General features: G+C 72.4%; 47 protein-coding genes and 2 pseudogenes (2 of these 49 cut by a window edge). 31 read left to right on the top strand and 18 right to left on the bottom strand.

Annotated elements, in window-relative coordinates; all coding sequences use genetic code 11:
* From ACIPRD_RS00455 to ACIPRD_RS00430, 6 genes are all read right to left on the bottom strand, one after another.
* Positions 1-1,014: the 5' portion of an LOG family protein gene (locus ACIPRD_RS00455; protein ID WP_401558751.1), read on the bottom strand. It extends 111 nt beyond the left edge of the window; only the first 1,014 of its 1,125 coding nucleotides appear in the window; the start codon lies at positions 1,012-1,014; its stop codon lies beyond the left edge, outside the window.
* A 58-nt stretch (positions 1,015-1,072) separates the two neighbouring features.
* Positions 1,073-1,480, bottom strand: a complete 408-nt coding sequence (locus ACIPRD_RS00450) for a VOC family protein (protein ID WP_356404262.1) — start codon at positions 1,478-1,480, stop codon at positions 1,073-1,075.
* A 143-nt stretch (positions 1,481-1,623) separates the two neighbouring features.
* Positions 1,624-3,090: a hypothetical protein gene (locus ACIPRD_RS00445; RefSeq protein ID WP_401558747.1), complete on the bottom strand. Its 1,467-nt coding sequence runs from the start codon at positions 3,088-3,090 to the stop codon at positions 1,624-1,626.
* Complete coding sequence (locus ACIPRD_RS00440) at positions 3,072-3,815, bottom strand: ATP-binding cassette domain-containing protein (protein WP_356404266.1); 744 nt, start codon at positions 3,813-3,815, stop codon at positions 3,072-3,074. The genes ACIPRD_RS00445 and ACIPRD_RS00440 overlap by 19 nt, the downstream gene beginning before the upstream one ends.
* Positions 3,816-4,068: 253 nt before the next feature.
* Positions 4,069-5,451: an aspartate aminotransferase family protein gene (locus tag ACIPRD_RS00435; RefSeq protein ID WP_356404268.1), complete on the bottom strand. Its 1,383-nt coding sequence runs from the start codon at positions 5,449-5,451 to the stop codon at positions 4,069-4,071.
* Positions 5,436-5,978 carry an Lrp/AsnC family transcriptional regulator gene (locus ACIPRD_RS00430; protein ID WP_356404370.1) on the bottom strand — a complete coding sequence of 181 codons (543 nt, stop codon included), beginning with the start codon at positions 5,976-5,978 and terminating at the stop codon, positions 5,436-5,438. Before ACIPRD_RS00430 ends, ACIPRD_RS00435 begins: the two co-directional genes overlap by 16 nt.
* 205 nt (positions 5,979-6,183) lie before the next feature.
* On the opposite strand from ACIPRD_RS00430, the gene ACIPRD_RS00425 reads away from it, so the two are divergent.
* The 9 genes from ACIPRD_RS00425 to ACIPRD_RS00385 all read left to right on the top strand — a co-directional run bounded on the left by ACIPRD_RS00425 (position 6,184) and on the right by ACIPRD_RS00385 (position 16,424).
* Positions 6,184-7,623: a gamma-aminobutyraldehyde dehydrogenase gene (locus ACIPRD_RS00425; protein ID WP_401558743.1), complete on the top strand. Its 1,440-nt coding sequence runs from the start codon at positions 6,184-6,186 to the stop codon at positions 7,621-7,623.
* Between the two features lie 326 nt (positions 7,624-7,949).
* Positions 7,950-9,113, top strand: a complete 1,164-nt coding sequence (locus ACIPRD_RS00420; RefSeq protein ID WP_401558740.1) for a spermidine/putrescine ABC transporter substrate-binding protein — start codon at positions 7,950-7,952, stop codon at positions 9,111-9,113.
* Positions 9,114-9,281: 168 nt separating this feature from the next.
* Positions 9,282-10,205: an L-threonate dehydrogenase gene (ltnD, locus tag ACIPRD_RS00415; protein ID WP_401558737.1), complete on the top strand. Its 924-nt coding sequence runs from the start codon at positions 9,282-9,284 to the stop codon at positions 10,203-10,205.
* Position 10,206: 1 nt separating this feature from the next.
* On the top strand, positions 10,207-11,565 hold the full coding sequence (gene otnK, locus ACIPRD_RS00410) for a 3-oxo-tetronate kinase (RefSeq protein WP_401558735.1): 1,359 nt from the start codon (positions 10,207-10,209) through the stop codon (positions 11,563-11,565).
* On the top strand, positions 11,562-12,233 hold the full coding sequence (locus ACIPRD_RS00405; protein WP_401558732.1) for an aldolase: 672 nt from the start codon (positions 11,562-11,564) through the stop codon (positions 12,231-12,233). Before otnK ends, ACIPRD_RS00405 begins: the two co-directional genes overlap by 4 nt.
* Positions 12,234-12,439: 206 nt before the next feature.
* Positions 12,440-13,744 carry an MFS transporter gene (locus ACIPRD_RS00400; RefSeq protein WP_401558729.1) on the top strand — a complete coding sequence of 435 codons (1,305 nt, stop codon included), beginning with the start codon at positions 12,440-12,442 and terminating at the stop codon, positions 13,742-13,744.
* Between the two features lie 70 nt (positions 13,745-13,814).
* The gene (gene otnI / locus ACIPRD_RS00395; RefSeq protein WP_401558726.1) at positions 13,815-14,618 is read left to right on the top strand and encodes a 2-oxo-tetronate isomerase; all 804 of its coding nucleotides are present in this window, start codon (positions 13,815-13,817) and stop codon (positions 14,616-14,618) included.
* Positions 14,615-15,661, top strand: coding sequence for a D-erythronate dehydrogenase (denD, locus tag ACIPRD_RS00390; RefSeq protein WP_401558723.1), 1,047 nt, complete (start codon positions 14,615-14,617; stop codon positions 15,659-15,661). The genes otnI and denD overlap by 4 nt, the downstream gene beginning before the upstream one ends.
* Positions 15,662-15,671: 10 nt before the next feature.
* Positions 15,672-16,424 (top strand): FadR/GntR family transcriptional regulator, encoded by a 753-nt coding sequence (locus tag ACIPRD_RS00385; RefSeq protein WP_401558720.1) that lies wholly within the window; start codon positions 15,672-15,674, stop codon positions 16,422-16,424.
* A 22-nt stretch (positions 16,425-16,446) separates the two neighbouring features.
* Here ACIPRD_RS00385 and ACIPRD_RS00380 read toward each other — a convergent pair whose 3' ends face one another.
* Both ACIPRD_RS00380 and ACIPRD_RS00375 read right to left on the bottom strand, forming a co-directional pair.
* A complete protein-coding gene (locus ACIPRD_RS00380; protein ID WP_356404288.1) occupies positions 16,447-16,950 on the bottom strand; it encodes a hypothetical protein in 504 nt (167 codons plus the stop codon).
* Between the two features lie 244 nt (positions 16,951-17,194).
* Entirely contained in the window at positions 17,195-18,454 is a 1,260-nt protein-coding gene (locus ACIPRD_RS00375) for an SLC13 family permease (RefSeq protein ID WP_401558718.1), read from the bottom strand.
* 143 nt (positions 18,455-18,597) lie between these two features.
* Between ACIPRD_RS00375 and ACIPRD_RS00370 the strand changes: the two genes are divergently transcribed.
* Positions 18,598-19,122, top strand: a complete 525-nt coding sequence (locus ACIPRD_RS00370; protein ID WP_401558715.1) for a hypothetical protein — start codon at positions 18,598-18,600, stop codon at positions 19,120-19,122.
* Between the two features lie 39 nt (positions 19,123-19,161).
* On the opposite strand, the gene ACIPRD_RS00365 is transcribed toward ACIPRD_RS00370, so the two are convergent.
* The 5 genes from ACIPRD_RS00365 to ACIPRD_RS00345 all read right to left on the bottom strand — a co-directional run bounded on the left by ACIPRD_RS00365 (position 19,162) and on the right by ACIPRD_RS00345 (position 23,101).
* Positions 19,162-19,710, bottom strand: coding sequence for a GAF domain-containing protein (locus ACIPRD_RS00365; RefSeq protein ID WP_356404294.1), 549 nt, complete (start codon positions 19,708-19,710; stop codon positions 19,162-19,164).
* Positions 19,711-19,779: 69 nt separating this feature from the next.
* Complete coding sequence (locus ACIPRD_RS00360) at positions 19,780-20,364, bottom strand: ATP/GTP-binding protein (RefSeq protein ID WP_356404296.1); 585 nt, start codon at positions 20,362-20,364, stop codon at positions 19,780-19,782.
* Positions 20,342-20,734, bottom strand: coding sequence for a DUF742 domain-containing protein (locus ACIPRD_RS00355; protein WP_356404298.1), 393 nt, complete (start codon positions 20,732-20,734; stop codon positions 20,342-20,344). Before ACIPRD_RS00355 ends, ACIPRD_RS00360 begins: the two co-directional genes overlap by 23 nt.
* A 3-nt stretch (positions 20,735-20,737) precedes the next feature.
* On the bottom strand, positions 20,738-21,133 hold the full coding sequence (locus ACIPRD_RS00350) for a roadblock/LC7 domain-containing protein (RefSeq protein WP_356404300.1): 396 nt from the start codon (positions 21,131-21,133) through the stop codon (positions 20,738-20,740).
* Positions 21,134-21,139: 6 nt separating this feature from the next.
* The gene (locus tag ACIPRD_RS00345; RefSeq protein WP_401558710.1) at positions 21,140-23,101 is read right to left on the bottom strand and encodes an ATP-binding protein; all 1,962 of its coding nucleotides are present in this window, start codon (positions 23,099-23,101) and stop codon (positions 21,140-21,142) included.
* Between the two features lie 282 nt (positions 23,102-23,383).
* Here ACIPRD_RS00345 and ACIPRD_RS00340 point away from each other — a divergent pair, with 282 nt between their 5' ends.
* A complete protein-coding gene (locus tag ACIPRD_RS00340) occupies positions 23,384-23,584 on the top strand; it encodes a hypothetical protein (protein WP_356404304.1) in 201 nt (66 codons plus the stop codon).
* 192 nt (positions 23,585-23,776) lie between these two features.
* Here ACIPRD_RS00340 and ACIPRD_RS00335 read toward each other — a convergent pair whose 3' ends face one another.
* Both ACIPRD_RS00335 and ACIPRD_RS00330 read right to left on the bottom strand, forming a co-directional pair.
* A complete protein-coding gene (locus tag ACIPRD_RS00335; RefSeq protein WP_401558707.1) occupies positions 23,777-24,484 on the bottom strand; it encodes a glycerophosphodiester phosphodiesterase in 708 nt (235 codons plus the stop codon).
* 203 nt (positions 24,485-24,687) lie between these two features.
* Positions 24,688-25,816: pseudogene (locus ACIPRD_RS00330) on the bottom strand (adenosine deaminase).
* 174 nt (positions 25,817-25,990) lie between these two features.
* Between ACIPRD_RS00330 and ACIPRD_RS00325 the strand changes: the two are divergent.
* Positions 25,991-26,752, top strand: coding sequence for a DUF4190 domain-containing protein (locus ACIPRD_RS00325; RefSeq protein WP_401558705.1), 762 nt, complete (start codon positions 25,991-25,993; stop codon positions 26,750-26,752).
* Between the two features lie 306 nt (positions 26,753-27,058).
* Here ACIPRD_RS00325 and ACIPRD_RS00320 read toward each other — a convergent pair whose 3' ends face one another.
* The gene (locus tag ACIPRD_RS00320; protein ID WP_401558703.1) at positions 27,059-27,640 is read right to left on the bottom strand and encodes an NADAR family protein; all 582 of its coding nucleotides are present in this window, start codon (positions 27,638-27,640) and stop codon (positions 27,059-27,061) included.
* 207 nt (positions 27,641-27,847) lie between these two features.
* Here ACIPRD_RS00320 and ACIPRD_RS00315 point away from each other — a divergent pair, with 207 nt between their 5' ends.
* The 8 genes from ACIPRD_RS00315 (at position 27,848) to ACIPRD_RS00280 (ending at position 37,820) form a co-directional block, all read left to right on the top strand.
* The gene (locus tag ACIPRD_RS00315; protein WP_401558700.1) at positions 27,848-29,386 is read left to right on the top strand and encodes a gamma-aminobutyraldehyde dehydrogenase; all 1,539 of its coding nucleotides are present in this window, start codon (positions 27,848-27,850) and stop codon (positions 29,384-29,386) included.
* A 197-nt stretch (positions 29,387-29,583) separates the two neighbouring features.
* Positions 29,584-30,831, top strand: a complete 1,248-nt coding sequence (locus ACIPRD_RS00310) for a spermidine/putrescine ABC transporter substrate-binding protein (RefSeq protein WP_356404317.1) — start codon at positions 29,584-29,586, stop codon at positions 30,829-30,831.
* Complete coding sequence (locus tag ACIPRD_RS00305) at positions 30,828-31,994, top strand: ABC transporter ATP-binding protein (RefSeq protein WP_401558697.1); 1,167 nt, start codon at positions 30,828-30,830, stop codon at positions 31,992-31,994. Before ACIPRD_RS00310 ends, ACIPRD_RS00305 begins: the two co-directional genes overlap by 4 nt.
* Positions 31,994-32,923, top strand: a complete 930-nt coding sequence (locus ACIPRD_RS00300) for an ABC transporter permease (protein WP_356404322.1) — start codon at positions 31,994-31,996, stop codon at positions 32,921-32,923. Before ACIPRD_RS00305 ends, ACIPRD_RS00300 begins: the two co-directional genes overlap by 1 nt.
* Complete coding sequence (locus ACIPRD_RS00295) at positions 32,923-33,723, top strand: ABC transporter permease (RefSeq protein WP_356404325.1); 801 nt, start codon at positions 32,923-32,925, stop codon at positions 33,721-33,723. Before ACIPRD_RS00300 ends, ACIPRD_RS00295 begins: the two co-directional genes overlap by 1 nt.
* 23 nt (positions 33,724-33,746) lie before the next feature.
* The gene (locus ACIPRD_RS00290) at positions 33,747-35,177 is read left to right on the top strand and encodes an FAD-dependent oxidoreductase (protein ID WP_356404327.1); all 1,431 of its coding nucleotides are present in this window, start codon (positions 33,747-33,749) and stop codon (positions 35,175-35,177) included.
* Positions 35,178-35,303: 126 nt separating this feature from the next.
* Complete coding sequence (locus ACIPRD_RS00285) at positions 35,304-35,756, top strand: hypothetical protein (protein WP_401558694.1); 453 nt, start codon at positions 35,304-35,306, stop codon at positions 35,754-35,756.
* Between the two features lie 261 nt (positions 35,757-36,017).
* A complete protein-coding gene (locus ACIPRD_RS00280) occupies positions 36,018-37,820 on the top strand; it encodes a chitinase (RefSeq protein WP_401558691.1) in 1,803 nt (600 codons plus the stop codon).
* Here ACIPRD_RS00280 and ACIPRD_RS00275 read toward each other — a convergent pair.
* Together ACIPRD_RS00275 and gabT are read right to left on the bottom strand one after the other, a co-directional pair.
* Positions 37,762-38,445: pseudogene (locus tag ACIPRD_RS00275) on the bottom strand (phosphatase PAP2 family protein); the annotation flags it as partial. The gene ACIPRD_RS00280 and the pseudogene ACIPRD_RS00275 sit on opposite strands and share 59 nt — an antisense overlap.
* A 480-nt stretch (positions 38,446-38,925) precedes the next feature.
* A complete protein-coding gene (gene gabT / locus ACIPRD_RS00270) occupies positions 38,926-40,260 on the bottom strand; it encodes a 4-aminobutyrate--2-oxoglutarate transaminase (protein WP_356404333.1) in 1,335 nt (444 codons plus the stop codon).
* Between the two features lie 261 nt (positions 40,261-40,521).
* Here gabT and ACIPRD_RS00265 point away from each other — a divergent pair, with 261 nt between their 5' ends.
* The 11 genes from ACIPRD_RS00265 to ACIPRD_RS00215 form a co-directional block, all read left to right on the top strand.
* Positions 40,522-42,648 carry an ATP-binding protein gene (locus ACIPRD_RS00265; protein ID WP_401558690.1) on the top strand — a complete coding sequence of 709 codons (2,127 nt, stop codon included), beginning with the start codon at positions 40,522-40,524 and terminating at the stop codon, positions 42,646-42,648.
* 392 nt (positions 42,649-43,040) lie between these two features.
* Positions 43,041-44,642, top strand: coding sequence for a PucR family transcriptional regulator (locus ACIPRD_RS00260; protein WP_401558687.1), 1,602 nt, complete (start codon positions 43,041-43,043; stop codon positions 44,640-44,642).
* Between the two features lie 389 nt (positions 44,643-45,031).
* A complete protein-coding gene (locus tag ACIPRD_RS00255; protein ID WP_356404339.1) occupies positions 45,032-46,477 on the top strand; it encodes an aldehyde dehydrogenase family protein in 1,446 nt (481 codons plus the stop codon).
* Positions 46,478-46,849: 372 nt separating this feature from the next.
* A complete protein-coding gene (locus ACIPRD_RS00250; protein WP_401558685.1) occupies positions 46,850-47,722 on the top strand; it encodes a formate/nitrite transporter family protein in 873 nt (290 codons plus the stop codon).
* Between the two features lie 386 nt (positions 47,723-48,108).
* Positions 48,109-50,061: an acyl-CoA dehydrogenase family protein gene (locus tag ACIPRD_RS00245; RefSeq protein ID WP_401558683.1), complete on the top strand. Its 1,953-nt coding sequence runs from the start codon at positions 48,109-48,111 to the stop codon at positions 50,059-50,061.
* A gap of 328 nt (positions 50,062-50,389) precedes the next feature.
* Positions 50,390-51,661 carry a 1-deoxy-D-xylulose-5-phosphate reductoisomerase gene (gene dxr, locus ACIPRD_RS00240; RefSeq protein ID WP_356404345.1) on the top strand — a complete coding sequence of 424 codons (1,272 nt, stop codon included), beginning with the start codon at positions 50,390-50,392 and terminating at the stop codon, positions 51,659-51,661.
* Positions 51,658-52,962 (top strand): M50 family metallopeptidase, encoded by a 1,305-nt coding sequence (locus ACIPRD_RS00235; RefSeq protein WP_401558679.1) that lies wholly within the window; start codon positions 51,658-51,660, stop codon positions 52,960-52,962. Before dxr ends, ACIPRD_RS00235 begins: the two co-directional genes overlap by 4 nt.
* Before the next feature lie 171 nt (positions 52,963-53,133).
* Positions 53,134-54,291, top strand: coding sequence for a flavodoxin-dependent (E)-4-hydroxy-3-methylbut-2-enyl-diphosphate synthase (ispG, locus tag ACIPRD_RS00230; RefSeq protein ID WP_330460134.1), 1,158 nt, complete (start codon positions 53,134-53,136; stop codon positions 54,289-54,291).
* Between the two features lie 235 nt (positions 54,292-54,526).
* Positions 54,527-55,375: a GNAT family N-acetyltransferase gene (locus tag ACIPRD_RS00225; RefSeq protein WP_356410562.1), complete on the top strand. Its 849-nt coding sequence runs from the start codon at positions 54,527-54,529 to the stop codon at positions 55,373-55,375.
* Between the two features lie 347 nt (positions 55,376-55,722).
* Positions 55,723-56,256, top strand: coding sequence for a GNAT family N-acetyltransferase (locus tag ACIPRD_RS00220; RefSeq protein WP_356410565.1), 534 nt, complete (start codon positions 55,723-55,725; stop codon positions 56,254-56,256).
* Positions 56,257-56,380: 124 nt separating this feature from the next.
* Positions 56,381-57,671: the 5' portion of a proline--tRNA ligase gene (locus tag ACIPRD_RS00215; RefSeq protein ID WP_356410568.1), read on the top strand. 413 nt of this gene lie beyond the right edge of the window; the window shows 1,291 of its 1,704 coding nt (coding positions 1-1,291); the start codon lies at positions 56,381-56,383; its stop codon lies off the right edge, out of view.

Genomic DNA, 57,671 nt, shown 5'->3' with positions numbered 1-57,671 from the left:
GGGCAACTCCCCTGTCCAGTGGGCCTCGTCGACGAGCACCATGGGGGCCGGCTCGCCCCGTGACTCGTAGTAGTTCGGCGTGGCGTTGTCGAAGATCTCCTGGACCGTCCCGGCGGCGCCCGGCAGGAACACCACGCCCGCGGTGGAGCGGGCCAGCAGGCCGTCCTCACGCGTTGCGTTGGCGAAGTACTTGGCGATGTGGGCCGCGAACGCGTTCGGCGGTTCGTGACCGTAGAACCAGGTCGGGATGCCGACCGACGCCCCGCCGTCCGGCCAGCGTTCCCGTACCTCGAACGCCGCCCGCGCCCAGTCGGCCACGGACGGCCGGAACGAGGGCGTCTTGGCGAGGATCTGGAGCGCCTCCTCCAGCATGGAGTCCGCGAACGGCGCCGCGTAGGCACCGAGGTTGGCCGCCTCCATCGCGCCGGGGCCGCCGCCGGTCGCGACCGTGAGACCGGCGCGCGTCAGCTCGCGGCCGAGCCGCGCAGCCCCGGCGTAGGCGGGGGTGCCCCGCTCCATCGCGTGGCCGCCCATCACCCCCACCACCCGTGCGCCGGCGAGGAGTTCGTCCAGCGCGTCGGAGACCGCGTCGTCATGGATCGCGCGCAGCGTCGAGGCCAGGACGTCCCCGTCGGACCTGGTCCGCTGGAACCAGGCGTAGGACCGCGCGTCCGGCGTCGCCTCGTAGCCCTCGTCGAGCGAGGCGAACAACTCGGCCGGCGTGTAGACGAAGCCCCGGTACGGATCGAAGGGCAGCCCCGGGACGGGCGGGAACACGAGGGCGCCGGCCGATCCGACGTGCGCGGCGGCCTCGGGTTCCATCGGGCAGCCGAGGAAGACGGCCTCCGTGGCGTCGAGACCGAGCAACTGGGCGGTACGGCCGGTCAGATCGACGGCCTGCACGCGGAACCGTGCCAGCGTCCCGTGCTCGGCGACGACCTCGTCGAACTCGGCCAGGGACTCTATCTCGCGGTCGTGGGCGGCTCGGCCGGACCGAGCGGATGTCGGATGCATCCGGCCATGCTGGCACGGGCCCCCGGCTCCCCGGGCCCCTCGGGACCCGACCGGGGGGTCAGCCCTGGACGGCCGCCGGGTCCATCCACATGACCTCCCAGCTGTGGCCGTCGAGGTCGTCGAAACCGCGGCCGTACATGAAGCCGTGGTCCTGGGTCTCGCCGCTCGCCGTGCCGCCCGCCGCGACGGCCCGGTCCACCAGCTCGTCCACCTTCTCCCGGCTCTCGGCGCTCAGGCACAGCAGCACCTCGGAGGACTTCGCCGGATCGGCGATCTCCTTCTTCGTGAAGCCCGCGTAGTGCTTCTTGCTGAGCAGCATCACGACGATGGTCTCGCTGATCACGACACAGGTGGAGTCCTCGCCGCTGAACTGCGGGTTGATCGCGAAGCCGAGGGCGGTGAAGAACCTCTTCGACGCCTCGACGTCGTCGGTGGCCAGGTTCACGAAGATCATCTGCTGGTACACGGGGTGTCTCCCTGGAGTTCTCGCATTTTTCGTCGTCCACCGGTGAAGACACCGGGCCGCCGGAGAACTCATCGGCGGCCCGGGGGCTTTTTTCACCGGCGGCGGGGTGCGGGCCGGTGCGGGGGGTGTGCGCGGCCGGCCGGTCAGCGGGCCAGCACCGCCAGATTGGCGATCAGGAGCGTCAGCGGTACGAACAGGGCGAGCAGCGCGGCGGCGCGGAGAGCGGCGGCACCGCGCAGCATCGAGGCGGGAGCGCCGAGGCGGAGCAGGGCGGCGGTGGTCCCGGCGCGGGACTGACGGGCCTCGACGGCGGCCGTCAGCAGGGTGGCCAGCGTGCAGCCGGCGACCACGGACGAGCCGAGGGCGGTCAGCGGGCCGAACGCGGGCGCCGAGGCGTCCGGTACGGCCGTCATGGCACAGGCGGCGGCCGCCACGGCGCAGACGATGCCGAGCGGGCGGCCGACGCGCGTGGCCTCCGCCATCAGCACCCGGCCCGCCAGCAGCCGCAGCGCCCCGGGCTGGGCGGACTGCAGGAGCCTGCCGCACAGGTGGGTGAGGCCGGGTGCGGCGAGCACCAGTCCGAGGGCGGTGAGGATCCAGCCGCCCAGCACCGCGACCGGTTCGGCGGGCAGGGCGGTCAGGGAGAGCGCGGGCCGGGTGCGGCCCGCGTAGGTCTGCACGGCGAGACCGGCGGCGATCAGGGTGATGCCCCAGGGCAGCCCGGCCGGCGCGGCGCGGGGCGGCGCGGGTTCGGGCAGCGCCCGCGACCACTCCGCGCCAGCGTCCCCGGTGCCCGCGCCCTCGGCATCGGAGGAAAGGGCGGCGCCGGGCGCTGCGTCGTCCGCGATCGCACGCACCTCGGGAGCTCCGGGCGCCGCGTCCGGGAGGACGGCCTCCGCGGCCGCCCCGGCGGGTGCCCCGGCGTCCGGGCCCTGCGCGGCGCCGGCCTGCTGTCGTACGAGCTCGGGTTCGGTCCGCCGTACCGGGCCGGCCTCCGCGGGCCCCGCCGGGGCGGCCGCCAGGCGTCCCGCGGCGGTACGCAGCCGTGCGCCGAACCCGCCGTGGGCGGCGGAGGTCTCCCGGGCCCCGGCCGCGCGCGGGTCCCTGGGGCGCAGGGCGAGCGCGACCGTCGCCGAGGCGATCGCCGGGACCAGGCCCAGCAGCGTCAGGGCCGCCGGGACCGGCAGGGGGCGGCCGGCCGCCAGGAACTGCGCGGCCGCGCCGTCGAAGGGCATGCCGGACAGGTCGCCCCGCAGGTGCAGGAAGAACAGCAGGGCCAGCGTCGAGCCGAGGAGGCAGGCGAGGGCCGTGGTGAGCGCCGAGATCGCCATCAGGCGGCCCGGGCCGAGGCCGATGGCCGACAGGCCCGGCCGGGGCCGGGTACCGGGGTCGGTGCGGGCCACCGCGAGCGCGAAGTACACGGTGGCGGCGAGCGGGACCACGCACCAGACCAGGCGCAGCGCGGCCGCTCCCGGCTGCTCGGGGTGGCCCAGCGCGTAGCCGAGGGCGCCCAGCAGCAGGAAGCCGGTGCCCGCCGAGGCCGCGGCCACCAGCAGGCGGCGCAGCTGGACGGCGGGCCGGGCGGCGCGGGTCAGACGGAGAGCGAGCACGTGGCCCGGCCTTCCGTCTCCTCCGGGAGGTCCGGCAGGTGCACGGTCTTCACACGGCGGCCGTCCAGCAGCGCGACCGTACGGTCGGCGAGGGCGACGGTCTCGGGGTCGTGCGTGGCGAGGACCACGGTGATGCCGTGCGAGCGGGCGGCCGTGGTGAGCGTGCGCAGGACGTGCGCGCGGTCGGCGCGGTGCAGCGGGGCCGTCGGCTCGTCGGCGAACAGCACCGTGGGCCCGGGGGCGAGCGCGCGGGCGATGGCCACACGCTGGCGTTCGGCCTGCGTCAGCTCGTGCGGGCGCCTGCGGGACCGCTCGCCGACGTCCAGCCGCTCCAGCCACTCGAGGGCGGCGACCTTGGCCCGGCGCCGGCCGGTGCCGCGCAGCATGAGGGGGAGCGCGGCGTTCTCCCAGACGTTCAGTTCGGGTACGAGCGCGGGGACCGGGTCGATCCAGCCGAACCGGTCGCGGCGCAGCCGTTCCCGGGCCATCGGGCCCAGGGTGTGCACCGGCGAGCTGTTGAACCAGACCTCGCCCTCGCGCACCCGGACCATCCCGGAGAGGCAGTGCAGCAGGGTCGTCTTGCCGCTGCCGCGCGGGCCGGTGACGGCGAGGATCTCGGCCTCCCGCACCCCCAGCGAGACCCCGGCGATCCCGGGCGAGCCGTCGGGGTGCGTGAAGTGCAGGGAGCGTGCCCAGAGCACGTCGTTGTCCGGCGGGGCCTCCATGGCGTACACCTCGGTTCTGATCCGTTTTCCCTTGCCTCATCCCCCGTCCGGGTGAACGAAGGCAGGGCCGATCGGTCACTGGCACGCTAGGCGGGTCGCGCGGCGCTGCCCGGACAGCACACGGCCCCGGGTCGCCGTTCTCACTCGAACGGACGGCTCCGGGGCCGTGTTGATCATCCAGGCGGATGATCGGAGCGTCGTGGCCGGTCGCGGATCCCCCGGATCAGGGGGCGGGATCAGCGGGCCGGACGGCTCAGAGCCTGGCCCACGCCTCGGTGAGGGTGGCGCGCAGGATCTGCTCGATCTCGTCGAAGGTCTTCTGGTCGGAGATCAGCGGCGGGGCGAGCTGGACGACCGGGTCGCCGCGGTCGTCGGCACGGCAGTACAGGCCGTTCTCGAACAGCGCCTTGGAGACGTAGCCGTAGAGGATCCGCTCGGTCTCCTCGGCGTCGAACGACTCCTTGGTGTTCTTGTCCTTGACCAGCTCGATGCCGTAGAAGAAGCCGTTGCCGCGGACGTCGCCGACGATGGGCAGGTCGTGCAGCTTCTGGAGGGTCTGAAGGAAGGCGCCCTCGTTGTCCAGGACGTGCTGGTTGAGGTTCTCGCGCTCGAACAGGTCGAGGTTGGCGAGGCCGACGGCCGCGGAGACCGGGTGGCCGCCGAAGGTGTAGCCGTGCAGGAAGACGTTGTCCTCCTTGTAGAACGGCTCGGCGATCCGGTCGGAGACGATGCAGGCGCCGATCGGGGAGTAGCCCGAGGTCATGCCCTTGGCGCAGGTGATCATGTCCGGCACGTAGCCGAACTTGTCGCAGGCGAACATCGTGCCCAGGCGGCCGAAGGCGCAGATGACCTCGTCCGACACGAGCAGGACGTCGTGCCGGTCGCAGATCTCGCGCACCCGCTGGAAGTAGCCGGGCGGCGGCGGGAAGCAGCCGCCGGCGTTCTGCACCGGCTCCACGAAGACCGCGGCGACCGTGTCCGGGCCCTCGAAGAGGATCTGCTGCTCGATCTGGTCGGCGGCCCAGCGGCCGAAGGCCTCCGGGTCGTCGCCGAACACCGGGGCGCGGTAGATGTTGGTGTTCGCGGCCTTGTGCGCGCCCGGCACCAGCGGCTCGAAGGGGGCCTTCAGGGCCGGCAGGCCGGTGATGGCGAGCGCGCCCTGCGGGGTGCCGTGGTAGGCGAGCGAACGGGATATGACCTTGTGCTTGAGCGGCTTGCCCCGGAGCTTGAAGTACTGCTTGGCGAGCTTCCAGGCGGTCTCGACGGCCTCGCCGCCGCCGGTGGTGAAGAAGACCTTGTTGAGGTCGCCCGGGGCGTAGTCGGCCAGGCGCTCGGCCAGCTCGATGGCCTTGGGGTGGGCGTAGGACCACACCGGGAAGAAGGCCAGTTCCTGGGCCTGCTTGAAGGCGGTCTCGGCGAGTTCGGTGCGGCCGTGACCGGCCTGGACCACGAACAGTCCCGCGAGACCGTCGAGGTAGCGCTTGCCCTTGTCGTCGTAGATGTAGGTGCCCTCACCCCGGACGATGGTCGGGACGGGGGAGTGCTCGTACGAGGACATGCGGGTGAAGTGCATCCACAGGTGGTCGTACGCGGTGCGGCTGAGGTCCTTCTCGGTCACGGTTATCGGGTTCCCCACATGTAGGTCTGCTTCTTGAGCTTGAGATAGACGAAGCTCTCGGTGGAGCGCACTCCGGGCAGGGCCCGGATGCGTTGGTTGATGACGTCCAGCAGATGGTCGTCGTCCTCGCAGACGACCTCGGCGAGGATGTCGAACGAGCCCGCGGTCATCACCACGTACTCGACCTCCGACATGCCGGTCAGCGCGTCCGCGATCGACTCGACATCACCCTCGACATGGATCCCGACCATCGCCTGCCGGCGGAAGCCCACGGTGAGCGGGTCCGTGACGGCGACGATCTGCATCACGCCCTGGTCCAGCAGCTTCTGCACCCGCTGGCGCACGGCCGCCTCGGACAGCCCGACGGCCTTGCCGATGGCGGCGTACGGCCGCCGGCCGTCCTCCTGGAGCTGCTGGATGATGGCGAGGGAGACGGCATCCAGCTGGGGAGTGCCGTTCCTGGACTCGCGGGGCGAGTCCCTCCTGGACTCGCGGGACGAGTCCCTCTGCTCTGCGCTTCGACTGGCCACGGCCTCACTGTGCACGACGTCTCGACAGTTTCGCAAGGCTTGATCGATGAAATTCGTTGTTTGGGAGTGCCTACTCTGCGGATTTCGCAGGAGTGGGCGGTTCGGGGGTGTTGAAAACGTGGGTGTCCGGACTAGGGTGGGGTGTCTCAGTCACTGGACAGCCGGACCGGCTGGACACACTGCACAGCTCGAACCCTTGAACCAGATCAGGAGGCCGGCAGTGAGCACGGAGCTGCGTCGTCTGCGCAACCACATCGACGGTGAGTCCCGGGACGCCGCCGACGGACGGACCACCGAGGTGGTCAACCCCGCGACGGGCGAGGCGTACGCGACCGCGCCGCTGTCCGGTCAGGCGGACGTGGACGCCGCCATGGCGGCCGCCGCCACGGCCTTCCCCGCCTGGCGCGACACGACCCCCGCCGAGCGGCAGAAGGCCCTGCTGAAGATCGCCGACGCGTTCGAGGAGCGCGCCGAGGAGCTGATCGCGGCCGAGGTGGAGAACACGGGCAAGCCCACCGGGCTGACCCGCTCCGAGGAGATCCCGCCGATGGTCGACCAGATCCGCTTCTTCGCGGGCGCGGCGCGGATGCTGGAGGGCCGGTCGGCCGGCGAGTACATGGACGGGATGACCTCGATCATCCGCCGTGAGCCGGTCGGCGTCTGCGCCCAGGTCGCCCCCTGGAACTACCCGATGATGATGGCCGTGTGGAAGTTCGCCCCGGCGATCGCGGCCGGCAACACGGTCGTGCTGAAGCCGTCGGACACCACCCCGGCCTCCACCGTCCTGATCGCCGAGATCCTCGGCTCGATCCTGCCCAAGGGCGTCTTCAACGTCGTCTGCGGCGACCGTGAGACCGGCCGCATGATGGTCGAGCACCCGACCCCGGCGATGGCCTCCATCACCGGCTCGGTGCGCGCCGGCATGTCCGTCGCCGAGTCCGCCTCCAAGGACCTCAAGCGGGTCCACCTGGAGCTGGGCGGCAAGGCGCCGGTCGTCGTCTTCGAGGACACCGATATCGCGAAGGCCGTCGAGGACATCTCCGTCGCCGGCTTCTTCAACGCCGGCCAGGACTGCACGGCGGCCACGCGGGTGCTGGTCCAGGAGTCGATCCACGACGAGTTCGTGGCGGCGCTGGCGAAGGCCGCGTCCGAGACGAAGACCGGGCAGCCGGACGACGAGGACGTGCTCTACGGCCCGCTGAACAACCCCAACCAGCTGGCGCAGGTCACCGGGTTCATCGAGCGCCTCCCCGCCCACGCCAAGGTCGAGGCGGGCGGGCAGCGGGTCGGCGACAAGGGCTACTTCTACGCCCCCACCGTCGTCTCCGGCCTGAAGCAGGACGACGAGATCATCCAGAACGAGGTCTTCGGCCCCGTGATCACCGTCCAGTCCTTCACCGACGAGGACCAGGCCGTGGAGTGGGCCAACGGTGTCGACTACGCCCTCGCCTCCTCGGTGTGGACCAAGGACCACGGGCGCGCGATGCGGATGTCCAAGAAGCTGGACTTCGGGTGTGTGTGGATCAACACGCACATTCCGCTGGTCGCGGAGATGCCGCACGGCGGGTTCAAGAAGTCGGGCTACGGCAAGGACCTGTCGGGGTACGGGTTCGACGACTACACGCGGATCAAGCATGTGATGACTTCGCTCGACGCGTAGCCCCTCCGGGGGGTCGGCGGGGGTCGGTTGCTGTTGGTGTCGGGGTGCGGGGCTGTTGGTGGCTCTGCACCCCGGTGCGTTTTTCTGTGCGGGTGGGTGGGGGCTGGTCGCGCAGTTCCCCGCGCCCCTGGGGGGGGTGAGGGTCGGGGTTCTCTGCGGGTGGGTGGGGGGTCTTTCGCGCGGTTCCTCGCGCCCCTTCGGGGTGGGGGGGCGGGGTTGGGCGGGGAGTTTCTCGCGCTCCTGGGGAGGTGGGGGGCGATTTCTTGTTCTTCGGGGGGAGGCGGCACACTTCCGGGGTGCACCGGACTTCCCCTTTTTCCGCCTCTGTGTCCCGCCGCTCGCTGCTGCGCGCGCTCGGGGGTACCGCCGCGGCCGGCGCGCTGGCCGGCTGCGGGGTGCGGGGCGCCTACGTCCAGCCCGGCGAGCGTGCCGTGGCCGACAGGTCCGCCGCGGACCGGAGTCTGGTCTTCGCGAACTGGCCGCTGTACATCGACACCGATGACGACGACCCGCAGAAGCGGCCCACGCTGGACGCCTTCGAGAAGCGCACCGGCATCTCCGTCGACTACGTCGAGGAGATCAACGACAACGACGAGTTCTTCGGCAAGATCAGCCCGGCGCTGATGAACCACCAGCCGACCGGCCGCGACCTGATCGTCATCAGCGACTGGATGTGCGCCCGTTACGTGCGCCTCGGCTGGGTGCAGCGGATGGACCGCGCCCACCAGCCCAACGTGGCTAAGTACCTCGACCCGCTGCTGCGCTCGCCCGCCTTCGACCCGGGCCGCATGTTCACGCTGCCCTGGCAGTCCGGGATCACCGGCATCGCCTACGACCGCCGCAAGCTGGGCCGCGAGATACGCGGCGTGAAGGACCTGTGGGCGAGCGACCTCAAGGGCCGGGTGACCCTGCTCTCCGGTCTCGACGAGGCGTTCGCGCTGCTGATGCAGGGCAACGGCGTCGACATCACCCGCTGGCGGCCCGCCGACTTCCACGCCGTCTGCGACGAGGTGGAGCGCCAGGTCCGCCGCGGCCAGATACGCCGCTTCACCGGCAACGACTACACCAAGGACCTGGTCAGCGGTGACGTCCTCGCCTGCCAGGCCTACTCCGGCGACGTGATCCAGCTCCAGGCGGACAACCCCGACATCCGGTTCGTCGTCCCCGAGGAGGGTGCCGAACTCTGGTCCGACTCCCTCATGATCCCGGACCGGGCGAGCCACAAGGCCAACGCCGAGCGCCTGATGGACTACTACTACGACCCCGAGGTCGCCGCGGAGCTCGCCGCCTGGGTCAACTACGTCTGCCCGGTCCCGGCGGCCAAGGAGGTCCTCGCCGCCTCCAAGGACAAGGACACGGCGGCCCTCGCGGACAACCCCCTGATCTTCCCCGACAGCACCATGCGCGAACGCCTCGCCATCGCCCGTGACATCACGTCCACGGAACGGCTGGAGTTCGCCAAGCGGTGGAACGCGATCGTGGGGCTGTAGGACTCGTCTGCTCCCACGCCGGTCCCCTCACCCCCCGTGAGTGTGACCGGCATCACAGTGCGCCCGCTCTTGTTGTCAGGTCATCATATGACCTGACCGTCGGCGACGAGGCCTGGCAGTGAGGTGCGTCGGGCGTCCGGACGGCAGAGCGAGACAAGGATGTTGCGCATGAACGACCAGGAGAGGTCCGCCCCGCCGCGTGTCGGTGTGGTGGGACTCGGGGCCATGGGGCTCGGGATGGCGCGTAGCCTGCGGAGCGCGGGGTACGACGTGGGGGTCCACGACCTGCGGGCCGACGTGGCGGCGGAGTTCGCCCGGGAGGGCGGCACCGCGTACGCGACCCCGGCCGAACTGGCCTCCGTCGTCGATGTCCTGGTCGGCGTCGTGGTCAACTCGGCACAGACCGAAGCGGTGTTGTTCGGTGAGGGCGGGGCCGTCCCGCGGCTGCGGCCCGGCGCCGTGTTCGTGATGTGCTCCACCGTGGACCCCGCCCGGTCCGCCGAACTCGCCGACCGGCTGGCCGAGTCGGGCGTGCTCTACCTGGACGCTCCCGTCTCCGGCGGTGCCGTGCGTGCCGCGGCCGGCGAGCTGACCATGATGACCTCCGGGCCGGCCGAGGCGTACGCCCTCGCCGGACCCGTGCTCGACGCCATGAGTGCCACGGTCTACCGCCTGGGCGAGAGCGCCGGGCTCGGCTCCAAGGTCAAGGTGGTCAACCAGCTTCTCGCGGGCGTGCACATCGCCGCGGCCGCCGAGGCGATGGCGCTCGGCATCCGGGCCGGGGTGCCGGCCGAGGCGCTGTACGAGGTCATCACCCACAGCGCGGGCAACTCATGGATGTTCGAGAACCGCATGGCGCACGTGCTCGCCGGTGACTACACGCCCCTGTCGGCGGTCGACATCTTCGTCAAGGACCTCGGGATCGTCCTCGACTCCGCCCGCCCCGAGCGGTTCCCGCTGCCGCTCGCCGCCACCGCCCACCAGATGTTCCTCCAGGCCGCGGCGGCCGGCCTCGGCGGCGAGGACGACAGCGCGGTGATCAAGATCTTCCCCGGCATCGACCTGCCGGAGCCGACGGAGGGCTCGAACTGACATGGGAATCCGACTCGGCTGCATCGCCGACGACTTCACCGGCGCCACGGACCTGGCGAACAACCTCGTACGCGCGGGCATGCGCGTGGTCCAGCTGATCGGCGTACCGGACGACGGCGACGAGCGCGCCCGCCGCGAGGCCCGCGACGCGGACGCCGTGGTCGTCGCGCTCAAGTCGCGCACCGTGCCGGCCGCCGACGCCGTCGAGGCCTCGCTGAAGTCCCTGGCCTGGCTGCGCGCCATGGGCGCGGAGCAGATCTACTTCAAGTACTGCTCGACCTTCGACTCGACGCCGGCCGGCAACATCGGACCGGTCACCGAGGCCCTGATGGACGCGCTCGGCACCGACTTCACGGTCGCCACCCCCGCCTTCCCCGACAACGGACGCACGGTCTTCAAGGGCCACCTGTTCGTGGGGGACGTGCTGCTCGGCGAGAGCGGCATGCGGCACCACCCGCTCACCCCCATGACCGACTCCGACCTGGTGTCGGTCCTCGGCACGCAGACCAAGCGCCCCGTCGGCCTCATCGACCACACGGCCGTCGCCCGGGGCGCGGAGGCCGTCCGGGACCGCGTCGCCGGACTGCGCGAGCAGGGCACCGGGATCGCCATCGTGGACGCCGTCTCCAACGACGACCTCGTGACCCTCGGCGAGGCCGTCCGGGACCTTCCCCTGGTGACCGCCGGCTCGGGGCTGGCCATCGGGCTCCCCGCGAACTGGGGGTTCGAGCCGTCCCCGGCCGCCGCGCAGCTGCCGCCGGCCGGCGGGCACCGGGCCGTGGTCTCCGGGTCCGTCTCCGCCGCCACCAACCGGCAGGTCCGCGAGTTCCTGGACACCGGCCGGCCCGCCTACCGCGTGGACCCGCTGCGCGTCGCGGCCGGTGAGGACGTGGCCGGCGAGGCCCTGGCCTTCGCCGGTGCCCACCTCGCCGACGGGCCCGTCCTCGTCTACTCCACCGAGGACCCCGACGCCGTGCGCGACGTCCAGGGCAGGCTCGGCGCGGCCGAGGCCGGCGAACTGGTCGAGCGGACCCTCGCCCGGGTGGCGCGCGGACTCGTCGAGCGCGGAGTGCGCCGGCTCGTCGTCGCGGGCGGCGAGACCTCGGGCGCGGTCGTCCAGGCCCTCGGTCTCACCGGGCTCAGGATCGGGCCGCAGATCGACCCCGGCGTGCCCTGGTGCGCGGCCGTACTGCCGGACGAGGCCACCCGGCCCGGCGCGGACACCCGGCCCGGCGCGGGGGCACGGCCCGGCGAGGACGACCGGTCCGGCGGGGACACGCTCCACATCACGCTGAAGTCCGGGAACTTCGGCGGTCCCGGCTTCTTCTCCGACGCGTTCACCCTGCTGGAGACGTCATGACCGGCCCCGGCACCGCGGTGGAGGAGGCGCGGCGCGAGATCGTACGGGTGGGCACGAGCCTGTTCGCCCGCGGGTACGTCCACGCCAGCGCCGGCAACATCAGTGCCAGGGTGCCCGACGGCCACCTGATCACCCCGACCGACGCCGCCCTCGGCTTCCTCGAACCCGGCAGGCTCGCCCTCGTCGGCGCGGACGGCGAGCAGATCGCGGGCGACCGCGCCAGCAAGACCCTGACGCTCCACCGGCGCATCTACGAGGCCGATCCCAGCGCCCGCTTCGTCGTCCACACCCACTCCACCCACCTGGTCGGGCTCACCCTGGCCGGTGTGTGGAGCGCGGACGACGTCCTTCCGCCGATCACGCCGTACTACGTGATGAAGGTCGGGCACGTGCCCCTCGTCCCCTACCACCGGCCCGGCGACCCGCGCGTGGCCGATCTGGTGGCCGAACGCATCGCCGCGGGCGCGGCGAACGGCACGCCCGTCAGGGCCGTGCTGCTGGACCGGCTGGGCCCCGTGGTCTGGGGGCCCGACGCGGCCGCCGCCCTGGCGGTCCTGGAGGAACTGGAGGAGACGGCCCGCCTGTGGCTCCTCACCGGCCGGCGGCCCGAACCGCTCCCCGCCCCCGCCCTCGCCGAACTGCGTGACGTGTTCGGCGCCGCCTGGTGACCCGCCAGGTCCCAGGACTCACCTGTCCGGGCCCGGCCCCCATCGGCCCGGCCGCCATCGGCCCGGCCTCCACCGGCCCGGCTTGCCGGACCACCGGTCCCGCCCGCGTCGCCTGCCGGTGACGCACCTCCCCGTCCCCCGTTCCCGACCCCGCCGTACTGCCGTCCCCGTCTGACAATCCCTCCGAGCCGCTCCAAGGATTCGTCATGTCTCTCCCCGCGGTCGCCACCGAAGCCGACCTCACCCGCGAGAACGCCGTCTTCCGCAAGGTCGTCCGGCACATCGTCCCCTTCCTCGTCCTCTGCTACATCGTCTCCTACCTCGACCGCGTCAACGTCGGCTTCGCCAAGCTGCAGATGTCCGACGACCTCGGGTTCAGCGAGGCGTCGTACGGCCTCGGCGCCGGACTGTTCTTCATCGGGTACTTCCTCTTCGAGGTCCCCTCGAACCTGCTGCTCCAGCGCGTCGGCGCCCGCACCTGGATCGCCCGGATCATGATCAGCTGGGGTGTGGTCTCGGCGGCGTTCGTGTTCGTCACCGGCGAGAAGACCTTCTACGTGCTCCGGTTCCTGCTCGGCGCGGCCGAGGCGGGCTTCTACCCCGGAGTCATCCTCTACTGCACCTACTGGTTCCCCTCCTACCGCCGGGCCCGCGTCATCGCGATGTTCATGTCGGCCATCCCCGTGGCGGGCATCTTCGGCAACCCGCTCTCCGGCTGGATCCTGGACGCGTTCCACGGCGTGGGCGGCTGGCAGGGCTGGCAGTGGATGTTCGCGCTGGAGGCGGTCCCCGCGCTCATCGTCGGCGTGGCCACGCTGTTCTACCTCGACAACGGTGTGCGCGACGCGAAGTGGCTCAGCGACGAGGAGAAGGACGTCATCGAGCGGGCGCTCGCCGAGGACGCCCCGCAGCAGGCGGCGCACGGCAAGGTCCGGGACGGCTTCCGCGATCCCAAGGTGTGGCTGATGAGCCTCATCTACTTCTGCTTCATCATGGGCCAGTACGCGCTGACGTTCTGGATGCCCACCTTCGTCGAATCCACCGGCATCAAGGGCAACTTCGCGATCGGTGTGCTCAGCGCGGTGCCGTTCCTCGCCGCCCTCGTCGCGATGAACCTGTTCGGCCGCTCCGCCGACCGGCGCCGCGAACGCCGCTGGCACCTGGTGGTCCCCAGCCTCATGGGCGCCGTCGGCTTCTCGCTCGCCGCCTCCTGGTCCGGCTCGACCGCGCTGTCCCTGATCGCGCTGTCCTTCGCCGCCGCCGGTGTGCTCACCTGCGCCCCGCTCTTCTGGTCGCTGCCCACCGCCTTCCTCAGCGGCACCGCCGCCGCGGCCGGCCTCGCGGTCATCAACTCGGTCGGAAACCTGGCCGGGTTCGCCAGCCCGTACATGATCGGCGCCCTCAAGGACAGCACCGGATCGGCCTCGATACCGATGTACGTCCTGGCGCTCAGCCTCGTCGTCGGAGCCGCCGCCGTACTCGCCACCAAGAAGGACGTCGTCAACCGCTGACCGGCGTCGGCGGCGGGACCGGATGTGCGGATCCGGTCCCGTCGCACCCCCAGCAGTCACAGGAGTCACCATGCCGAGGTTCGCAGCGAACCTGTCCATGATGTACACGGAACACCCTTTCCCGGCCCGCTTCGCCGCGGCCTCGGCCGACGGGTTCGAAGCCGTCGAGTACCTCTTCCCCTACGCGTACGAAGCCGCCGCCCTGCGCCGCCTGCTCGACGAACACGGCCTGCGGCAGGTGCTGTTCAACGCACCGCCCGGCGACTGGGACGCGGGGGAGCGCGGGACCGCCGCCCTGCCCGGACGCGAGGCGGAGACGCGCGCCGGCGTCGAGCGCGCGCTGGAGTACGCGGCCGCCCTCGGCTGCCCCCGGGTGCACGTGATGGCCGGGCTGGTCCCGGCCGGCACCACCGCCGCCGAGGCGGCCCGGTACCGCGACACCTACCTCGCCAATCTCGCCTGGGCCGCCGAGCGGGCCGCCGCGGCCGGCGTGGACATCCTGATCGAGCCCATCAACCACCGTGACATGCCGGGCTACTTCCTGCACCGGCAGGCCGAAGCCCACGCGATCGTCCGGGAGCTGGGCACGACCGCGCTCGGAGTCCAGCTCGACCTCTACCACTGCCAGATCACCGAGGGCGACCTGACCACGACCCTGCGCCGCGACCTGCCGACCGGCCGGGTCGGCCATCTGCAGATCGCGGGCGTGCCCGACCGGCACGAACCCGACACGGGCGAACTGGACATCCGCCATCTCTTCGACGTGATCGACGAGTTGGACTTCGAGGGGTGGATCGGCTGCGAATACCGCCCCCGCGCCGGCACGAGCGAGGGGCTCGGCTGGTTCGACGACTACCGAGGAGCACACGCATGAGGATCGTCATCACCGGAGGCTTCGGCTTCCTGGGCCGCCAGGTCGCCGAACGCCTCCTGGAGAAGCGGACGTTCCGCGGCGCGCCGCTCGGCCGGCTCGTGCTCGCCGACCTGTTCGTCCCCGAGGACCCGCCGCTCGGCGCCGACCCGCTCGTGGACGTCGTACAGGGCGACCTGACCGCACGCCTCGGCGAGCTGTTCGCCGAGCCCGTGGACGCGGTGATCCACCTCGCGTCCGCCGTGTCGGCCGAGTGCGAGGCCGACTTCGACCTCGGCATGGGCGCCAACGTGGACACCACCCGCGCCCTGCTCGAAGCCGCCCGCGCCCAGGCCGCGGCCGGCGGCCCGCTGGTGCGGCTGCTGTTCTCCAGCAGCGTCGCCGTCTACGGCTCCGACCCCGCGCTGCCCCTGCCCGAGGTGGTCAGCGAGGCCACCCTGCCGACCCCCCGGTCCAGCTACGGCGTGCAGAAGCACGTCTGCGAGCAACTGGTCGCCGAGTACACCCGCCGCGGCTTCCTGGACGGCCGTGTCGCCCGCCTGATGACCGTGTCCGTGCGGCCCGGCAGGCCCAACGCCGCCGCGTCCGGCTTCCTGTCCGGGATCATCCGCGAGCCGCTGGCCGGCCTCCCCGCCGTCTGCCCCGTCGACCCCGCGCTGCGCGTCGCCCTGGCCTCGCCCCGCCGCACGGTCGAGGGCATCCTCAAGGTCGCCGAGCTGGAGCGCGGCGGCGCCCCCGGCCTGCTCGACGGGCTGATCCCGGTCAACCTGCCGGCGCTCACCGTCACGGTCGCCGAGATGCTGGACACGCTGCGCCGGGTCGCCGGTGACACCGCCGCCGACCTGGTGACGGTCGCGCCCGCGCCCGCCGTCGAGGCCATCGTGGGCTCCTGGCCCGCCCGCTTCGACAACGCGCGCGCCGCCGCGCTCGGACTGGCGGCCGACCCCGACTTCGAGTCCGTCGTACGGGACTACATCGCCGCCCACGGCGACGCCGTGTCCGCCGTCACCGCGCTCGAAGCCGGGCGCCCGAGCGTGGATCGATAGACTGAAAAGCATGTTTTCCAAGGTGAGCGGTCCCGTGCGGCTCGCGGACCGGGTCGCCGCGATTCTCGCGGAGGAGATCGAGTCCGGAGGGCTCGCCGAGGGCGACCGGCTGCCGACCGAGGTGGAGCTGGTCAAACAGCTCGGCGTCAGCCGGACGGTCGTCCGCGAGGCCGTGTCGCGGCTGCGCAACGCCGGTCTGGTCGAGCCGCGCCAGGGGCTCGGCGTCTTCGTGCTGCCCCGGCGCACGCGGCCGCTCGACCTGGAGGCGGAGTCCCCCGGCACCAGGTCCAAGGTGTTCCAGATCGTCGAGGTCCGCTCCGCCCTGGAGGGCGAGGCGGCCGCGCTGGCCGCCACCCGCGCCACCCCGGACGACCTCGCCCGGATGCGGCAGGCGCTGGACGCGCTGGACGCCGCGGTCGCGGCCGGCGGCGACGGCGTGGACGAGGATCTCGCCTTCCACCGCTCCATCGCCGAGTCCACCGGCAACGACGTCCTCGTCTCCACGGTGCGCTACCTCGGCGAGGTGGCCCGCGGCGGCATCCGCGTCACCCGTGCCAACGAGGCCCGGCGCGGCGACTTCATCGAGGCCGTACGGCTGGAGCACCACGCCATCCTCGCGGCCGTCGAGGCCCGCGACCCCGAGGGCGCGCACGCCGCGGCCCGCCGCCACATGCGGCACGCCGCGGCCAGGCTCCAGGACGCGGACGACGGCTTCTGGACGGAGAACGGCGACATCGACGTGGAGCTGGGCCCGAAGACCTGACCCGCCGTCCGGCACCGCCGGGTCAGTCCCAGCAGGCGGTGTCGCTGTCCGCCTCGGTGCCCACCGTCACCACGTAGACGACGCCGTTCCCCGCCCGGGGCGCGGAGACGAACCCGCGGGTGTCGAAGCCGATCTGGAACATCAGGTGCCGCCCCCGCGTGGTCCTCGTCCAGCAGGCGCCGTCCACGCTCGGGGGCGGTGCGTCGGGGTACGGATCGCGCCGGGCCCGCCAGCCCGCCGGGGCGGCCTTCTGCGCGTAGTGGGCGAGGACGTCCTCGGGCCTGCCCGGGAAGGCGTACACGCGGTCCGCGTGCAGCCACGCCGGACCACTGCTGTCGTCGTCGCACTCCGTCGTCACGCCCGCGTCGCGGTGGTCGGCGGGAGCGGTGGCGCGGGCGGGTGCCGCGTCGAACAGCGGGTCGGCCGCGAGCCGCGCGAGTTCGGCGTCCGCTTCCTTGTCCTCGCAGCTCAGGCCGCCGAAGACGGAGCATCCGCCGAGGAAGGCCGCGGGCAGCAGGAGGGACACCGCCAGTCCGAGACGGGCGCGCGTGGACGGTGGGCGGGCACGCGTGGACGGCGGGACGGGCGGCAACGGTCCTCCTGGGGTGGGGCGGACGAGGGCCGGACGAGCCCCCGCCCCGTCCGGTGGACGCCTCCGGTGCGCGGCCTTCGAGGCGGCAAGTGCCCCGCGTGCGTGGCGAGACGGCGTCACGTCATATCTGTGACGCATCTGTGGGGTCCGAGGTTGCGGCAGAGGCCGCCGCCGGGCGCTAGCGGGTCAGCGCCAGGGCGCCCACCGACGCCGCGACCGCGCACACCGCCAGTACCGCGCCGGTGCCCATCAGCCGGGCCACCGGCACCCGGACGCCGTACGCGTGGCAGCGCTCGTACCAGAGCAGGGTCGCCAGCGAGGCCCACGGTGTGATCACCGGGCCGGCGTTGACGCCGATCAGCAGGGCGAGGAGCTGGTCGTGGTTGGCGGCCGGGACGGCCGCCTCGCCGGCGAGGTAGACCGGGAGGTTGTTGAGCACGTTGGAGAGGCCGCCGCCGACCGCGGCCGCGCGGAAGAGGCCGAGGGTGTCGCCGTCACGGCCGATCGCCGCCGCGAGCAGCTCGTGCAGGCCGTGGGCGTTCACCGCCTCGACCACGAGGAACATGCCGGGGACCATCACCAGCAGCCGCCAGGGGATCAGGGAGATCCGCAGGGCGGCGCGGTCGCGGAGCGCGAAGGCCGCCACCACGACCGCCGCGGCCGTCGCGGAGGCCATCCACAGCGGCACGTCCGCCACCAGGATGGCGAGCAGGAAGCCGGCGCAGGCGAGCGCGCAGGCGCGGAAGAGCACCAGGTCGGCCGGGGCGGGCGGCTCCGGCGCCGTGTAGCGGGCCGCGCCGGTCCCGAGGGCCGTCGCGCCGCCGCCGGTGTCCGCTCCGGCGTCCGTGTCCGGCAGGCCGGGGGACTCGCGCCGGGCCGCGCGCCAGAAGAAGCACCACAGGCAGGCCATCGTCACCAGGACGGCCGCCAGCTGAGGAGCCCACATCCGCCCCGCCAGCTCCACGGGTGACAGCGCCACCCTGTTCGCGGCCAGCAGGTTCGTCAGGTTGGAGACGGGCAGCAGCAGACTCGCGGTGTTGGCCAGCCACACCGTCGTCATCGCCAGCGGCACAGGCGCGATGCCCACCCGGGTGGCGAGCGCCAGCATCACCGGGGTCAGCAGGACCGCGGTGGTGTCCAGGTTCAGGGCGATGGTGGTGACGGAGGCGAAGGCCACGCAGAGCAGGAAGAGGAGGGGATAGCTGCCCCGCCCGGCCCGGGCCATCCGTGCGGCCAGCACGTCGAACACCTGGGCCTGACTGGTCAGTTCGGCGAGCACGATCACGGTGGCCAGGAACGCCAGCAGCGGGGCGATCCGGGCCATCGCGTCGGAGGCCTGCGCCGTGGGCAGCACACCGGTCGCGACGCAGAGCAGCCCGATGGCCAGCAGGCCGATCGCCACCCTGTCGAGAACATGCAGACGGAGAAAGAAACGCACGCTGGGAAGGGTCGCACACGGGCGCCCGCACCGGGCCGGGGGAGCGGGGGAGCCGGGGCGGGGTGCCGGGAGCGGGGCGTCGGCGGACGAGGTGGCCGGAAAGGTTTTTGAACGCGTTCAATTGAAGGCGTACGCTCCTGTCCATGAGCGAAAGAGCCGCCCTGCTCAAGGGCATTCGCGTCTGGCTGGCCTTCTTCGTCGTGTGTCTCGCGCTCAGCGGGGCCACCGCCTTCCCGCTCGTCCACGAACTGCGCTGGACCGAGAGCGCGTTGCGCGCGATGTCCGCACCCGACCACCTGCCCGGGCTCATGGCCTGGATCACCCGGGTGCGCGAGGGCCTCGACACCGCCGACACCGACTACCCGTTCGTGCTCTACGGCACCGACTGGCTGGCGTTCGCGCACCTCGTCATCGCGGTCGCCTTCTACGGCCCCTACCGCGACCCGGTCCGCAACATCTGGGTCGTCGAGTTCGGCATGATCGCCTGCGCCGGCATCATCCCGCTCGCGTTGATCTGCGGACCCGTCCGCGGCATCCCCTTCTGGTGGAGCCTGATCGACATGTCCTTCGGGGTGTTCGGGATCGTGCCCCTGTACGTCGTACGCGAGAAGATCAAGCGCCTGGAGGCCTACGGCACGCCGGCGAGCGCCGTGGCCTCCACCGCTTGAACGCGACGCGGCTCCGGCTCGCCGGACCCGGGGGCACCCCTATCCGCGCTCGATGCGCTCCACCAGCTCCGCCGCCATCGACTTGATGGTCTCCAGGCCCTCGTGGCCCCAGGGGTGCGGGTCCTGGTCGACCGAGCAGATCGTGCCCAGCACCGTGCCCGTGCTGTCGATCAGCGGGGCCCCCAGGTAGGAGTGGATGCCGATCGCGTCGACGACGTGGTTCCCGGCGAAGCGCGGGAAGTCGCGGACGTCGTCCAGCACCAGGGCCTTGCGCCGCCTGACCACGTGCGGGCAGAAGCCGATGTCGAGGTCGCGCGGCATCACCCGGCCGGGCACCGGGTCCGCCAGCAGCGTGGAGTCCAGTTCCACGGTCATGTCGGAGACCGCGCTGTAGAGGCCGGCGAAGTACTGGCGGTTCTCGTCGACGAAGAAGTTGACGCCCGCGTAGCACCCGCCGGTACGCCTCGCCAGCTCGCGCGCGAACGCGTCGTACTCCGGGAGCGGCCGGTCCTCGATCCCCAGCTCCTTGAGCCGGCGTGCCCGGGCCTGGGCCTCGGGATCCTGCGGAGGGAGCAGGAGATGACGCATGCCTATCCCCGGCTCCCCTCCCGAGGGGGCTCTCGACACGCTCGCTGACATGGGCACTCCTTGACGTGGTCAGATGCTGGAAGTGATCAGGTGCTGCACGAGCGCGAGCAGGACCTGGATGCCGGAGCTCGACACGCGGGCGTCGCACAGCACCACCGGCACGCCGGGTTTGAGGTCCAGCGCGGCCCGCACCTCCTCCGGCGAGTAGGTGTGCGCCCCGTCGAACTCGTTGACCGCGACGACGAAGTCGATCCCGCGGCCCTCGAAGAAGTCGACCGCCGCGAAGGAGTGTTCCAGCCGCCGGGTGTCGGCGAGGACGACCGCGCCCAGCGCGCCGGCCGACATCTCGTCCCACAGGAACCAGAAGCGCTCCTGCCCGGGCGTGCCGAACAGATAGAGCACGTGGTCGGCGTCGAGGGTGATCCGCCCGAAGTCCATGGCCACCGTGGTGGTGGCCTTCTTCTCCACGCCGTCCAGCCGGTCCGTGGCGGCGCTGACCTCGGTCAGCAACTCCTCCGTGCTCAACGGGGGTATCTCGCTGACCGCTCCCACGAACGTGGTCTTGCCGACTCCGAAGCCACCGGCGACCAGAATCTTGATCCCCGTCGGCAGGGACCGGGCGCCGGAGGTCTCAGAGCCGCTTGAGGAGCCCATCCCGCAACGCCTCCAGAAGTTTCAGATCGGGGGCCGTGTTCGGTCCCCGCAGAGCCAGATCGAAAGGCCGCGCGGTGATCGCGCCGCGCTCGGCCAGGTCGGACAGCAGTACCTTGATCACCGTCGCCGGCATCCGGGTGAGACCCGCGATCTCAGCCACCGTCACCGGTGTCCGGCACAGGTCCAGCACCTGGCTGTGATCCAGGCCGAGGTCGTCGCGCAGCGCACCGCCGGTGGCCACCACCATGGTCATCAGGTCGAAGTGACGCGTGGGTTCGGTGCGTCCCTCGCTGACGGTGTACGGCCGGACCAGCCGCCCGACGGCATCGTCGAGCAGCGGCCTCTCCGGGTCCCCCGGCGCCTGGGGCATCGGTCACTGCTCCACCGACTGCCGTGGAGCGACCCCGAGGTGGCGGCGGACACCCTTGACCATCATGGTCATCTCGTAGCCGAGCACGGCCACGTCCGCGTCGGAGCCGGCCAGCACCGCGAGCAGGGCGCCCTGCCCGGCCGCGGAGACGAAGAGCAGCGAGTTGCTGAGCTCGGTCACGATCTGCCGTACGTCGCCGCCGTCGTCGAACTTCTTGCCCGCGCTGCGGGCCAGCGAGTACAGACCGCTGGACAGGGCGGCCAGGTGGTCCGCCGCGTCCGTGTCCAGGCCGTCCGCGGCCATCACGAGCCCGTCGGAGGACAGCAGCAGCGCGCTGCGCGTGTGCGGGACGCGCTGCAGGAGGCCGCTCAGCAGCCAGGAAAGATCTTCGCTCACCACGATCGCCTACTTCTTCTCGATGACGTACAACTGCTCGGGGTCGTCCGCGGTTCCGGACGCGTCCGCGGTCCCGCGGTCTTCCGCGGCCTCGGGCTCACGCCCAGCTTCGGGCCGACTCCCGGCTTCGGGCTGATCCCCGGCTTCGGGCTGACTGCCGGCTTCGGGCACGCTCCCGGCCTCGGGCGCGCCGGCGCCCTCGGACGCACCCGAGCCCTCGGGGCCTCGCGCGTCCCCGGGCGTACCCGCGTCTGCGGGGGCTGCGTCTGCCGGGGCCTCCGTGCCGGCGGGATCCTCGGCCCGGCGTACCCCGCTCCGGAAGGCCGCCATCAGGCCGGGATCGTGGTCGACGTCCGCCTCCGGCGTGTCCGGCGCGTCCGCGCGGGCGGCCTCCTGGCGGGCGGACTCCCGCAGTTCGGGTGCGAGGTTCTCCTGGCGCTGACGCTTGGGCAGCGAGGGGCGGCCGTCGTCCGTGTCACGGCTCGTCTCCTCGGACGCCGCGGCCCGCCGGGACGCCGGACGCGCGGGCGCGGGTGTCTCCCGGGCCGGAGCGTGCGCCGCCGGTTCCGTGCCGCGCGCCGACGCCGATGCCGATGATGCGGATGCGGATGCGGATGCGGATGCGGATGCGGATGCGGATGCGGATGCGGATGCGGGGGAGGGAGCGGGCGCGGGTGTCCTCGCGGACTCGGTGGCGGAGGCGTCCGCCTGTTCCTGCCGTGTCTCCGTCACCGCCGGCCGGCCGCCGATCAGTTCGGGCGGCAGCACGGCGACGGCCTGGGTGCCGCCGTACACGTTGTTCTGGAGCTGGACGACGATGCCGTGCCGCCGGGCGAGCGCGGAGACCACGTACAGGCCGATCCGGCCGTCCTTCAGGAGCTCGCCGAGCGCGACCCCGTCGGGCGCGGCGAGCAGGGCGTTCATCTGGTGGCGCTCGGCGGAGGTCATGCCCAGGCCGCGGTCCTCGACCTCGATCGCGAGCCCCGCCGGGACGTGTTCGGCGCGCAGCAGCACCTGGGTGTGCGGAGGAGAGAACACCGTGGCGTTCTCGACCAGTTCCGCCAGCAGGTGGACGACGTCGACGACCGCGTGCCCGTTCACCGTCCCCTCGACCGGGGGGACCATCTTGACCCGCGCGTAGTTCTCGACCTCGGCGGCGGCGGAGCGCATCACGTCGGCCATGCTGACCGGCCGCGTCCACATGCGGTGGGAGACCGCACCGCCGAGCACGGCCAGGTTCTCGGCGTAGCGGCGGATCCGGGTGGCCAGGTGGTCCACCCGGAACAGGCCCTTGAGCAGGTCGGGGTTCTCGACCTCGTTCTCCAGCTCGTCCAGCAGGCCGATCTCGCGGTGCACCAGCGATTCGAGCCTGCGCGCCATGTTGGCGAAGACCTCGAAGTTCCGCTCGTCGCGCGAAGGCGACCCCGGCGCGGCGAGGTCCCCGGTCCCTGCGCCGGGAGCAGGGGCGTGTACGGCGCCCGCGGTGGCCCGCTGGACCGACGCGATCTTGTCGCCCAGCCGGTCCAGCGCGTCCTCCGCCTGCTCCGGCAGCGCGCCGTCCGCGTTCCCGCGGCGCTCCAGCAGATCCTTGCTGCGGTCGAACTGCCGCCGGAGTTCGGCCAGTTCGGCCTGCCCGCGGGCCGCGAGCGCGCTCACCTCGGCATGCCGGTGGCCCAGGGCGCGTGCCTTCGTGACGGCCAGCAGCGCCGCGCTCGTCAGGATGCCGCAGACGATGAGCAGGGTGCCGGTGAGCAGGATCCAGAAGGCGCTTCCGCCGACACGGTCCGCCCCGACGTCGAAGAGCAGGGCGCCGGCCGCCGCTCCGGTGAGCGCGACCAGCACGGCGGGCAGCACCGCGAGGAGCACGATGTGGCGCACCGCGGCTCCGCCGCGCCCCGGCACGCCGCTCTCCGCCGCGTGCGCGTGCGGGGGGCCGACCGCCGTCGTCCCTTGCGGAGCGTGTGCGGGCAACGTCGAAGGTTCCTGCATCACAGTCCCTGGTTGCGTTTGGGCCGGCAGGCCAGAAGTGTGCGAGGCACGTTACAGGCAACGACTGTTCGCGTCACGAGCAGTTACGTCGTGGGCAATGGTTTATCAGATCGGGTGATCCCGGACCGAACCGCGTCTCCCGAGGGCACGACTGGTCCACCGTGTCCTCACCTGTGGTCCACGAAGGGACGCGCCCCGCCCGGCCGTATCGCCGGGACGCGTGCGCGGGGGGACGATGGAGGTGAGTGACGAAGGAGGTCCGACATGGGATCCGGAGCCTCGGACCGCGACACCTGGTACGCGCGCACGCCCTCGCAGGCCGAGGGAGAGCGCGACGAGGCGGGCGAACGCACGTCGGTCGAGTCGCACCCGGACGTCCTGAGGACCGAACCGTCCCAGGCGGAGGGCGAACGGACCGACGATCCGCGCACCGACCGCCCCCGCGGACGGTCGGCGAACGGATGACGGCCGGCTGACGACCCGTGGCGGCCGGGCGGGGGAGTGGGGTCCGACGGCCGTGACCGAGGGGCGGGACGGACGGCCGTGACCGGTGGGCCGTGCCCCGACGGCCGTGCCCGATGGCGATGCCCGACGGCCGTGACCGACGGCTGTGGCCGATGGCCGTCGCCGACGGCCCGGACGGGCCCCGCTGTGCTCCTACAGGCCCGCTTCCGTGCCCGTCTCCTTCGCGCGCAGTGCCCGCAGCGTGCCGACACGGTTCGTGGTGATGGAGTCGACGCCGAGGTCGAGCAGACGGCGCATGGAGCGACGGGTGTCCGGCGTCCACACCGACAGCAGGTAACCGGCGCGGTGGACGTGGGCCGCCAGGTCGCGGTCGACCAGGGAGAAGCGGTAGTTGAGCCAGCGCGGCCGCACCACGTCCAGCAGCGTGTGCCGGGGCGGGGCCAGCGTCGTACGCGTCAGGGCGATCTCGGCGGACGGGTCGGCCGCCCGGACGGCCAGCATGGCCTCCGCGCCCGCGCAGTAGTACACGCGGTCCCGGGCCCCGGCCTGCTGGACCACGTCCATGATCCGCTCGGCGGTGCGCCGGTCGACCGGGCCGCACAGGTCCGCCAGCACCCGCACGCCGTCCGTCGCGGCCAGCGCCTCTGCCAGGGTCGGCACCCCGCCGCCCGTGAGTCCGCGTACCTCCGCCGCCGACAGCGTGCGCAGCGGCCTGTCGACCTCCCACAGCCGCTTCAGCGTCTCGTCGTGCAGCAGCACGGGGACGCCGTCGCGGGTGAGCCGCACATCGATCTCGACCGCGTCCGCGCCCCGCGCGATGGCCGAACGCAGCGAGTCGAGGGTGTTCTCGCGGAAGCGGTAGGGGTCGCCGCGGTGGGCCACGGCAGTCACGGTCTGCATGGCCCCCATTCTTGCCGTACGGCCAGGGCCTTTCTTCCGGATCGGGCCGGGCCGGCCCCGCAGCGCCTCATCGCTCACCCGAGCGGGGTCCGGTGCGTGCGGCTGCGAGGCGGAGGAGCGCGCCGGCGCGGCGCGCCGGCAACGCCGTGGACGTGCGTGCCGGCCCCCGCGACCCCGGCGTGATCCGGAGGACAGGCCCTGGGTCAGCGGGCGAGCCTGCCGTTCGTGTACGTGTCGATCTCCGCGGCGATCCGGGCCTTGCCCGCCGTGTCCAGGAAGGACGCCTCGACGGCGTTCTTCGCCAGCGCGGCCACGCCCCGCTCGTCCAGGCCGAGCAGCCGGGCGGCCACCGCGTACTCGGAGTTCAGGTCGGTGCCGAACATCGGCGGGTCGTCGGAGTTGATCGTGACCAGCACGCCGGCGTCGACGAACGTCTTCAGCGGGTGCTCGTCGAGGGTGCGGACCGCGCGGGTGGCGATGTTCGAGGTCGGGCAGACCTCCAGCGCGATGCGGTGCTCGGCGAGGTGGGCGAGGAGCGCCGGGTCCTGGGCGGAACTGGTGCCGTGCCCGATGCGCTCGGCGCGCAGCTCCGTCAGCGCGTCCCACACCGTCTGCGGGCCGGTCGTCTCACCGGCGTGCGGGACGGAGTGCAGTCCGGCCGCGATGGCCCGGTCGAAGTAGGGCTTGAACTGCGGCCGGGGCACGCCGATCTCGGGGCCGCCGAGTCCGAAGGACACCAGGCCCTCCGGACGTATCCGGTCGTCGGTCGCCAGCCGGGCCGTCACCTCGGCGGACTCGAGTCCCGCCTCGCCCGGGATGTCGAAGCACCAGCGCAGTACGGTCCCGAACTCGGCCTCCGCCGCCTTGCGGGCGTCCTCGATGGCGTCCATGAACGCCTTCTCGTCGATGCCGCGCCGGACGGAGGAGTACGGGGTGATGGTCAGCTCGGCGTAGCGCACCTGCTGGCGCGCCAGGTCGCGGGCGACCTCGAACGTGAGCAGCCGTACGTCCTCCGGGGTGCGGATCAGGTCGACGACCGACAGGTACACCTGGATGAAGTGCGCGAAGTCGGTGAACGTGAAGTAGTCGGCCAGTGCCTCGGGGTCCGTCGGCACCTTCGAGTCGGGGTGCCGTGCGGCCAGCTCCGAGACGATGCGGGGGGACGCGGAACCCACGTGGTGCACGTGCAGCTCGGCCTTGGGCAGCCCGGCGATGAAGGCGTGCAGATCGTCGTGGGCCGGGCCGGCGGCGGGTACGCCTGCGGTCGCGGAGCTGAGCTCGGTCAAGGGGTCCTCCCCGGTGAACGGCACCCGTGGACTCGTGGTCCGGCAAGCGGGTGCGGGTGATCGGCTGATCGGATGACTCCCCAGCATCCTAGGCGCCCGGCGCCCGGCGCCCGGCGCCCGGCGCCCGGTGCCTAGGCGGCGGAGGCCCCGGTACCGGGCCTCCGGGGCGCGGAGAGCAGGCTTTAGCATGTCGGGACGGACGAGGGACGGGGATGGGGACATGACGGACGGGACACAGCCGGGCGCGGGCGAGGGGTTCGGCAATCCCTGGGCGCCGCCCGAGAGCAAGACCTCGCTGGAGAAGGGTGCCCAGCAGCCGCCGGTCCAGGACCGCATACCCGGGCAGCCCGTTCCGCAGGAGCAGCCGCCCGCGGCGCAGCAGCCGCCGGTGCCGCCCGCGGGGGTGCACGACCACCAGACCGTCACCTCCATGCCGGCCCCCGGCTTCGGCCCGCCCGCCGCGCCCCCGGCGCACGCGCCCGGTGGGGCCGCCGTACCGCCGCCGCCCGTCGCGCCCACCGGCCCCGGCATGGGCGCACCCGGCATGGGAGCCCCTGGCATGGGCGCACCCGGCATGGGAGTCCCCGGGGCGCCCGGCTACGGCTACCCCGCCTACCCGCAGGGCTACGGCTGGCCCGGCATGCAGGCGCCGCCGCGCAACAACATGGGCGTCGCCGCCATGGTGCTGGGCATCGTGTCCTGCTGCCTGTTCTGTGTCTACGGGGTGTTCTCGCTGGTGCTCGGCATCGTCGCCGTGGTCCTCGGCGTGAAGGCCAAGAAGCTGGCCGACCGCGGTGAGGCCACCAACCGGGGCCAGGCCCAGGCCGGCTTCATCACGGGCATCATCGGCATCGTCCTCGGCGTCGCGGTCATCACCCTGCTGATCGTCGCCTTCGCGATGGCGGCGACCCACAAGGACACGACGTTCGCGCCGTACGACAACCACGCTCCCGCCGCACCGGTGTCGGTGACGCGGGCCTGAGACCGGCCGCGCCCGGTCCGTACATCCGCCGCCCCGCTCACCCCCGGCCCCCCACGGCACGAGCGGGGCGGAGCCGTGTCCGCCCGCCGGAGTCCCGGTCGGCGCACGGTCCCGGCCCCGCCCCGACGGTTCCGGCGCCGCCCCGGCGGTCCCGGCCGCGGCAGACGGTTCCGCCCGCGCCGCCCGTGCCCGCCGGGTCTCACCCGCCTGCGCTGCCCCGGCCGTCCGGACCGCCTGCGCCGCTCCGGCCGCCTACGCCGTCCCGCCCGTGCCGGCCGTCTACGCCGTCGCGTCCGTGCCGGCCGTCTACGCCGTCGCGTCCGTGCCGGCCGCCTGCGCCGTCGCGAGCCGTTCCCGTGCTTCCATCAGCGCGAAGCCCAGCAGGTTGAGTCCCCGCCACCGCTCGGGATCCGACGCCGCCTCGTCGGAGGCGGCGAGGCCTATGCCCCACACCCGGTCCACGGGGCTCGCCTCCACCAGCACCCGCTCACCGGTGCCGAGCAGGAAGTCCCGGAGCGCGTCGTCCGCGGCGAACTTGTGCACGCTGCCCTCGACGACGATCCGGAAGCGCTCCCGCTCCCAGACCTCCTCGTCGAACCCCCGCACCAGCCGGCCGGCCTTCTTCGCCTCGGCGGGATGCGCCGCCGCGAGCACCCGGCGCTCGGCCTCCGGGTCCGCGAACAGCCGGGCCTTGCCGGCCATCATCCAGTGCTCGGCCGTCGCGTACTCCACGCCGTCCACCGTGAAGGGCGACGGCCACCACTGACTCAGGCAGCCCGCACCGGTCCGGCCGTCGGGCCGCGGGCGGTGCCCCCAGAAGTGCAGATACTTCAGGCGTCCGCCCCCGCGGACCTCCTCGACGAGCGTGCGCGTGTCCCTGATCCCCATGCACGCGAGTCTGGCAGGCGCCACTGACACTCCGTCCGTCCTTTTCCCGGCGGGCTCGACACCTGGTCGACAGATTCCGTCGCGTAACCAAAAGGCAACAACGGAATCACTTGTTGGCTCCCTATGCCTCTGTCAGGATCGGCACTCAAATCGAGCTGGAGCTACGCCACGACCCCTGGGACAGGGGGCCTGGCGGAGGAGAGCGACATGCACAATCCCGGCACCGCCCCCCAGGAACGATTCCCCGCACCGACCCTCTTCGCCGACGGCGCGCAGTTCATCGGGGGCCGCCTGACGAAGGGCACCTCGGGGCGCACCCACACCGTCGTCGACCCCGCGACCGGCGAGGCGGTGTACACCTACGAACTGGCCGGCGCCGACGACGTCGACGCGGCCGTCGCCGCCGCGCGCGCCGCCTTCCCCGCCTGGTCCGGCGCCACCCCGGGCGAGCGCTCCGACGCGCTGCACCGCTTCGCCGCCGTCCTCGCCGAGCGCGCCGAGGACTTCGCCCGCGCCGAGTCGCTCCAGTGCGGCAAGCCGCTCAAGCTCACCCGCGAGTTCGACGTGCCGGGCACCGTCGACAACACCGCCTTCTTCGCGGGCGCCGCCCGCCACCTCCAGGGGCAGTCCGCGGGGGAGTACTCCGGCGACCACACCTCGTACGTCCGCCGCGAGCCGATCGGTGTCGTCGGCTCCATCGCCCCCTGGAACTACCCCCTCCAGATGGCCGCCTGGAAGATCCTCCCGGCGATCGCCGCGGGCAACACGATCGTCCTGAAGCCCGCCGAACTGACCCCGCTGACCTCGCTGCTCTTCGCCCGGGCCGCCACGGACGCGGGCATCCCGGACGGTGTCGTCAACATCGTCAACGGCACCGGCAAGGAGGCGGGCGAGCACCTGGTCGCCCACCCCGACGTCGCCATGACCTCCTTCACCGGCTCCACCGCCGTCGGCAGGCGGGTCGCCGAGATCGCCACCGCCGGAGTCAAGCGCCTGCACCTGGAACTGGGCGGCAAGGCGCCCTTCCTCGTCTTCGACGACGCCGACCTGGACGCCGCGGTCAACGGAGCCGTGGCCGCCGCGCTCATCAACACCGGCCAGGACTGCACGGCCGCCACGCGCGCGTACGTGCAGCGCCCCCTGTACGAGGCCTTCGTCGAGCGGACCGCCGCGCTGATGGAGACGGTACGGCTCGGTGACCCCTTCGCCCCCGGCACCGACCTCGGACCGCTCGTCTCGCACGCCCACCGCGACCGCGTCGCCGCGTTCGTGGACCGGGCGCGCGGCTACGCGCGCGTGGTGACCGGGGGAGAGGTGCCGAAGGGGGAGCTGGAGAACGGCGCCTTCTATCCGCCGACCCTCGTCGCGGACGCGGCCCAGGACAGCGAGATCGTCCAGTGCGAGGTCTTCGGACCGGTGCTGGCGGTGCTCCCCTTCGACACCGACGACGAGGGCATCGGCCTGGCCAACGACACCCCGTACGGCCTGGCCGCCTCCGCCTGGACCGGGAACGTCTACCGCGCCAACCGGGCCACCCGCGAGATCAAGGCGGGCTGTGTGTGGATCAACGACCACATCCCGATCATCAGTGAGATGCCGCACGGCGGGTACGGCGCCTCCGGCTACGGCAAGGACATGTCGGCGTACTCGTTCGAGGAGTACACGCAGGTCAAGCATGTGATGTTCGACAACACGGCGGTGGCCCGCAAGGACTGGCACCGCACGGTCTTCGGCGACCGGTTCTAGGTACGCCTCTCCCCGCCCCCGGCGGACCCCCACGCCCGCGCCCCCCACGCGCACGCCCGGCACGCGTGCGGCCCCTCCGCCTCGCGGCCGCACGCACCGGACACCGTCGTCCCCGTCTCCGGGGCGCGGACGGCACCGCGGTCCGGCCCCGCCCCCCGCCAGAGCGACCCGTTCACCGACGAAAGGGCACCACGCGCATGGAGCAGTACGAGCCCGAACGCCCGACCCCTGCCCAGGTGGCCGCTCTGCGGCGCAGCCTGCGCAACGGGCGGGCCGCCATGTCCCGCCGTTCCCTGCTGCGCGCCTCCGCCGGCGGGGCGCTCGCCGCCGGCGGACTCGGGGCGCTGAGCGGCTGCGGCATCCCGGCGGCCGGACAGACCCGGGGCGGCCTGTCCGCCGAGGACCACTCGGCCAAGGAGAAGACGGTGCACTTCTCCAACTGGACCGAGTACATCGACATCGACGACAGCGGCAAGCATCACCCCACGCTCGACGTCTTCCGCCGGCGCACCGGCATCCAGGTCCAGTACACCGAGGACATCAACGACAACAACGAGTTCTTCGGCAAGATCAAGCCGCAGCTCGCCGCGGGCCAGGACACCGGCCGCGACCTCGTCGTCCTCACCGACTGGCTGGCCGCCCGGCTGATCCGCCTCGGCTGGGTGCAGAAGCTGGACCCCTCGAACCTGCCGCACGCCTTCGCCAACCTCTCGCCCCAGTTCCGCTCCCCCGACTGGGACCCGGGCCGCGCCTACTCCTACCCCTGGACCGGCATCCCGACCGTCATCGCCTACAACAAGAAGGCACTCGACGGCGTCGAGGTGAAGTCCGTCTCGGACCTCCTCGACAACCCGAAGCTCAAGGGCCGGGTCGGCTTCCTGTCAGAGATGCGCGACAGCGTCGGCATGACGCTGCTCGACATGGGCAAGGACCTCCGGACGTTCACCGACGACGACTTCGACGCGGCGATCGCCCGCATGCAGAAGGCCGTCGACAGCGGCCAGATCCGCCGCTTCACGGGCAACGACTACACCTCCGACCTCACCAAGGGCGACTTCGCGGCGTGTCTCGCCTGGGCCGGGGACGTCGTACAGCTCAAGGCGGACAGCAAGGACATCGACTACGTCATCCCGGACAGCGGATACCATTCTGCGACCGACAACCTGCTGATCCCCAACAGGGCGCGTCACAAGACGAACGCCGAGCGACTGATCGACTTCTACTACGAACCCGATCAGGCCGCCGCGCTCGCCGCCTACATCAACTACGTCACTCCGGTCGACGGTGTACGGCCGTACCTTGCGAAAATCGACAAGGCCGCGGCGGACAACCCGCTGATCGTGCCCGACAAGACCATGCAGGCGAAGTCCCATGCCTTCCGCTCCCTGAGCCAGAAGGAAGAGACGACATACGAAGAGAAGTTCGCGAAGCTCACAGGGGCGTGACGACGATGAAGACCACAGACAACGGCGGCGACGTCCGCCTCGCCGGGATCGGCAAGACCTACGGCTCCTTCACCGCCGTGCACCCGCTGGACCTGACCGTGCCGCAGGGCTCCTTCTTCGCGCTCCTCGGCGCCTCCGGCTGCGGCAAGACGACCACCCTGCGCATGATCGCCGGCCTGGAGGAACCTTCCTGCGGGACCGTGCACCTCGGCGACCAGGACGTCACCCACCTGCCGCCGTACAAGAGGCCGGTCAACACCGTCTTCCAGTCCTACGCCCTCTTCCCGCACCTCGACATCTACGAGAACGTCGCCTTCGGCCTGCGCCGGCGCGGCATCAAGAGCGTGAAGATGCAGGTCGAGGAGATGCTGGACCTCGTCCAGCTCGGTGAGCAGGCCCGCAAGAAGCCGCACCAGCTCTCCGGCGGCCAGCAGCAGCGCGTCGCCGTGGCCCGCGCCCTCATCAACCACCCCAAGGTGCTCCTCCTCGACGAGCCCCTCGGCGCCCTGGACCTGAAGCTGCGCCGCCAGATGCAGCTGGAGCTCAAGCGCATCCAGACCGAGGTCGGCATCACCTTCATCCACGTCACGCACGACCAGGAGGAGGCCATGACCATGGCCGACACGGTCGCCGTGATGAGCGCGGGCCGCGTCGAGCAGCTCGGCTCGCCCGCCGACCTCTACGAGAACCCGCGCACCACCTTCGTCGCCAACTTCCTCGGCACCTCCAACCTCGTCGAGGCCGAGATCGACAGCCGCAGCGGCGACGACCTCGTGCTGAAGGCGGGCGACGGCAGGCTCGTGCTGCCCGCGGCCCGCTGCGCGGCCCCGGCCGGGACCGGCGGCAAGGTGCTGGTCGGCATACGCCCCGAGAAGATAGCCCTCGCCCACGCCGACGACGCCGGCTCCGTCCCCGACGGACGCAACCGCCTCACCGGGACGATCGCCGACGCGAGCTTCATCGGCGTCTCCACCCAGTACGTGATCGACAGCCCCGTGGGCGGCGAGCTCGCGGTCTACGTCCAGAACGTCGACCGTGACGCCCGGCTCGTCCCCGGCGCCGAGGTCGTCCTGCACTGGAACCCCGCCCACACCTTCGGTCTCGACGCGGCCCAGTCCCCGGACGCGGGCACGGCGGCCGTCGAGGAGGAGGTGGCCGCCTGATGACGACGCTCACCGAGGCGCCCTCTCCGCCCGCCCCCGCAGAGGCGTCCGGAAAGCCGCCGCGCCGGCGCGGCCGCCTCACCCCGTACTGGCTGCTGCTGCCCGGCATCCTGTGGCTGCTCGTCTTCTTCGCGCTGCCGATGGTCTACCAGGCCTCCACCTCCGTGCAGACCGGCTCCCTGGAGCAGGGCTACAAGGTCACCTGGCACTTCGTGACCTACTGGGACGCGATCAGCGAGTACTGGCCGCAGTTCGTGCGCTCCGTGCTCTACGCGGCGGCCGCGACCGTGCTGTGCCTGCTGCTCGGCTACCCGCTGGCCTATCTGATCGCCTTCCGCGCGGGCCGCTGGCGGAACCTGATCATGGTCCTGGTGATCGCGCCGTTCTTCACCAGCTTCCTGATCCGCACGCTGGCCTGGAAGACGATCCTCGCGGACAACGGCCCGGTCGTGCACGCCCTGAACACCCTGCACGTGCTGGACCTCACCGACTGGATCGGCTGGACGGCCGGCGACCGCGTCCTCGCCACCCCGCTCGCGGTGGTGTGCGGACTGACGTACAACTTCCTGCCGTTCATGATCCTGCCGCTGTACACCTCGCTGGAGCGGATCGACGGCAGGCTGCACGAGGCGGCCGGCGACCTGTACGCGCGGCCCTGGACCACCTTCCGCAAGGTGACCTTCCCGCTGTCGATGCCCGGCGTCGTCTCCGGCACGCTGCTCACCTTCATCCCGGCGGCCGGTGACTACGTCAACGCCGAGCTGCTCGGCTCCACCGACACCCGCATGATCGGCAACGTCATCCAGACGCAGTTCCTGCGCATCCTGGACTACCCGACGGCCGCCGCGCTCTCCTTCATCCTCATGGCCGCCATCCTGGCCATGGTCACGGTCTACATCCGGCGGTCCGGCACGGAGGATCTGGTCTGATGCCCGTCGTCACATGGCTCAAGCGCCATCTCGTCGTCATCGCCGGACTGCTGACGCTCGGCTATCTCCTGCTGCCGAACGTCGTCGTCACGGTGTTCTCCTTCAACAAGCCCAAGGGGCGCTTCAACTACGAGTGGCAGCACTTCTCGGCCGCCGCGTGGAAGGACCCGTGCGGGGTCGCCGGCATGTGCGGCTCGCTGTCCCTCAGCCTCCAGATCGCCCTGTGGGCGACGATCGGGGCGACCGCGCTGGGCACGATGATCGCCTTCGCGCTGGTCCGCTACCGCTTCCGCGCGCGCGGCGCCGTCAACTCGCTGATCTTCCTGCCGATGGCGATGCCCGAGGTCGTCATGGCGGCCTCGCTGCTCACCCTGTTCCTCAACATGGGCGCGCAGCTCGGCTTCTGGACGATCCTGATCGCCCACATCATGTTCTGCCTCAGCTTCGTCGTCACCGCGGTCAAGGCGCGCGTGATGTCGATGGACCCGCGGCTGGAGGAGGCCGCCCGGGACCTGTACGCGGGCCCGGCGCAGACCTTCCTGCGGGTCACCCTGCCGATCGCGGCACCCGGCATCGCCGCGGGCGCGCTGCTGTCCTTCGCGCTCTCCTTCGACGACTTCATCATCACCAACTTCAACGCGGGCTCGACGGTCACCTTCCCCATGTTCGTGTGGGGCTCGGCGCAGCGCGGCACGCCCGTCCAGATCAATGTCATCGGCACGGCCATGTTCCTGGTCGCCGTACTGTTCGTCCTGGTCTCGATGCTGATCACCAACCGCCGGAACCACCACAAGGCGTAGACCCTCTGTAGGGAGTTGAAATCATGGCCCCTAGCGCCATGAGCCGTGGCACAGACAACTGGATCTCCTCTCTCTCCGAAGCCCAGCCGGTCCCGTACTGGCTGGAAGACCCCGGCAAGCCCCACCCCGAAGCCGCCCTGACCTCCGCCGAGACCTGCGATCTGCTGGTCGTCGGCGGCGGTTACAGCGGACTGTGGGCCGCGCTCAACGCCAAGGAGCGCGACCCGCGGCGGGACGTGGTCCTGCTGGAAGGCCGCGAGGTGGGCTGGGCCGCCTCGGGCCGCAACGGCGGCTTCTGCGCCGCCTCCCTCACACACGGCCTGCCCAACGGGCTCGCCCGCTGGCCCGGTGAGATCCACCGGCTCCAGGAGCTCGGCGCGCGCAACCTCGACGAGATCGAGGCCGCGCTCGCCCGGCACGGCATCGACTGCGACTTCGAGCGCACCGGTGAGATCGACGTCGCCACCGAGGCCTACCAGGCCTGGGAACTGCGCGACTGGCACCGCGAACTGGAGGACAAGGGCCTCGCCGGCGGAATGGAGTTCCTGGACGCCGAGGCCGTGCGCGAGCAGGTGGACTCGCCCACCTTCACCGCCGGCCTGTGGGACCGCCGGGGTGTCGCCATGCTGCACCCCGCCAAGCTCGCCTGGGGCCTGAAGCAGGCCTGCGTCCGGCTCGGGGTGCGGGTGTACGAGCACACACCCGCGCTCACCCTGACCCAGTACGGCCCCGGGATGTCCGTCCGCACCCCCTACGGGTCGGTCCGCGCCCGCAAGACCGTGCTCGCCACGAACGTCTTCCCCAGCCTGCTGCGCCGCGTGCGCTCCTACACCGTGCCGGTCTACGACTACGCGCTGATGACCGAGCCGCTCGACGCGGACCGGCTGGCCTCGCTCGGCTGGAAGAACCGCCAGGGCCTCGGGGACGCGGCCAACCAGTTCCACTACTTCCGGCTGTCGGCCGACAACCGGATCCTGTGGGGCGGCTACGACGCGATCCACCACTACGGCGGCCGGGTGCGCTCGGAGTACGACGACCGCCCGGAGACCTACGCCAAGCTCGCCGGGCACTTCTTCACCTGCTTCCCGCAGCTGGAGGGCGTCCGCTTCACGCACGCCTGGGGCGGCGCGATCGACACCTGCTCGCGTTTCTCGGCGTTCTTCGGCACCGCCCACCGGGGCAGGGTGGCGTACGCGGCGGGCTACACCGGCCTCGGCGTCGGCGCCACGCGCTTCGGGGCCGACGTGATGCTCGACCTGCTGGACGGGGAGCGCACCGAGCGGACGGAACTGGAGATGGTGCGCAGGAAGCCGCTGCCGTTCCCGCCGGAGCCGTTCGCCTGGACCGGGATCGCGCTCACCAAGTGGTCCCTGGCCCGCGCGGACGCCCACGCCGGCCGCCGCAACCTGTGGCTGCGGACGATGGACCGGCTGGGACTCGGCTTCGACAGCTGAGGCCCCCCGAGGTGGTGTGACCCAAGTCACGTCCAAGAAGTCCGGCAAACCCGCGTAATGCCCGCCGGAGACCTCCCTCTCTTCCTCTGGGGCGCGATCGGCGTCCACGGGAAAGGGAGGTCTCTCATGGCTGGTGCGAAGACGGCGGTCGAGTGGCTGGCATCCGTCGCACCGGATCCGGAGGCGTGCCGCTGGGAATGGGAGCGCAGCCCCCTCGGGGTGGCCCTGCTGCCCGCGGGCAAGGCCTGGGACGTGCTCATCCTGCCGGGCGGCCTCGGCTATCCCACGCTGGACGTGCTCACCCGCGTCCTCGACCAGCCCGGCCCGGTGCTGGCCGACTTCGGGGACAACCGGGTGGGCTTCTTCGTACCCCCGGGCACGGCGGCCCGCTGGCTCGGCACCGGCATCCGCACCGCCGGACCCGGCACCTGGATCGTGGTGCCGTACCCGGGCCGCGCCACCCAGGGCGTGCGCTGGCTGGTGCCCCCGGACGGCTCCGGCACCCTCACCGACCCGGCCCTCCTGGAGCTGGCGATGCACGAGGCGGCGGCGGGGCCGGCCGGGGGAGGCGAGCGGTGACGCCCGCCCGCGCTTGCGGAGGGAGAGGTGACGTCCGTGCCCGCGGTGAGGAGCAGTGACGTTCGTGCCCGCGGTAGGGGGCGGTGACGTTCGCGCCCTCGGCGGGCGTGAGCGGTGACGTCCGCGCCCGCGGCGGGCACGAGCGGCGGGGAGTCCGTGCCGCTGTGGCCCGGCGGCCGTCGCGCACCTTGACAACGGGATTGGTCTGGACCAAGTTGAAGGCGCTCCGCTCCTCCAACTCCCCCATGCCCGGAGGCACTTGTGGAACGCTCCAGACCCCTGGTCGCTCTTCTCGCGGCCCTGGCCCTGGCCGTGCCCGGCGTCACAGCGCTCTCGTCGGCCGCCCGCGCGGCCGACGCGGACCTCGTCACGAACGGCGGCTTCGAGTCCGGCCTGGCCGACTGGACCTGCACGGCGGCGACGACGGTCACCTCGCCCGTGCACGGCGGCGGCAGCGCACTGCAGGCCACCCCGGCCGGCAGCGACAACGCCCCGTGCACGCAGACGGTGGCCGTCCGGCCGAACTCCACGTACACGCTGTCCGGTTACGTCCGCGGCGCCTACGTCTACCTCGGCGCCACCGGCACCGGCACCACCGACGTCTCCACCTGGACCCCCTCCGCCACCGACTGGCAGAAGCTGACCACCACCTTCACCACCGGCGCCGCCACCACCGGCGTCACCCTCTACACCCACGGCTGGTACGGCACCGGCGCCTACAACGCCGACGACATCTCCCTGACCGGGCCGGGCGGCGGCGGCGCCGGCCAGCCGCCCGCCGCGCCCACCGGCCTTCGTGCCACCGCCGTGACCTCGTCCTCCGTCGCCCTGTCCTGGTCGGCGGTGTCCGGCGCCACCGGCTACGCCGTCTACCGCGACGGGGTCAAGGTGCAGTCGCCGGGCGGGACCTCGGCCACCGTCACCGGCCTCACACCGTCGACGGCTTACAGCTTCCAGGTGAGCGCCGTCAACGCGGCCGGCGAGTCCGCCAGGTCGGCCGCCGTGACCGCCACGACCAGCGCCGGCGGCGGGGGCGGCGGCACCGGCGACCTGCCCGCCCACGCCCTGGTCGGCTACCTCCACACCACCTTCGCCAACGGCTCCGGCTACACCCGCCTCGCCGACGTCCCCGACAGCTGGGACGTCATCGACCTGGCCTTCGGCGAACCCACGTCGGTCACCTCCGGCGACATCCGCTTCAACCGCTGCCCGGTCACCGAGTGCCCGAACGTGGAGAGCGACGCCGACTTCAAGGCGGCGGTCAAAGCCAAGCAGGCGGCGGGCAAGAAGGTGCTGCTCTCGATCGGCGGCCAGAACGGCCAGGTCCAGCTCACCACCGCGGCGGCCCGCGACACCTTCGTCTCCTCGGTCGCGCGGATCATCGACACCTACGGCCTGGACGGCCTCGACATCGACTTCGAGGGCCACTCCCTGTCGCTCGACGCGAACGACACCGACTTCAAGAACCCCACGACACCCGTCGTCGTCAACCTGATCTCGGCGCTGAAGACCCTGAAGGCCAGATACGGGGCCACGTTCGTGCTGACCATGGCGCCGGAGACGTTCTTCGTGCAGATGGGCTACCAGTTCTACGGCACCGGCAGGTTCGGCGGCCAGGACCCGCGCTGCGGCGCCTACCTGCCCGTCCTCTACGCCCTGCGCGACTCCCTGACCCTGCTGCACGTCCAGGACTACAACTCGGGTCCGATCATGGGCCTCGACAACCAGTACCACTCCATGGGCGGCGCCGACTTCCACATCGCCATGACCGACATGCTGCTCACCGGCTTTCCCGTCGCGGGCGACGCCAACAACGTCTTCCCGCCACTGCGCCCGGACCAGGTGGCGATCGGCATGCCCGCCTCCGTCAACGCCGGCAACGGCTACGTGGCCCCGTCCGAGGTCACCAAGGCCCTGGACTGCCTCACGAAGCGGACGAACTGCGGCTCGTACCCGACGCACGGGACGTGGTCCGGCCTGCGGGGTCTGATGACGTGGTCGGTGAACTGGGACCGCTTCTCGAACTGGGAGTTCCAGAAGAACTTCGACGCCTACTTCGGCTGATCACCAGCGACAGCCCCGCCAGCAGCACGGCGCACAGCAGCCAGGCCGCCACCACGTCCAGCGGCCAGTGCCAGCCCCGGCGCACCAGCCCGTACGACACCCCCAGCACGAGCGCCGCGCAGGCGCCGACGAGGATCCGGCGGGCGGCGGGGGAGCGGAGCCAGGGCAGCAGGAGCAGGGTCGCGGCGCCGTAGCCGACCCCCGCCGTCGCCGTGTGGCCGGAGGGGAAATAGCCGACGGCCGGGGGCACCACGGGGGTCCCCGGCCGTGCGGTCCACTCCTTCAGCGGCACGACGACCGCCGGCAGCAGGACCATCAGGACGGCCGCGGCCAGGGGCGGCAGCCACCACCGGTGCGTGCCGGTGGCGCGGCCGTGCCAGGCGGTCCAGCCCAGCGCGAGCACCAGGACCGGCACCGCCACCTGGACGTCGCCGAGATCGGAGAGGAGTTCCGAGAACCGGTCGGGGTGCACGAGTGCCCGGCTGAGCCGGGCGTCGAGCCGCAGCAGCGGACCGTGGCCGACGACCTGCCAGGTGATCAGGGCGAACAGGAGGGCCGGGACACCTAGGAGAGCGGCGTGCACGGCGCGCGGGACGCGGGGGCCGGGCTGCTGGGGAGTCGACACGCGTTCCAGCTTCTCAGGTGCGGCACGGAGAGCGGCGCAGGAGAAGGCGCCGGAAGAAGCCGGAGAACCGGCTGAGGAGAAGCCGCCGGAAAAAGGAGGAGGTCGGCCGCCCCGGAACAAGGGGGGGTGGTTCCGAGGCGGCCGACCGGACCGGAGTGCCGCACGCCCCGGGGGGTTTGGGGCGGCGACCGTCCGATCAGTGAGGAGATCCCGGAGCCGTCAGGCGCCGGTTGTGTGCGCGAGGGCACGACCAGGTCGAAGCTGGGGAGGCCCCGCCCTGAAGTCGTCCACGGTCTCCCGCGGACGAGGTGTATCTCTCATCCGGACCGAACTTACGGCAGGCCGTGGTGCTTGGGCAGGCGGAATCGCGTCCCGCCATCCACCTCGCACACGTTCTTCACATGCCTGCCGCAGTCGGCCTTCAGAGGTGCGGACCACTCGCTCAGATGCGCGGTCCGCGGACCTCTGTCGGATGCGGTCTCAGACGCGCGCGAAGGACTGCTCGATGATGTCCAGACCCTCGTTCAGCAGGTCCTCGCCGATGACCAGCGGGGGCAGGAAGCGCAGCACGTTGCCGTAGGTGCCGCAGGTCAGGACCAGCAGGCCCTCCTGGTGGCAGGCCTTGGCGAGCGCGGCGGCGGCCTCCGGGTGCGGCTCCTTGCCGGCACGGTCCTTGACCAGCTCGATGGCGATCATGGCGCCGCGGCCGCGGATCTCACCGATGATGTCGAACTTCTCCGCCATCGCCTCCAGGCGGCCCTTCATGACCTCCTCGATGCGCTTGGCCTTGCCGTTGAGGTCCTGCTCCTTCATCGTCTCGATGGCGCCGAGCGCGGCGGCGCAGGCCACCGGGTTGCCGCCGTAGGTGCCGCCGAGGCCGCCCGCGTGCGCGGCGTCCATGATCTCGGCGCGGCCCGTCACGGCGGCGAGCGGCATGCCGCCCGCGATGCCCTTGGCGGTGGTGATCAGGTCCGGGACGATGCCCTCGTCCTCGCACGCGAACCACTGGCCGGTGCGGCAGAAGCCGGACTGGATCTCGTCGGCGACGAAGACGATGCCGTTGTCGGCGGCGAACTGGCGGATCGCGGGCAGGAAGCCCTTGGCCGGCTCGATGAAGCCGCCCTCACCGAGCACCGGCTCGATGATGATCGCGGCCACGTTGTCCGCGCCGACCTGCTTGGTGATCTGGTCGATCGCCATCTTCGCGGCCTCGGGGCCGGCGTTCTCCGGGCCGGTCGGCCAGCGGTAGCCGTAGGCGACCGGCACGCGGTACACCTCGGGCGCGAACGGACCGAAGCCGTTCTTGTACGGCATGTTCTTCGAGGTCAGCGCCATCGTGAGGTTCGTACGGCCGTGGTAGCCGTGGTCGAACACGACGACCGCCTGGCGCTTGGTGTACGCACGGGCGATCTTGACGGCGTTCTCGACGGCCTCGGCGCCCGAGTTGAACAGCGCGGACTTCTTGGCGTGGTCGCCCGGGGTGAGCTCGGCGAGGGCCTCGGCGACCTCCACGTAGCCCTCGTACGGGGTGACCATGAAACAGGTGTGGGTGAAGTCGGCCAGCTGGGCGCTCGCCCGGCGTACGACGGCCTCGGCGGAGGCGCCCACGGAGGTCACGGCGATGCCGGAACCGAAGTCGATGAAGCTGTTGCCGTCGACGTCCTCGATGACACCGCCGCCCGCGCGCGTGACGAAGACCGGGAGCGTGGAGCCCACGCCCTGCGCGACCGCGGAGAGACGGCGGGCCTGAAGCTCCTGCGACTTCGGGCCGGGAATGGCGGTGACGACGCGGCGCTCCTGCGGAAGTGCGGTCATGCGGGGCTCCTGGGGGGTATTACGGACTCTTGCCTTCTTTTCTCGCAGGCTAAGACCGGTGCCGGTAGCTGGGCATGCTCCATGTGGGCGTTGTCCGGGGTGACGGTTGTCCGCGATGGACATAGCCGCGGCGGAGCGGGCCGGAGCCCCGCCATCGACCCCGCCGGCCGTTCTCGGCCGCGTAAACAGTGAACTCCCCTTGCCAGGACGTTAGATTGGCTCGCTGACGGTGACGGAACGGCTGGTCAGGGGGCAAGGGCGATGAACAGCGACGGGACGCGGGACGAGCGCCGCGCACAGGTGAACCCGGTGCCGCGCCCGGCGGCGCCGGTGGAGGGCTCCGTCGTGCCGCCGATGCCCGCGGTGCCGCCCGGCGCACCACCCAGGCCGGACGGCACAGCCTTCCTGACCTGGCTGCGCGCGCCCCGGCCCGAGGCCGCGCCCGGAGTGTGGCGCCTGGGCCACCGGCCGCGCCCCGAGCAGGAGCCCGAGCCGACCCCGGCCCGCCAGCTGCTCAGCGGCGCGCTCATCGCCTTCCTCGTCGGCTGGCTGGTGTGGTCCCTGCTCTGGAACGGCTACCTCGGCGGCTGGTGGGTCATCCCGCTGGAACTGTTCACCCCCGACTCCTGGCGCGAGGGGAACAGCCACGTCGGCAACGCCGTCCTCTGGTACTCGTACTACACGCTCATCGCCGTCGCCATCCTGCTCGTCGTCGGCCGGCTCGGCCGGTGGGGAGAGGTCTGGCGACGCTGGGGACCGCCGGCGTGGAGTCCCGCCGGACCGGCCGAGCAGCCGCCCCCCACGCCCGAGCGGGACCTCGCCGAGTGGCCCGAGCTGCGCGCGGCGGGCGGCCACGAGGCCGCCGAACGGCTGGCCTCCGAGGCGAGGGCCGGGATCATGCGGGACGTCGACCACGCGCGGATCAGCCGCGCCTGGCAGAGCGTACGGTCCGGACGGCACGGCCTGACCGCCTTCACCGGCGCTGTGCTGAAGGACGGTTCGGCGGCCTGCGCGCACCCCTCCGGCGACCGCGACCTGCCCGCCCGCCACGGCCGCCACGACCTGCTCACCGGTCAGGTACGGCTCGGCACCACCGCCGACGACCCGCGCAACCCGTACCAGTACCGAGGCTCCGGCCTCGCCCTCGGCCCCGATCTGCTCGGCACCTCGCTGCTCGCCGTCGGTCCGGCCGGTTCCGGCAAGACCGACACCCTGATCCGCCCGCTCGCCGAGTCCCTGTGCCTGCACGCCCTCGCCGGACGGGCCGCCGTCGTGGCCGTCGGAGCGGCGGGCGCGGGCCTCGGGCCGTCCGAGGCCTACGACGTCGTCGTCCGCATCGGACACCCCGACTCCGTGTACGACCTTGACCTGTACGGCGGCACCACCGACCCCGACGAGGCCGCCGCCATACTCGCCGAGGCCCTCGTCGGCGACCTCGCCGACCCGCACCCCGGCAGCGACAGCCGGCGCTCCACCACCGTCCTCGCCCAGCTGCTCGGCCCCTTCCACGCCGTCCACAGACGCTTCCCGTCCGTGCCCGAACTGCGCGGGCTCCTCGACGGTGCCCCCGGCCCGCTGGCCGCCCTGCGCAAGGCGCTCACCGACACCGGCCAGGAGCCGCTGCTCAGGGAGCTCGACGCCCGGGAACGCCAGATGGCGCACCCCGGCGACGTGGGCGCCGTGCTCGCTGACCGGATCGCCCTGCTCGACCGGCCCGCCTTCGCCGCCTTCTTCGACACCTCGGGCGCCTCACGACCCTTCTCCCTCAGGGCCCTCGACCACCCGGTCCGGGTCCGCATCGACCTGCCCGAGCGCGGGCACGCCGACGCCTCCCGCATCCTGGCCCGGCTGGTGCTCGCCCAGTTCACGGCCGGCGTGACGGCACGGGAGGACCGGTCGCTGTTCGCCTGCCTGCTGCTGGACGACGCCGGCGGGGTGGTCACTCCGGAGGCCGTGCGCGGCATCCAGCGGCTGCGTTCCGCGGGCGCGGGAGCCGTACTGACCCTGCGCACCCTGGACGACGTGCCCCGGCCGCTGCGCGGCCCGCTGCTCGGCGCCACCGGCTGCCGGATGGCGCTGTCCGGGCTCACCCCCTGGGACGGCCAGGACTTCGCCGAGGTGTGGGGCAAGGAGTGGATCGAGGCCCGCGACGTCACCGACCGGCAGATCATCGCCGAGACCCCGGCCGGCAAGGCCGTGCACATGCTGCGCCGTGTCATCACCGGCAAGGCGCCCACCGCCCGGGCCGTCACCGTGCGGCAGGTGGAGCGGGAGCGGTGGTCCGCTTCCGAGCTGGCGCACGGGGTGCCGCCCGGGCACGCGGTGCTGTCGCTGACGACCGTGCGCGGCGAGCACGCGCCGCCGCTGCTGGTGGACCTGCGGGGGTGAACGGAGGGTCCCCGCGGGCGCGGCCTGCGGGCGAGGGACGGGGACCGGCGGCGTTCGGGCTCGCGGTGCCCGGACCGGCGGTGCCCGGGTCGATGCCGTTCGAGCCGGTGCCGGTCGGGCCGGCGCCGGTCGGGACCGTGCCGGTCGGGCCGGCGTTGCCGAGGTCGACGTCGACAGGTCCGGTGTCGACAGGGCCGGCGTTGCCGAGGCCGACGTCGACAGGTCCGGCGTCGGCGGGTCCGGCGTCGGGACGGTGGGGCATCGGACGGTGAGGCAGAATCGGCACAGGCCGTTCATACGCGGCGGCCAATTGATCACGACGATCACCGGACCCGCGCGACCCACCGCGCTCCGACCGGCGCCCGTGCCCGCGTCACCGACCTGAAGGCCCCATGCCCCCGACCCTCGCCTCGCTCGTCCACCACTCCGCGCTCAAGCTGACCGTGCGCGCGGGCGAGGACCGCCTCGACGTGCCCGTCCGCTGGGCCCACGTCAGCGAGCTGGCCGACCCCGTCCCCTACATGGAGGGCGGCGAGCTCCTGCTCGTCACCGCGCTCAAACTGGACGCGGAGGACCCCGAGGCGATGCGCCGGTACGTGAAGCGGCTGGCCGACGCCGGCGTCGTCGGACTCGGCTTCGCCGTCGGGGTGAACTACGACGACATCCCCGACGCCCTCGTCGAAGCCGCCCGACACGAGGGGCTGCCCCTGCTGGAGGTGCCCCGCCGCACCCCCTTCCTCGCCATCAGCAAGGCCGTCTCCGCGGCGATCGCCGCCGACCAGTACCGCGCGGTGACAGCGGGCTTCGCCGCCCAGCGCGAACTGACCCGGCAGGCACTGACCGCCGGCCCCGAGGGCGTCCTCGCCGCCCTCGCCGCCCAGGTCGACGGCTGGGCCGCCCTCTACGACGCCTCCGGAGCCGTCGTCGCCGCCGCGCCCGAGTGGGCCGGCCGCCGCGCCGCCCGGCTCGTCACCGAGGTCGAACGGCTGCGGGAACGGCCCACGCCCGCCTCCGTCGTGGCCGGCGCCCCCGACAACGAGGACCGGGTGGAACTGCACTCCCTCGGCACCGGCCGCCGCCCGCGCGCCGCGCTCGCCGTCGGCACGGCCGCCGCCCCCGGGACCGCCGAACGCTACGCCGTCCACTCCGCGATCGCCCTGCTCACCCTCACCACCGAACGCTCCCGCTCGCTGTACGCGGCCGAGCAGCGGATCGGTTCGGCCGTGCTGCGCATGCTGCTCGCCGGGGAGCCCGACCACGCCCGGGCCGTCGCCGGTGACCTGTACGGCGGACTCCTGGACGCACCCTTCCGGGTGATCGTCGCCGAGGTGGTCCCCGGCCCGGCCGGACGGCCGCACACCGAGACGGACACCGACGCGCTCGGCGCGGTCGCGGAGGCGGTGGAGTCGGCGGCCGCGCGGTCCGGGGAGAGCGTCCTCGTCGTACCGGACGGCGACCGGCTGGTCGTGCTGGCCGCGGACGGGGGAGCGGCCGTCGCCGCGTGCGCCGCGCACGCGGCCGCGCTGGAAGCCGCGCGCCCCGCGCGGGAGCAGACGCCGGGGGACGAACAGGAACTGGTCGTCGGACTCTCCGCCCCGGTCGGGCCGATCGCCGCGGCCGCCGCGTACAAGCAGGCCGAGCAGGCACTGTCCGTGGCCAGGCGGCGCGGGCGCGTGTGCGTGGAGCACGAGCAGCTCGCGGCCGGCTCGGTGCTGCCGCTGCTGGCCGACGACGCGGTGAAGGCGTTCGCCGACGGCCTGCTGCGGGCCCTGTACGAGCACGACGCCACGGGCCGCGGGGACCTGGTCGCCTCGCTGCGGGCGTGGCTGTCCCGGCACGGCCAGTGGGACGCCGCCGCGGCGGACCTCGGCGTCCACCGCCACACCCTGCGCTACCGGATGCGCCGGGTCGAGGAGATCCTCGGACGCTCCCTCGACGACGCGGACGTACGGATGGAGCTGTGGCTCGCGCTGAAGGCGACCTCGTCGGAGTGAGCCGCCGCCCCGGGCGTCCGCCGAGCCGCCGCCCGGGCGTCCGCTGAGCCGCTGCCGCCGTCCCGGTACACGTGCGCGGCCCCCGACGTCGGCCCTCGCGCCCGCGCCTGCCCCCGCCCCCCGGGCGTCGGCAGGCCCCCCGGGCGTCGGCCCCCGCCCCCGCGTCGGCCCCTGCCCCCCCGGGCGTCGGGCCGCCCCCGCGTCGGCCCCCGCCCTGCCTCCGAGACCCGTTCCGGTCCGCGCCGTCCAGGTTCGTTCCCACCAGGCCAAAGCGGAGCGTCCGCGCGGGCCACCCGTACGTCCCGGACAAGCGACCCCCGGCCGGGCCCGCCCTACGGTGGTCCACGAACCGAACGAAACCCCCAACGCGGAAGGGCCGGGACTCGTACATGACTTCCACCCACGCCTTCTGGCTCGCCGGCCGCCAGGCCACCGGCGAGGACAGCTTCGACGTCACTTCCCCCTGGGACGGCCGGGTCGTCGCCGCGGTCAGCGTGCCGACCGACGCCCAGGTCGAGGAGGCCGTGGCCGCCGCGCACGCGGTCCGCGACGAGTTCGCCGCGACCCCGGCCCACGTCCGCGCCGGCGCCCTGGACCACGTCAGCAAGCGCCTCGCCGAGCGCGCCGAGGAGATCGCCAAGCTGATCTCCGCCGAGAACGGCAAGCCGATCAAGTGGGCCCGCGGCGAGGTCGGCCGCGCCGTGTCCGTCTTCCGCTTCGCCGCCGAGGAGGCCCGGCGCTTCAACGGCGGCGAGGCCCAGCGCCTCGACACCGACGCCGGCGGCCAGGGCCGTCTCGCCCTGACCCGCCGCTTCCCCAAGGGCGTCGTCCTCGGCATCGCGCCGTTCAACTTCCCGCTGAACCTGTGCGCGCACAAGGTCGCCCCGGCCATCGCCGCCGGCGCCCCGATCATCCTGAAGCCGGCCCCGGCCACCCCGCTGTCCGGCCTGATCCTGGGTGAGCTGCTCGCCGAGACCGACCTGCCGGCCGGCTCCTGGAGCATCCTGCCGGTCGCCAACGACAAGATGCCCGCCCTGGTCCAGGACGAGCGCCTGCCGGTCATCTCCTTCACGGGTTCCGAGAAGGTCGGCTACGCGATCATGGACTCGGTGCCGCGCAAGCACTGCACCCTGGAGCTGGGCGGCAACGGCGCGGCCGTCGTCCTCGGCGACTGGGCGAGCGACGCCGACCTGGACTGGGCCGCGACCCGCATCGCGACCTTCTCCAACTACCAGGGCGGCCAGTCCTGCATCTCCGTGCAGCGCGTGATCGCGGACGCCTCCGTCTACGACCGCCTGCTGCCGCGCATCGTCGCCGCCGTCGAGGCCCAGGTCACCGGTGACCCGAACGACGACAAGACCGACGTCGGCCCGCTCGTCAGCGAGGACGCCGCCAAGCGCGTCGAGGCCTGGGTCGACGAGGCCGTCGCCGCGGGCGCCCAGCTCCTCACCGGCGGCGAGCGCGACGGCGCCACCTACGCGCCGACCGTGCTCACCGGCCTCCCGGGCGGCACCACCCTCGCCTGCGAGGAGGTCTTCGGACCCGTCCTCAGCGTGCTGAAGGTGGACGGCGAGGCCGAGGCCTTCGCCGCCGTCAACGACTCCAAGTACGGCCTCCAGGCAGGCGTGTTCACCCACGACATCCAGATCGCCTTCCGCGCCCACAGCGCTCTCGAGGTCGGCGGTGTCATCATCGGCGACGTCCCGTCCTACCGCGCCGACCAGATGCCGTACGGCGGCGCCAAGCAGTCCGGTGTGGGCCGCGAGGGTGTCCGCTACGCGATGGAGGACTACACCTACGAGCGCGTCCTGGTCCTCACCGGCGTCGCCCTCTGACCCGCTGACCTGCCGGCCTGTCGCGGACAGACCGGAGTCGGAACGGCCCGAGCCCGCTGTGCGGGGGCTCGGGCCGTTCTTTTCCCCTTTTGATAAAAGCCATCTATTGATCAATAACCCGCGGTTATCAAGTGCGGATATAAGCGCCGCCTATCAAGCAATTGATTGCGCTTTTGACTTTCCCCCACCGATGGGCGCACACTTCCTCAGCGCCGGGAAGCCGGACATTCGCGGACAACGCTCGAATCAGCGGCGCACCCGTCGATGTCGGCCCATCAGCCGATCGGTCCCGCTCTCCCGTGTCGCCGCCGGGTGGCGACGGAGCCAGACCCGGCCCTCGATTTCCACTGAGCAGTCGCTGGGAGCACCACCGTGCCGATACCACTTGAAGAGGCCCTGGACCTGCAGGTCGAGACCGCGCGGCACAAGGCCGACCTGCTCCGTTCGCCCGGACGCTACCTGGTGCTCTCCGCGCTCGCCGGAGCCTTCATCGGCGTCGGCGTCGTCCTGATGGTCATGGTGACCGGCCCCCTCGGCCTGGCCCACTCCCCGTGGGTCAAGCTGATCCAGGGCCTGGTCTTCGGCGTCGCGCTGACCCTGGTGATCTTCGCCGGCGGCGAGCTGGCCACCAGCAACATGATGACGATGGTCCAGGGCGCCGCCCGCCGCCGCGTGCGCGCCCTCGTCGCCGCCGCCGTCATCGTCGCCTCCCTCCTCGGCAACCTCGTCGGCTCCGTCGTCCTCGCCTGGCTGGTGCACCGCGCCGGGGTGCTGGACATCACGGCGGCCCCCGGCACCCCCGCGCCCGGCTCGACCATGCTGGCCGGCATGCTGCACGCCAAGCTCGCGGAGAGCGGCGACGTGCTGTTCTTCCGCGGCATGCTCTGCAACTTCCTGGTCTGCCTCACCGTGTGGATGGGCGTGCGGACCCGCTCCGACGCCGCCAGGATCATGCTGATCTTCGCGGGCATCCTGGCCTTCGTCGGCTCGGGCTTCGAGCACGTCGTCGCCAACATGACGACCTTCTCCCTGGGCCTGTTCGAGCACGTCCCGGGCGTCACCGTGGGCGCCTTCGCCCACAACCTGCTCTTCGTCGGCCTCGGCAACCTCGTCGGCGGCGGCCTCCTGGTCGGCGCGGCCTTCGCCTTCACCGGCCGCCGAGACACCCCCGCCGCCGTACCGGCGCCCCGCTCGGGTGAGCCCACGCCGTCCGAGCCCGCCGCCCAGGCCGCCGCGACCGTCTGACCCGGCTCCCTCCGGCGCCCACGCCGGCACACACTCTCCGCGCTCCGCCCGGCCCAGGACCCGTCCCCGCGTCCTCGGCACGGACGGAGCGCGGAGGCATACCGGGCCCCCGGCGCACCCGTCCGGGGTCCCGCGAACGGCCCAGTCGGCCCGGCGCGGTCCACGGGCCGCCCCCGCGGACCGGGCCCGCCCGGCGGCCGCCGCCCCGGCCCCGGCCACCCGTACGCCGCTACGCCGACCGGAGCAGCCGGTTCCACCGGCCCGGAGTGCCCGGCCGCGCGCGAGAGGGGTGGTGGGAACGGCCCGTTTCGGGTACCAACGATCCAGTAGCACTGGTCGGTAACGAACGGTCCGCATTCACCCTTCTTCGCGGCGAGGTGAGCCTCATGTCGGCCCCCACCACCCAACGCACCAACGTCACCGAACGCGAGGCCCGCCAGGTGGCGGAGGCCGCGCGCGAACAGGACTGGCGCAAGCCGAGCTTCGCCAAGGAACTGTTCCTCGGGCGCTTCCGGCTCGACCTCATCCACCCCCACCCCCTGCCGGACGACGAGAGCGTGCGCCGCGGTGAGGAGTTCCTGGCCAGGCTCGGCGCCTTCTGCGAGTCCGCCATCGACCCCGCCCGCATCGAGCGGGAGTCCCGCATCCCCGACGAGGTCGTCGCCGGCCTGAAGGAACTCGGCGCCCTCGGCATGAAGATCGACACCAAGTACGGCGGCCTGGGCCTCAGCCAGCTGTACTACAACAAGGCCCTCGCCCTGGTCGGCTCCGTCAGCCCCGCGGTCGGCGCCCTGCTCTCCGCGCACCAGTCGATCGGCGTGCCCCAGCCGCTGAAGATATTCGGCACCCAGGAGCAGAAGGACGCCTTCCTGCCCCGCTGCGCCCGCACCGACATCTCCGCCTTCCTGCTCACCGAGCCCGACGTCGGCTCCGACCCGGCCCGGCTCGCCACCGCCGCCGTCCCCGACGGCGACGACTACGTCCTCGACGGCGTGAAGCTGTGGACCACCAACGGTGTGGTCGCCGACCTCCTCGTCGTCATGGCACGGGTACCCAAGGCGGACGGACACCCCGGCGGCATCACCGCGTTCGTGGTCGAGGCCGACGCCGAGGGCATCACCGTCGAGAACCGCAACGCCTTCATGGGCCTGCGCGGCATCGAGAACGGCGTCACCCGCTTCCACCAGGTACGCGTCCCCGCCGCCAACCGCATCGGCCCCGAGGGCGCCGGCCTGAAGATCGCGCTCACCACCCTCAACACCGGCCGCCTGTCCCTGCCCGCCATGTGCGCGGGCGCCGGCAAGTGGTGCCTGAAGATCGCCCGCGAGTGGGCCGCCGAGCGCGAGCAGTGGGGCAGGCCGGTGGCGCTGCACGAGGCCGTCGGCTCCAAGATCAGCTTCATCGCGGCCACCACGTTCGCCCTGGAGGCCGTGGTGGACCTGGCCTCCCAGATGGCCGACGAGGACCGCAACGACATCCGCATCGAGGCCGCCCTCGCCAAGCTCTACGGCTCCGAGATGTCCTGGCTGATGGCCGACGAACTCGTCCAGATCCGCGGCGGCCGCGGCTACGAGACCGCCGAGTCCCTCAAGGCCCGCGGCGAGCGCGCCGTACCGGCCGAGCAGATGCTGCGCGACCTGCGCATCAACCGCATCTTCGAGGGCTCCACGGAGATCATGCACCTGCTCATCGCCCGCGAGGCCGTCGACGCCCACCTCGCGGTCGCCGGCGACCTCATCGACCCCGACAAGCCCCTCTCGGACAAGGCGCGGGCCGGCGCCAACGCCGGCGTCTTCTACGCCAAGTGGCTGCCGAAGCTCGTCGCGGGACCCGGCCAGCTCCCGACCTCGTACGGCGAGTTCAAACGCGACGTCGACCTCTCCGGACACCTGCGCTACGTCGAGCGGCACGCCCGCAAGCTCGCCCGCTCCACCTTCTACGCCATGTCCCGCTGGCAGGGCCGTATGGAGACCAAGCAGGGCTTCCTCGGACGGATCGTCGACATCGGCGCCGAACTCTTCGCGATGAGCGCCGCGTGCGTCCGCGCGGAGCGGCTGCGCGCCGAGGGCGAGCACGGCCGCGAGGCCTACCAGCTCGCCGACGCCTTCTGCCACCAGGCCCGCGTCCGCGTCGAGGAGCTCTTCGGCCGCCTGTGGTCCAACACCGACGACCTCGACCGCAAGGTCGTCAAGGGCGTCCTCGGCGGGGCCTACACCTGGCTGGAGGAAGGCGTCCTCGACCCCTCGGGCGACGGCGTCTGGATCGCGGACGCCGCTCCCGGCCCCAGCGAGCACCCGTCCGCCCGCCGCCCCTACGGAAGCGGCCCCGAGAAGGCCTGACCCCGCCCCCCGGACTCCCGCCCGCGCCCCCCCCGCGACGCGCTGGCGGGAGTCCACGCGCGGCAGCCCCCGCGCCGAGGCAGGCCCGGCCGTGATGGCGGGCGTCCGCACGCACAGCAGCCCCCGCGCTCAGGCCGGTCCAACCGTGACGGCGGGAGTCCGCGCGCACGGCAGCCCCCGCGCCAGGCCGGGCCGGCCGTGACGGTGCGCGTCCGGCCGTCGGATCCCCGTACACCCCAACCGCTCCATCCCGCGACGAAAGCCGCAAGGCCACCCACCCGGGGGACGCGCTGTCCTGAGGGCCGCGAACAGCGGCCACAATGGGGGGATGACCGACAGTCCCGTCAGCCCCGCCCCGCTCGCCGACCCGCACCTCGTGTACGACCCGCTCGCGGGAGACGGCCCGAAGGACGTGGTGATCCTCGGCTCCACCGGGTCCATCGGCACCCAGGCCATCGACCTCGTGCTGCGCAACCCCGGCCGCTTCCGGGTCACCGCTCTCTCCGCGAACGGCAGCCGCGTCGCGCTCCTCGCCGAGCAGGCCCACCGGCTGCGGGTGCGCACCGTCGCGGTCGCCCGCGAGGACGCCGTACCGGCGCTGCGCGAGGCCCTCGGCGAGCGGTACGGCGCGGGCGAGCCGCTCCCGGAGATCCTCGCCGGGCCCGACGCGGCCACCGAGGTCGCCGCCTCCGCCTGCCACACCGTGCTGAACGGCATCACGGGCTCCATCGGTCTCGCGCCCACCCTCGCCGCCCTGGAGGCCGGCCGCACCCTCGCGCTCGCCAACAAGGAGTCGCTGATCGTCGGCGGCCCGCTGGTCAAGGCGCTGGCCAAGCCCGGCCAGATCATCCCGGTCGACTCCGAGCACGCCGCGCTCTTCCAGGGCCTCGCCGCCGGCACCCGGGCCGACGTCCGCAAGCTCGTCGTCACCGCCTCCGGCGGCCCCTTCCGCGGCCGCACCAAGGCCGAGCTGGCCGACGTCACCGTCGCGGACGCCCTCGCCCACCCCACCTGGGCGATGGGCCCGGTGATCACGATCAACTCCGCGACCCTGGTCAACAAGGGCCTGGAGGTCATCGAGGCGCACCTGCTCTACGACATTCCCTTCGACCGCATTGAGGTCGTCGTGCACCCGCAGTCGTATGTCCACTCGATGGTCGAGTTCAGCGACGGATCCACGATCGCCCAGGCGACGCCCCCCGACATGCGGGGGCCGATCGCCATCGGTCTGGGCTGGCCCGAGCGCGTCCCGGACGCCGCCCCGGCATTCGACTGGAGCAAGGCCTCCACCTGGGAATTCTTCCCGCTGGACAACGAGGCCTTCCCGTCGGTGAACCTCGCCCGGCACGTGGGACAGCTCGCGGGCACCGCCCCGGCGGTGTTCAATGCGGCCAACGAGGAGTGCGTCGAGGCGTTCCGCAACGGCGCACTGCCCTTCAACGGCATCATGGAGACCGTCACCCGGGTCGTCGAGGAACACGGCACCCCGGCGTCGGGAACTTCACTCACCGTGTCGGACGTCCTCGAAGCAGAGACCTGGGCGCGAGCCCGGGCCCGCGAACTCACAGCCACGACGGCGACCCCGGAGGCGCGTGCATGACGACCTTGATGTTCATCCTCGGCATAGGGGTCTTCTTCATCGGACTCCTTGTCTCGATCGCCTGGCACGAGCTGGGTCACCTCTCCACGGCCAAGCTCTTCGGCATCCGCGTCCCGCAGTACATGGTCGGTTTCGGCCCGACCGTCTGGTCGCGGCACAAGGGCGACACCGAGTACGGCGTCAAGGCGATCCCGCTCGGCGGGTACATCCGGATGATCGGCATGTTCCCGCCGGACGACCAGGGCAGGGTCTCCGCGCGCTCCACCTCACCGTGGCGCGGCATGATCGAGGACGCCCGTTCGGCGGCCTTCGAGGAGCTCAAAGAGGGCGACGAGACGCGCATGTTCTACACGCGCAAGCCGTGGAAGCGCGTCATCGTCATGTTCGCGGGCCCCTTCATGAACCTGGTGCTCGCGGTCGGCCTCTTCCTCACCGTGCTGATGGGCTTCGGCATCCAGCAGCAGACCAACACGGTCGCCTCGGTCTCGCCCTGCGTCATCGCCGCCAGCCAGCACCGTGACACGTGCAAGAAGTCCGACCCCGCCTCCCCGGCGGCGGCGGCCGGCCTGAAGAACCACGACAAGATCCTCTCCTTCGACGGCAAGCCGACCAAGGACTGGAACACGCTCTCCGACCTCATCCGGGACAGCGCCGGAAGGACCGTCCCGATCGTCGTGGAGCGCGGCGGGCAGGACCTCACCCTGCACGCGACGATCGCCACCAACCAGGTCGCCCAGAAGGACTCCAGCGGCACCTACGTCCAGGGCAAGTACGTCAAGGCGGGCTTCCTCGGCTTCAGCGCCGCCAACGGCGTGGTCAAGCTCGGCTTCGGCGACTCCATGACCTGGATGACCGACCGGGTCGGCGACGCCGTCGACAACCTCGTCGCCATCCCCGGCAAGATCCCGGCCCTGTGGAACGCCGCCTTCGGCGACGGCCCGCGCGAGCCGGACTCCCCGATGGGCATCGTCGGCGCCGCCCGCATCACCGGCGACATCGCCACCCTGGACATCCCCGCCTCGCAGCAGGTGGCGATGTTCGTCTTCGTCCTCGCCGGCTTCAACCTCTCCCTGTTCCTGTTCAACATGCTTCCCCTGCTCCCCCTGGACGGCGGCCACATCGCCGGCGCCCTGTGGGAGTCCCTCCGCCGCAACCTGGCCCGCGTCCTGCGCCGCCCCGACCCGGGCCCCTTCGACGTGGCCAAGCTGATGCCGGTCGCCTACGTGGTGGCGGGAATCTTCGTCTGCTTCACCGTGCTCGTCCTGATCGCGGACGTCGTCAACCCGGTCAAGATCAGCTGACGGGTCTCTTGCTCCCGGCGGCCCGGATCCGCGTGTTCCGGGCCGCCACTCATTGAGTGGGTTTAGCGGGTGGGATGTGCTGGGGCCCGGGACAGTGTCGTAATCTCAAGGCCTGGAGCCCGCCGTTCACGGGACTCGGATCTTGATCCACGACTTGGGGTTGCACAGCAGATGACTGCGATTTCTCTCGGCATGCCGTCCGTTCCGACCAAGCTCGCCGAGCGCCGGAAGAGCCGGCAGATCCAGGTCGGATCCGTGGCCGTCGGCGGGGACGCGCCCGTCTCGGTCCAGTCGATGACGACGACCCGTACGTCGGACATCGGTGCCACCCTGCAGCAGATCGCGGAGCTGACGGCGTCGGGCTGCCAGATCGTGCGGGTGGCCTGTCCGACGCAGGACGACGCGGACGCGCTGGCGACGATCGCGCGGAAGTCGCAGATCCCGGTGATCGCGGACATCCACTTCCAGCCGAAGTACGTGTTCGCGGCGATCGAGGCGGGCTGTGCGGCGGTCCGGGTGAACCCGGGCAACATCAAGCAGTTCGACGACAAGGTGAAGGAGATCGCGCGGGCCGCGAACGACCACGGCACGCCGATCCGTATCGGGGTCAACGCGGGTTCGCTGGACCGGCGTCTGCTGCAGAAGTACGGCAAGGCCACGCCGGAGGCGTTGGTCGAGTCGGCGCTGTGGGAGGCGTCGCTGTTCGAGGAGCACGACTTCCGCGACATCAAGATCTCGGTCAAGCACAACGACCCGGTCATCATGATCGAGGCCTACCGGCAGCTCGCCGCCCAGAGCGACTACCCGCTGCACCTCGGCGTCACCGAGGCCGGCCCCGCCTTCCAGGGCACCATCAAGTCGGCCGTCGCCTTCGGCGCCCTCCTCTCCCAGGGCATCGGCGACACCATCCGCGTCTCCCTGTCGGCCCCGCCGGTCGAGGAGGTCAAGGTCGGCCTCCAGATCCTGGAGTCCCTGAACCTCAAGCAGCGCGGTCTGGAGATCGTCTCCTGCCCGTCCTGCGGCCGTGCCCAGGTCGACGTCTACAAGCTCGCCGAAGAGGTCACCGCCGGTCTCACCGGCATGGAGGTCCCGCTGCGCGTCGCCGTCATGGGCTGCGTCGTGAACGGCCCCGGCGAGGCCCGCGAGGCCGACCTCGGTGTCGCCTCCGGCAACGGCAAGGGCCAGATCTTCGTCAAGGGCGAGGTCATCAAGACCGTCCCCGAGTCGAAGATCGTGGAGACCCTCATCGAGGAGGCCATGAAGCTCGCCGAGCAGATGGAGGCCGACGGCATCGCGTCCGGCGAGCCCTCGGTCTCGGTCGCCGGCTGACCGTACGTCCCGCGGCCCCGCACCCTCGAAAGGGCGCGGGGCCGCGTCGCGCTTCCACGCGGGTCTGCCCCGCGGGCTCGGTGCCACCCCCTCAGGGGCGCGGGGAACCGCGCGGGCGACCCGGGACCACCCGCGGCCACCCCTTGATCAGAACCCCCGAGCTCATGGGCGCACCGCGGAAGCGGCGCGGCTATAGTGCGGAGATCAGCAGAACCCCCAGCGTGAGGCCCCGCACGTGTTGACCCAGACCACCTCACGGGTGCTCGATCCGAGCGACCTGGATGCCGCGCTCGCCGTCCTCGACCGCGAGCCGGTCGTCAACGCCTTCGTGGCCGCCCGGGTCCGTATCGCCGGTCTCGACCCGTGGCGTCTCGGCGGCGAGATGTGGGGCTGGTACGAGGACGGCATGCTGACGTCCCTGTGCTACGCGGGCGCCAACCTCGTCCCCATCTGCGCCACCCCGCGCGCCGTGCGCGCCTTCGCCGACCGCGCCCGCCGGGCCGGGCGCCGCTGCTCCTCCATCGTCGGCCCCGCCGAGGCCACCGGCGAGCTCTGGCGCCTGCTGGAACCGCACTGGGGCCCCGCCCGCGAGGTCCGCGCCCATCAGCCGCTCATGGTGACCGACCGCGCGTCCGCCGACATCGCCCCGGATCCCTACGTACGCCGCATCCGCAAGGACGAGATGGAAGCGATCATGCCGGCGTGCGTGGCGATGTTCACCGAGGAGGTCGGCGTCTCCCCGCTCGCGGGCGACGGGGGACTGCTCTACCAGGCCCGTGTCGCCGAACTCGTCGGCGCCGGGCGTTCCTTCGCCCGCCTCGACGAGCAGGGCAAGGTCGTCTTCAAGGCGGAGATCGGCGCCGCGACCGCGCACGCCTGCCAGATCCAGGGCGTCTGGGTCGCCCCCGAGCACCGGGGCAAGGGCCTGGCCGCCCCCGGCATGGCGGCCGTCCTGCAGTACGCCCTCGCCGACGTGGCCCCGGTGGTCAGCCTCTACGTCAACGACTTCAACACCGTGGCGAGGCGGACGTACCGGCGAGTGGGCTTCCAGGAGGTCGGCGCGTTCATGAGCGTGCTGTTCTAGCTCCCGCCCCGGCCGTGGCCCGCCCCGCTCCGCGTCCCGGCCGCCCCGCCCCGCGCCGTGGCCCGCCCCCCTGCCGTGGCCCGATCCCGCTCCGGTCCGCCGCCCGCCCCTCCGCCGGCCCGTCCCGGCACCGCGCCGCCCTCCGTCGGCCGAGCCCCCACCATGCCGCCCGCCGTCGTGCTCGTCCCGGCACCGCGCCGCCCCGCCGTCGGCCAAGCCCGCACCGCGCCGCCCCGCCGCCGGCCGACCCCGGCACCGTGCCGTCCGCCGTCGTGCCCGTCCCGTCGGCCCCGTCCCGTCCGCCGTCGGCCCCGCACCGCCGTCCGTGCCCCCTGTACGCTCCCGGCATGGACCTCGTGATCGGCACCCTGGACCTCGCCTCCCACGTCGACGAGGCCTTGGCCGTACAGGCCGTCGCCTTCGGGCTCGGGGCCGAGGAGGTCGCCGTACGCCGCCAGATCGTCCAGCGCCACATGCGCTACCCGGGCGCCCGCGCCCTCGGGGCGACGACCTCCGAGGGGCATCTCGTCGGGTTCGTCTACGGCATGCCCAACTCCCGCGACCACTGGTGGTCCACGGTCGTCGCGCCCTATCTCCGCGCGCGGGACAACGACGGCTGGCTGGACGACGCCTTCGTCATCACCGAGCTGCACGTCCATCCCGGCCACCAGAACCGGGGCATCGGACGCCGGCTGATCACCACCATCACCGACAGCGCCGCCGAACCCCGCTCGATCCTCTCCGCGATCGACATCGACAGCCCCGCGCGCGGCCTCTATCACTCCCTCGGCTACGTCGACCTCGCCCGCCGGGTCCACTTCCCGAGCGCCCCGCGGCCGTACGCCGTGATGGGCGCCCCGCTGCCGCTGCGCCGCATGTAGGGGTTCGCCGTCCATAACCGATTTCCGCCGGAACAGCCAGCCCGGCTAACCTCCTAGCCATCACCTTCCCCCGCCCAGGGCGTGCCCGAGCGGGGGGACCATCATCGGCAGGAGTACGAGAAACATGGCGAACGCACCGGTCCAGCGCATGTCCCAGTTGTTGGCGAAGACGTTGCGCGACGACCCGGCGGACGCCGAGGTCCTCAGCCACAAGCTCCTCGTCCGCGCCGGTTACGTCCGCCGCACGGCGGCCGGCATCTGGTCCTGGCTGCCGCTGGGCAAGAAGGTCCTCGCCAACGTCGAGCGCATCGTGCGCGAGGAGATGGACGCCATCGGCGCCCAGGAGGTCTCCCTGCCCGCGCTGCTGCCCCGTGAGCCGTACGAGGCGACCGGCCGCTGGAACGAGTACGGCCAGGAGCTGTTCCGTCTCCACGACCGCAAGGGCGGCGACTACCTCCTCGGTCCCACCCACGAGGAGATCTTCACCCTGCTGGTGAAGGACCAGGCGTCCTCCTACAAGGACCTGCCCGTGATCCTCTACCAGATCCAGTCCAAGTTCCGCGACGAGGCCCGTCCCCGCGCCGGCATCCTGCGCGGCCGCGAGTTCCTGATGAAGGACTCGTACTCCTTCGACACCGAGGACGAGGGCCTCGCGAAGTCCTACGCCCTGCACCGCGAGGCCTACCGGCGCGTCTTCGAGCGCCTGGGCCTGGACTACCGCATCTGCGCGGCCACCGCCGGCGCGATGGGCGGCTCCAAGTCCGAGGAGTTCCTGGCCCCGGCCGAGGCCGGCGAGGACACCTTCGCCGACTGCCCGAACTGCGACTTCGCCGCCAACACGGAGGCGATCACCTACGGCCTGGTGGCCGTGGACGCCTCGGACGTGCCCGCGCTGGAGGAGATCCCCACCCCCGACACCCCGACCATCGAGACGCTGGCCGCCTCCCTCGGCGTGCCCGCCTCCGCGACGCTGAAGAACCTGCTGGTCAAGGTGGACGGCGAGATCGTGGCCGTCGGTGTGCCCGGCGACCGCGAGGTCGACATGGACAAGGTCGAGGCGCACTTCGCGCCGGCGGCCGTCGAGATGGTCACCGAGGCGGACTTCGCCGGCCGTCCCGACCTGGTCCGCGGCTACGTCGGCCCGCAGGGCCTGGGCGAGAAGATCACCTACATCGCCGACCCGCGCGTGGCCCCCGGCACCTCCTGGATCACCGGTGCCAACAAGGAGCACACGCACGCGAAGAACGTCGTCGCGGGCCGTGACTTCGAGGTCGCGGAGTACGTCGACGTCGTCGTCGTGCAGGAGGGCGACCCCTGCCCGAAGTGCGGCACCGGCCTGAAGCTGGACCGCGCCATCGAGATCGGCCACATCTTCCAGCTGGGCCGCAAGTACGCCGACGCCCTCAAGCTCGACG

Source organism: Streptomyces sp. NPDC090108 (genome assembly GCF_044747185.1).
GTDB lineage: Bacteria > Actinomycetota > Actinomycetes > Streptomycetales > Streptomycetaceae > Streptomyces.
Note: the sequence above shows the minus strand (reverse complement) of the source record. Positions and strands in the feature narration are given on the sequence as shown.

Excerpts from the sequence above, each read along its gene's own strand:
- ACIPRD_RS00440 (WP_356404266.1), bottom strand. The coding sequence starts at position 3,815 with ATGGAGGCCCCGCCGGACAACGACGTGCTCTGGGCACGCTCCCTGCAC.
- ltnD (WP_401558737.1), top strand. The coding sequence starts at position 9,282 with ATGAACGACCAGGAGAGGTCCGCCCCGCCGCGTGTCGGTGTGGTGGGA.
- otnK (WP_401558735.1), top strand. The coding sequence starts at position 10,207 with ATGGGAATCCGACTCGGCTGCATCGCCGACGACTTCACCGGCGCCACG.
- ACIPRD_RS00405 (WP_401558732.1), top strand. The coding sequence starts at position 11,562 with ATGACCGGCCCCGGCACCGCGGTGGAGGAGGCGCGGCGCGAGATCGTA.
- ACIPRD_RS00400 (WP_401558729.1), top strand. The coding sequence starts at position 12,440 with ATGTCTCTCCCCGCGGTCGCCACCGAAGCCGACCTCACCCGCGAGAAC.
- otnI (WP_401558726.1), top strand. The coding sequence starts at position 13,815 with ATGCCGAGGTTCGCAGCGAACCTGTCCATGATGTACACGGAACACCCT.
- denD (WP_401558723.1), top strand. The coding sequence starts at position 14,615 with ATGAGGATCGTCATCACCGGAGGCTTCGGCTTCCTGGGCCGCCAGGTC.
- ACIPRD_RS00385 (WP_401558720.1), top strand. The coding sequence starts at position 15,672 with ATGTTTTCCAAGGTGAGCGGTCCCGTGCGGCTCGCGGACCGGGTCGCC.
- ACIPRD_RS00370 (WP_401558715.1), top strand. The coding sequence starts at position 18,598 with ATGAGCGAAAGAGCCGCCCTGCTCAAGGGCATTCGCGTCTGGCTGGCC.
- ACIPRD_RS00365 (WP_356404294.1), bottom strand. The coding sequence starts at position 19,710 with ATGCGTCATCTCCTGCTCCCTCCGCAGGATCCCGAGGCCCAGGCCCGG.
- ACIPRD_RS00360 (WP_356404296.1), bottom strand. The coding sequence starts at position 20,364 with ATGGGCTCCTCAAGCGGCTCTGAGACCTCCGGCGCCCGGTCCCTGCCG.
- ACIPRD_RS00355 (WP_356404298.1), bottom strand. The coding sequence starts at position 20,734 with ATGCCCCAGGCGCCGGGGGACCCGGAGAGGCCGCTGCTCGACGATGCC.
- ACIPRD_RS00340 (WP_356404304.1), top strand. The coding sequence starts at position 23,384 with ATGGGATCCGGAGCCTCGGACCGCGACACCTGGTACGCGCGCACGCCC.
- ACIPRD_RS00335 (WP_401558707.1), bottom strand. The coding sequence starts at position 24,484 with ATGCAGACCGTGACTGCCGTGGCCCACCGCGGCGACCCCTACCGCTTC.
- ACIPRD_RS00325 (WP_401558705.1), top strand. The coding sequence starts at position 25,991 with ATGACGGACGGGACACAGCCGGGCGCGGGCGAGGGGTTCGGCAATCCC.
- ACIPRD_RS00320 (WP_401558703.1), bottom strand. The coding sequence starts at position 27,640 with ATGGGGATCAGGGACACGCGCACGCTCGTCGAGGAGGTCCGCGGGGGC.
- ACIPRD_RS00315 (WP_401558700.1), top strand. The coding sequence starts at position 27,848 with ATGCACAATCCCGGCACCGCCCCCCAGGAACGATTCCCCGCACCGACC.
- ACIPRD_RS00310 (WP_356404317.1), top strand. The coding sequence starts at position 29,584 with ATGGAGCAGTACGAGCCCGAACGCCCGACCCCTGCCCAGGTGGCCGCT.
- ACIPRD_RS00300 (WP_356404322.1), top strand. The coding sequence starts at position 31,994 with ATGACGACGCTCACCGAGGCGCCCTCTCCGCCCGCCCCCGCAGAGGCG.
- ACIPRD_RS00295 (WP_356404325.1), top strand. The coding sequence starts at position 32,923 with ATGCCCGTCGTCACATGGCTCAAGCGCCATCTCGTCGTCATCGCCGGA.
- ACIPRD_RS00290 (WP_356404327.1), top strand. The coding sequence starts at position 33,747 with ATGGCCCCTAGCGCCATGAGCCGTGGCACAGACAACTGGATCTCCTCT.
- ACIPRD_RS00285 (WP_401558694.1), top strand. The coding sequence starts at position 35,304 with ATGGCTGGTGCGAAGACGGCGGTCGAGTGGCTGGCATCCGTCGCACCG.
- gabT (WP_356404333.1), bottom strand. The coding sequence starts at position 40,260 with ATGACCGCACTTCCGCAGGAGCGCCGCGTCGTCACCGCCATTCCCGGC.
- ACIPRD_RS00265 (WP_401558690.1), top strand. The coding sequence starts at position 40,522 with ATGAACAGCGACGGGACGCGGGACGAGCGCCGCGCACAGGTGAACCCG.
- ACIPRD_RS00260 (WP_401558687.1), top strand. The coding sequence starts at position 43,041 with ATGCCCCCGACCCTCGCCTCGCTCGTCCACCACTCCGCGCTCAAGCTG.
- ACIPRD_RS00255 (WP_356404339.1), top strand. The coding sequence starts at position 45,032 with ATGACTTCCACCCACGCCTTCTGGCTCGCCGGCCGCCAGGCCACCGGC.
- ACIPRD_RS00245 (WP_401558683.1), top strand. The coding sequence starts at position 48,109 with ATGTCGGCCCCCACCACCCAACGCACCAACGTCACCGAACGCGAGGCC.
- dxr (WP_356404345.1), top strand. The coding sequence starts at position 50,390 with ATGACCGACAGTCCCGTCAGCCCCGCCCCGCTCGCCGACCCGCACCTC.
- ACIPRD_RS00235 (WP_401558679.1), top strand. The coding sequence starts at position 51,658 with ATGACGACCTTGATGTTCATCCTCGGCATAGGGGTCTTCTTCATCGGA.
- ispG (WP_330460134.1), top strand. The coding sequence starts at position 53,134 with ATGACTGCGATTTCTCTCGGCATGCCGTCCGTTCCGACCAAGCTCGCC.
- ACIPRD_RS00220 (WP_356410565.1), top strand. The coding sequence starts at position 55,723 with ATGGACCTCGTGATCGGCACCCTGGACCTCGCCTCCCACGTCGACGAG.